A 41,010-nucleotide genomic window follows, 5' to 3' on the forward strand; every position below is an offset into this window, starting at 1 on the left:
ATCTTCGACTGAAAAATCCATCTCAGGCACCTCCCAAGATCTTCAGGTAGCCATCCAGTTCCCTGACGGAAGCTTTTTCGTTGTAATACTCGGAAATGGCCCCGGATCCCGGAATATCAGAGATTGTGTCCTGATGCCCTTGGATTCTGGCCAGGTGCTTTGCCACGTCATGAAAGTCGTTGGCGCTCCACAGGCCCTTCTCCATACAAACATTCAGGGCTGGCTGGATGAACGGCCGAAAGTTCTTTACGGTCCTTTGAAGAATCTGAAGCTGGTCTCTTATGTACCTTGGATAACGCTCCCAATAATCCCGACCTGCTTGAGCTTTCGGACCTCCCTCATCCCATGTTAGAAAAACTCATCGAAATCCTTCTTCTGGATAGCTATTTATTGATTACCGTTAAAGAGGAGAAGGCAATAAAGTCTTATCCAATTTATCTTTTACACCTATATCGTGAAAAAAGTCTTTGGCTGATTGAAGGCTTTGACTTAAAGGCAGAAAAGAAGAAAATATTTCCTGTTGACCAACTCACCAATATCGAACCCTACACGACGAAAAAAAGATTAAGTAACAAAAAGATTTTAGAAAAACTAAGTAAACAGGAAGAAGCAATCAACCTTGTTCTCGAACTAGGCCCTAAAGCGATTGCCCAGTTTAAGAAATACCATCCTTTAAAAGTTTCACTTTCCTATACGAATCCTTACCAAACCACAGCCATTCTTAAAACTTTTATGAATGTTAATAATTCCGAAGAATTGAACGAAATAATAAATTGGCTACTTTTCTTAGGTGGGGATATCAAGGTCAGGAAAATACCCGAAGAAGTCTTAGAAGTTTTACAAGAGAGATTAAAATTATACTGCCCATAAGGCAGTGGCCATTTTAATTTTTCTAAATGCGAATTTCCTTTATTTTAAGTACTATACTTCATAATCTAACATATATATAAACCTAAATTTACATTTTTGGTTGGAAGTCTTATTCCAACTAGCTCGTTTGTTGAAAACTTATTGGTATATCCATGCCGGGCAAACCAATAAGGCTGTCGGGGTTTCTCTACGCCTTCCCAGCCTAAGACTGGTGTTTTTATCCTAGAGAATATATTAGTTAAACTGCCTTTGAATGGTCATCTATTGTATAAGTGCTTGGGCTCTCGTTCAGATTAGAGAGTATGTTCAGGAAGCACTTGGAACTTCCCGACCTACGTGTTTTACCTAAGTATTAGCCATCCTTTTATGGGTTAATTTTACCGATTATTTAGAACGGAAAGAAACCAAAACTCCAAATGGACAAACTACTGTATTCTTACAATCTCAAAGGCATCAATAAGCTGATACCTGCTAGCCAACAAAAATATCGTGAATATATATATATAAATTAATAGAGTTCCTGATAAAGACTTATAACTTGTGCAAAACAACCGCATATCTTATTCCACTTTTCAATAGTTGGTATTAAGTTTCAGGGCCCCTATATTTCAATATAACCGGCTTACTTTTCTCCATGGTCGCTTTATAAATGCTGATGTCCCCGATAGGCGGTACGAGTGATTCAGATTGGATTTCAAAATTTTCATTTAGAGCAATCGTCCAAGCCGCTTCCCCGTTTTTGGTCAATACAATCGCCAACGTTCCAAACTGAACAAGCTCATTCCACTCAAATTCATCCACGCTTCCCTTCACGATCACCTTCATCCCGCCTTGATTACTGATGACCTCTATGTCTTCACCCGACCAACGCCCCTGGATGGACGGACCTACATAATAATAGCTTCTGTCTCCGCGGTCTCCATAGGTACCTACGTATTGATGAATCGAATTATCAGCCGAAGAGTACGTTACCGCAGCTACGTCTCCGGTAATCCATTTGACCTTAAAATCACCGTTTGTTGGATAAGACAGTTTTTCCTTCGGGCGTGCCAAAATATGATAATACGTACGATAGAAGGTTGCCTACCCTGTCTTTTTGTTTTCCTTGATAGATACTACATGCTTGAAATTTGGAGAAATGCTGATGATGTTTCTAGTCTTTGCCACATCCACTGCGAGAAGAATTCCATTGGCTAAAACACATGAGGCTATTGCCACTCCACCGAAAAGCCTCTGCTTTTTACCTATTTGAGTCAGGAGGAGGATAGCCAGCCCAAGAAAGACGGTACTGAAAATATTAATCAAATAGAAAAAACGGCCATCGCTATATTCCACTTGGAATCGAGCATGTAAAAACAAGAATACAATTTGCAAAACGAAAAGGCCAATGGCGAGAAAAAATGAAACCCATCCCCCAATTTTTTGGATGTTCTTATTCATGTGGCTGTACCTCCATCGAAAACTCCCACGTCTTCCCAAGATCCTCCGATAGGAACTTTCCTTTTATTTTTCCGCCTTTATAATCGCCGCCAGGTCCCTGGTTTACTAATAATGCCAGTTGAGCTCCTTCCTTAAAGGGCGTTTCGGCAGTCACAAAAATTTTATGATATCTCTTCGGGATACGGATTTCGGCTTCGCTCCAAGTTGAACCGGAATCATGTGTCACATAAAGTTCCGGCTTTTCAGGGTTCACGCCTCCGTGCAATAAGAATCCGGTCTCCTGGTCCACAAAGCCCCCATCCGCTATTAATCTTGTAATATTTGAACTGTTTGTCTCTCTCCAACTCTTCCCTCCGTCATACGTTAAAAAGACCGTGGACGTTTCCTGGGACATCGACCGGTCACCTGAAATAATGACATATCCAAATCGGTCCTTCAAGAACGCAATTTTCCGGAAACGAAGGAAAGGATAATGTTCCGTCACGACTGATTCTTCCCAATTTTTTCCCTGGTCAAATGAATACAATATCTTGACTTGTTTATTCCCTGGACCACGCTCATGATAATACAGGAAAGCGATACGTTCTTCAGAAAAGACATAGCTGTTCTCAATAAGATCCTCTTTATTGCCATTATACTCGCCCATAAACAGCTCTTCTTTTTCAATCGGAACATGAATCCAGCTCTTGCCTTTATCAAAAGTGACGTTCACTTCGTCATTTTGTAAGGAATAGTCGATTTTCTCTTCAGCGTGTAGGGACTGCTCTACAGGGGGTTCCTCCCTTCTTGGGATTGTTTGATATCCTTGCGGGACCGTATGCTTGGTAGGCAGGTGGTAAAAGATCATCCCGGCGATTTGTCCAATTAGTATAAATATGGCTATGCCCAAAATAAGATATTTCAATTTCAAATCTCCTTTAAGATAATTCCCGTTGTAAAAGAATGAGGCTGTCGAACAACAGCCCCAGTCAAATGTCTTCCATCGGGCACTTGGAAAAACCCATGCAGTTCTTTCAGGCGGAGGCATTTGTAGGGCATTTGTTCTGCCATTAGGACCCTCCAAAAAATCTTCCAAGCCAACTTCAAATCCATGGCCTTATTCCCGCGCTTGAATGGCGTGTAGGGATACCTTCTCCATAATTAGTCTATGGGTGGGCCTTCTCCTTTTCTTCAAGCAAACTGGTTCACCTTCCTGGATAACTGTACATCCTGTCGCATCACCATCGGGCTCCATAATTTCCACGATGCCTTCATACAGACCGCTGCCGCTTCAAGAATCGATTTTACTTGCGAGACAATTGGCCTCTTTTTAAGTACTCTTAGATTTCCGTTTTTACCCTTGCCTTTAGTTTAGTCAATATTAATTGGAACAATAGACGAAACCCTATTTCTTTTTTATAATGTTTTTTTCCTTTAAAATATCAAGGGTGATATTTTTGGCTTCTGTTCCTGTACTGTTTACATTCACGGCAAATACCCACGTATTTTTTTCCGACTTTACAAAACCCACGTACCAGCCTAGCCCCATATCTGAAAGCCTGGTCCCTGTTTTTCCGTATAGGGTATATTCATCCTGCTCATCCTGGACAATCATTCGTTTTACTGTTTTTTGTTGCTTTTCAGCAAAGGGAAGTTCTTCTTTGACCAGTTTTTCAATAAAAGCGGCTTGTTCATATGCAGAAATCTTCAGGCTGCTGCCCAGCCAAAAAGAGTCAATTCCTCCGGTTATATCCTCATTCCCATAATGCATCTTTCTGATATACTCTTTCATCCTTGTTTCTCCGATATCCTTTGCCATGTCCTGGTAAAACCAAATGGCTGACTCTCTCATTGCGGAAGCCAATGAATGATCCCGATTCCAGTTATCGAAATTCCGGACGACTCCATCCCAGCGTTTGACTTCATATTCATCCCTAACTGCACTTGTTTCCAGCCCAATTAGCGCATTTGGCACTTTAAATGTTGATTCGGGAGTATACCTTTTTGTTCCCCTCTCCCTGTTGTAAACATAAACACTGCCGGTTTTCAGATTTTTGAGTACTGCAGTACCTTCTTTCCCATCAAAAAACTCCTTGGCATCCAATTCCTTGGCTTTCTCCTTCTCTGCCCCCATCGCTGTTCCGGTTCCTAATACAAATGGCATAACTGACAGTAAAAGGATCATAGCAACCACATACTTCTTCATTAAAAAACCTCCTTTTTTTTATCGCAAACCTGGTACGGGAGACTGATTCCATCCATTTTTTTGGTTTTCCAATATGCTCCATATTTTTTCTCCACCCCTGATTGCAGTTTTGCCTCCTCTCTTCCATATCCAAAACATATGGGCCTCCTCACCTCCTTTCAGAAGGAAATCCAACAACTGTTAAGCTTTGTTTTCTATATTTGAAAATGATTAGAAGGCAATAACCTAATTGGCATTTGAAACTATAAATCCGGTATCAAGAAAACCTAGCCCTTACGATGAGAAGACAAAAGAGCAAGAAGACCAAAAAAAGATTCATGTTCGGATGGTTGTTGAAATTTTTATTTTTTGATTCATGTTAACCGATCACCTTCAATCTAAATTGAATGTATCGATCCCTTTCCAAAAACTACAAATGTAGTATTTGATGCAGAGTACACCCAAAAAGGAGAACGACCTTTTTGGGTTTGCTTTGCAATTAGTAAATATGTTTGTCTTGTAATATTTGACGGGCAATTTCTACAGCTTTTCGTCCGTTGGCCTGTCCATTTTTATTTTGAATATTGACAGCAAAATAATAGGTACGGTCGTCTTTCTCAACAAAGCCAACAAACCAGCCATTGATAGTTTTTTCATTTACCATCCCGGTTCCAGTTTTTCCATATAACCTGCTATGATTTTGCTCATCGATAAAGATTGCATTTTTTACCGCACGAATATTTTCCTGTTTAAAGCCAAATCCATTTTCCTCCATTGCATATAATAGCTGTACCTGTTCAACCGGGGATATTTTTAATGTGGATTCAATCCAATAACTGTCCAGGTTTCCTGACAGATTTTCGTTCCCATATTTTATTTTATGAAAATATGACTGCAGTTGTTTTCTTCCTACTTTTTGATCGAGCTCTTGGAAATACCAATTGGCCGAACTGCTCATAGCAGTTGATAAATTGTGATTCCTGTTCCATTCTTTATACGAGTGGGCGGTTCCATCCCAAACCAGTTTGTTATTAGTTGGAGATATCACGTTCTTTTCCAAAGCAAATAATGCGGAATATATTTTATAGGTGCTATTAGGCGAAATCCTCTGTTCACTCATTTCCCGATTATAGATTTGATAATGTTCTTTATCAGCGTCATATAAAACGAAACTGCCATGATATCCTTTAAAATAAGAACTTAAATCCTCATACACCGTATTTTTCGCATGAAAATGATATACATCGTCCGGACTTGCTATCACAGCGGTAAGAGGCAGCAGACAGATTACAAAAATCCCTAGAACCGTACAGATTCCTTTGCCTTTCCATTTCAACGAATGAGAATCTGCGGTGTAATTGGCAATGCTCTGAATTCTTTGTTTGATGTGTTTTTTTGTGCCCCCCAGTCCTGAGGCAAGCTGGCTATATGCCCGGCCGTTTATTTTATCGGCAAAATGAATAATAGTATGGCCATATTCAATGTATCCGCTCTCATCCAGGATCGTTAGAACAGAGGCATCGCAAGCCAGTTCTCGATCGATTCTCATTCGTTTTAAGGCCCACCATACGAATGGGTTGAACCAGTAAACGGTTTGCAATAGCAACATTAGGTAATTGACAAGTACATCCTTGCTTTTTTGATGGGTTAATTCGTGCAATAAAACATATTTTAGCTCATTCAATGAGAATTCTTCCCGTGTATTCTTTGGTAAGAGTATGTAGGGTTGCAACAGTCCGAACGTCACAGGAGAGGCAACAAGTGATGTTTCTTTTAGCCATACTTTTTTCTTTACTCCGACAGCTTCTTTGCATACCTCTAACATTTCATTTATTTTTTGATTGTTAATCGGAATCGCTGACTTTTTTATTTGATAGATTTGATAATTGCCATAGATTGCTACCCCAATGAGCAGGATCATTCCAACCATCCACACAGTAAGAAAGGGATAATAGACGAAGTCTGGCGTTGATTTGTTCACAGATATGGCGAAATCATGCAATAAAACGACATTAGCCCCGTGCGATTCATTCAAACTGCTTATTTTTTCGTGTTGAAAGGGATAGGAGTTATTCATGAAAAACAAACCTTTAGCACGTTGGTATATTTCTGTAAGCGGGAAAACGCTGCCTGGGAATAGAGAAGTCAATAGCGGGACGAAAAGAAAATACCAAATTTTATAATGTGTTTGTTTGGACATATGTTCTTTCAAACACTTTTTTGTCAACAGGATGGTTATAATTAAGAGGGAAACCACTGTCGCACTTACTAAAAGCCGGAGTATAAAGGTTGTCATCATTTTTTCCCTTCTTTCCCTTCCCTCTCTAATAATAATTTCCTCAATTCAGAAATATCTTCCTTTGACAGTTGATCATTTTCTATAAAATTTAAGACCATGGAATTTAAGGTCCCATCGAAGAATTGTTTAAGAAATAATTTGCTTTTTTGTTCCACGTATTTATCCTCTTTGATTAGGGAAGTGTAGACAAATACTCTCCCATGTTTTCTCGTCTGCAAAGCCTTCTTCTTTACGAGGCGTGAAAGCATGGTCTGGATTGTATTTGGCTTCCAATCGATTTCTCTTGATACCTTCTCCACAACTTCAGTGGTGGATATTGGCTCATATTTCCATACCACTTTCATCACTTCATACTCTGCTTCCGATATTTGTGGAATCTCTTTCATCATAAACCCTCCTGCTATTATCCATAGGTAGTATTTATTATAACAAGCGGGGTCTATAGCCTAAAGTGTAAAACGTACATTTCCTTCCATCCCGGGAAAAATTAAAGAAGGGGCCCCAATTCACTAAATAATGGCCTTCTGTTTTTGTCATGTTTTTATGAAAGTTTAGTTTCTCCAGGGTCCCTAAAGGAGGTAATGCTTAACCGATAGGAAAGCACATGCTCATGCCGGTCTATCTTGGAAGCCGGATGCTATCAATATTTCCCCCGTTAAAAATGCGATGGGTGACTTCTTCTGGAGTATAACCAAAGGGAAGGAGTAATGATGATTCAAGTACAACAACTAATTTCTCATACTGCTTGTCTCTCTGCTGCTTCCCGAGCTTGTCTGCTGTCTTTCTTATGAACAATAAACCAAAACCACCGGCCCCTGCTAAACTATCAATAACAGAATAAAGTATGGACAGATCCTCCCTTTTCTACGTTTATCTCTTATATACATAGGCTTTTCCTTCTTTTCTTCAGATACAAAACTACAATTGTAGTAATTGGGTTTATTATAGCACAAAAAGTTAAAATAAAAAGCCCTTCGAGAAGAAAATTTTGTTCCGGCGGAAACAATTATAGGTAGGAGTGATATAAATGTACTATTTCCTCTTGAACTAACGCCCTCATTCGAGAAGAAAAGGATTTTCAATACAATTATTGCATTTATATATGTTAATTTACTGTTTTTATCCCTTTGTAATTGGATTACCTTTGTACATTTTTTATCCTATAATAATGTGCTCTTTTGGATAGTGATACGCATGTTTATCTGGTTTTCCTCCCATAAAAAATAAGAAGGTAAACATCCCGATTTTCCCTATAAACATTAAAGTCATGATCACTATCTTCCCACCAGTACTTAATTCCGGTGAAATACCAAGCGAAAGGCCAACAGTGCCAAAAGCAGAGGAAACTTCGAATATAATTTCCATTAAGGAAAAGTCAGATTCAATGCACGCAAGAATGATAACTGCCACACTGCACAGGATCATACCAGTTGTGAAAACGATGAATGACCTGATGATATCTTCTACATCGATCTCTCTTTTGAATATTTTTATTGTTCTATTCCCAAGTGCATAGTTGTAAATAGTAAGCAGCATCACAGTAAACGTGGTGGTTCTTATCCCACCGCCAGCACTGCTGGGGGATGCCCCTCAAATGCAGGTTTCCTGGGGGAGAAATATCGTTAACTTTGCAAATAAAAATATCTGAGTCCTTACTATTCATCCCCGATACAACAACCCCTTTCAGAACCTAATTCACTTCCATAAATTAATCATCAAAAAGTTATTCAATTAAATGGCGATAAAAGAAAAGGGACACTGCCTAATTCAATAAGTGGGCCCGATTATTGAGTATCTAAAAAGGAATATATAGTTTTACTAAAGCCATCTACAAATATTTTACTTCAATTACGATAATCCTCTTTTATTAAAAACGATGTTACTATTTTAGGACTTAGATTAATAACCGTTCACTCATGGTAAGTTTTATCATCGCTAATCCTTGTATGGATGCAAAATAGTAAAATGCCATTTCTGTAGGACTTCCATGTTTAAACTCACCAAGTTCTTGACCTTTTTCAATTAGACGAGCAGTTTGTTTTAACATCTCTTCACTCTGAATATTTAAATATTGAACTTGTGAGGAAGGCCTTCCATAATAGAGGACTGATGCATGATCATGAGAAATTGTGCAAATTCATTATCTTTTTCAAGATCATGTAAAACTTCCAACGTAAATTGTTCAATTAGTTCAGTTGGAGACGATCCGTTTTGAAACTTTTTAATCATTTGTTCTAATCCTTTTCCAGCATATAATACGAGATCATTAAACAATTCCTGCTTGGTTTTATAGTGACGGTACAATAGTCCAATGCTAATGCCTCCTCTAACTGCAATCTCCTGAATACTGGTTGTAGCAAAGCCTTTTATAGCGAATCGTTTTATTGCAGCCGAATGGATTTTATTTCTAGTAGCAGTTCTCATTGCCTCATATTGTTCTTTAGTTTAGGCAGGAATTCTCCCTCCTGTTTGCTTATTCCATTATCTTAAAGAAAGATATGTTACTTTTTTACATATTTCAAAGACAAAAAATTATTGATTCCAATTTTCTTAGCCCTAATCTTTGGAAGAGGCTTTCTTTTGTACTCTTCAAATCCCAATTTGTTATATAAGTTCATTGCCGAAGTATTCGTATCCGCAACCTCTTCAATGACATAATCATTGTACGGAGTGTTTTCAATGATATGCTTTATGATTTGAGAAGCTACACCCTGTCCTCTAAATTCTGAAGCTGTTCCAACAAACTCAATGGACCCTGTATTGGGAGGGAATTCTTCAAAAGGCGCTTCAAATTCCTTCTTTAGAAAGATCCCTGCCATGCTTCCCTTGAAAAATCCTAGATGCTTCCTTAATTCCTTTTTATTTAATCGAACCGATCTTTCGGTACCATCCGTGCATGCTGTCATTCCAGCAATTTTATTATTAGCTATCGCTACATAAAATTGATTCAAAACAAACATATGAGCAAAAGCTTTTGCAATTTTATTTTTATCCTTTGAAAAAAAAACGAGCCATTGTGAGAACCCTTCCGAAAAAATCTCAGACATTTGTTTCCTCACATCAAAATCCACTTGGTCTGCTTTTACAATAGTAAATTTATAATTTTCAGATTCCATATATAATATTACTCTCCTTTTTAATGAATGTATATGTTCATTTTCATAACCGAAGACTACGGTATCAATCCTATTCCACAATCTCCCTCAATAAAGAAGAGCAAAAATCTTACTCTGGAATGGCGCCCAATTTTGGATGATCAAGATAATGATTACTGCCAATAGCTAATTGAACTTACGCACCCTATTGTTGATTATGAATAAAAGGTTTCTTTATACTACCCATTTTACCTAATACGCTAATTATTCTGTGAATTATTGTAGGTTATTGGTCATGTTTCACTTGGAATATATTGTAAATATTTTTTTGTGTGGTATTATATGAGCGATTTGGATGTCATCGAAGTAATGAATCTGGTTTATTGTTTGCTAGGGTAAACCCTTCCATCTGTGTAAGACAACATTTTATTCCAAATCAAAAAATAAGGGAGGGATTGGATGTCCAGGTTTTATAGACAAATTGTTTTAGCTGTAACAATTTTGTTTTTGGTCATGGGAATGATTTCACCGTTGCAAGCACAGTCTTATACAGATGGCGGAGGTTATTGGCTCCCAAATGACAAGGAAAAGATTGAAAAGGCAACAGAACTAATGCAGCAGGGAAAGTCCATCAGAGAGCTTGGAATCAAGCAAGCTCGAATCCAGAAAAAAGAAGGTATCCAGACATTAGATGAATTGATGAAAAAAGACCAGCAAAGTAACGCAACCTATAGAGCAAACATGGCGCCTCCAATCAAGACGATGGCCGGATGGACACCACCTGAATTTGACTATGACCATATCCTGACAACAGAAGAATGCCAGAGAAATCCAGACAGTAGTTCAGAAACAGGATATATCAAGAACCGGTATTCCTTCTGCTGGTCCCACGTTGCATCATATCAAGTCCCAGTAAAATGCATAGGCGGTATTTGTATTAACGAAGGCGTTCAATTTCAATTCACTGAAATAGGCTATGGCTCCAACCAAAGCCGGAAAATGAGGGTCTATTATACACTTGATGATATCATCGTGACCCATCCATCCTTGAACGGAGCCAAGCTGAAAATCGATATGGTATGTGAATCCAAGCTAAACGCAGGCGACTGTCAAGAGGATCCAGACTATCCAGCGACGGAACGAACAATCGCCCAATGGAAAAACAAGAACTTCGGTACCGAAATTTTCACCTCAGAAGCACCCCCAGCAACTGATGCCAACCCTGACCGGATAGGGTACATGGAATTTTGGCCAAAACTCACCCTTACACATGCACCAAGGAAATTCAAAAAAAGCATTGATGGCATTAAACAGACCATTCGTTACGATTCTGCAAGATACATGTTTGCTTTCCCTGAACAATATTTCTGGCAAGGGGCTGTATTTAGTAAAGCCACACCAGTCTTCAATGTTCCGATCACTAAGCCGGAATTTTCGATGTTAAAAGAAGCCGGCCAGCATTGGAAGTTTGCGATGGATCACCCGGAACAGACGAAGCCTCAACTGGAAAAGGAGAAGCCTCAAAAGATTATACCTGGTGGTGTGGGGCACAGCACGTTGACACGGATGTATTCGAAACGCCATCCGGAGGAATACAACCGCAACCAGTCAAAAACAAGAAGTACTTGTAACCAGGAATTCAAAAATGAGGATCGGACCGGCAAGGATTGTGACGAGTATCCGTTCAGATCCACCTGGGAAGGCTCCTCGACGAATGGATCGGACAATTTTTCTGTGAGACTTATCTCAAGTGATTCCAATCAGGCTGCAGGATCATGGCTAGGTACCTGGTACGCGTATGACCGTATACTAGACGGAGACCAATTCCACGTCGAGGTCGAAGCCCCTGAGAAAATTGCGACGATTCGTTCTGAAGGCCAGCCACAAGACGGTCAGGATAACCGTTCCAGTGATAACTTCTCTATTCAGAACATACCCTCATATGCGACCAAGTTACAGTGGAAAATCGTTGATGGACCAACTGGTGCCAAGTTCGATGTCATGAAAGACATCAGTTTCGACATCGATGAAACCATTTTCAATGACCTCCAGGACGGATCGGAAACAGAAATCGAAACTAGCAAGGATCTTTATATTGCCAGACCGGAAAATACGAATGGAGAGAGCTTCACTGTCGAAGTTTATGCAATCCCATAAAAATAACTTTAGAAGCTGTTCTTTAAGTATGTGACACTTAAAGGACAGCCTTTTTCTTACCATTAATGGATTGGACTCAATCCTACTATTTCAACATCACGTTATCACTTTAATTTAAGAAATACTACATTTCTCTTTAATAGCTTTTATCTATAAAAAACCCAAGTAAAGTTAAACATTTCAAAAAAGCAATATTTAGATATTACTCTTCCTGATTATTCACCATATAATTATATAGGCGTTCGTATGAGGTAAAATCTAGGACACTGTGTGATCTGGGGTTCTTCAGGTTGTGATGATGAAGGTCATAGGCACTGTCTATCAGGAGGATCAGCCGGCACCTGGAACAAAATGATATCGAGTAAGGGGACGACTACAATTCGGGACTTGATACTGGACGCACCAAAAAGACAGTTAACTAAAAATTCTCAGCTAACTGTCTTTTTTTTATTATGAACTTGTTCCAGTTGATTGCTTTTGCTGGGATGCTCCCTGATTGCCCATGTTAGATAACTGTGGCATCATATTTTGAAGTTGCCCACCACGCCCGGTCATCATGCTATAAGCAGCAGCACCAATACCAATAGAAGCTACAATTGGTAATACCTGAATGTTGTTCTTCATTTTCAACTTCTCACCCTTCTCATAGCAGTTTGCTCCTTGAGCATCTATAGCTTGCGTATTACTGTTTGAAATAATAAAGTAATATTTTGACAAGAAATGATTCGTTGCTTCCGTTCAGTAAGAATTTAAGGATTTATTAATTTCCATACTTTTCAAAAAGTGTGTCCTTTGACATAAACAAATACATTGGAACAGGTAGATTTGATTGTTTGTTTGAAGATAGAAGGCTGATCGGCAGCAGGGATGTTTGCTTAAGCTTTTTATATACAGGATTTATTATGGGGTGTGGTTCAAAGCCCAGTCTCTTACAACCTTTATAAAGGGCGGTAATCCCGATCAAGCCTTTAATTTCACCATCAAGCCTACTCAATTGAATATAATCAGCAACTGCAGGGAGAGAATCCTTTACTTTTGAATAAACGATTTTTGCTTTTCTTAATTCACTATTGTACTTCATGATTTCCCTTAATAATTTGACGTTGTGCAAATGAACTTTTAAAAGTACGTCATTCTTACATATCTCTGTTCCATCAGATAAAACGACATCTCTCCCCTTATATCTAGTCAATCGTACACGCATAATGGTCTTTATGCCACATTTCTTTTTAACATGGTGTAATCGTGTGAAATGGAAATATATTGGATCAATCATGCTCCATCCAGAAATGCAAAATTGCTTGATGTATATACTTTTCATTTCAATTCCCCTTAAGAGTTTATATATATGGAGGTCAATTTTATTTTGATAAAAAACGTGCAAAATATTATTGGAAATTCAAGGACAGTAGGATGATACAGCTTTTATTTCACAAACTAATTTAAAGAAGGGGGAATTCCATGCATAAAATTTTATTTTTGCCATTTTTTGCAAATAACTTCGGGCCATTCATATTACAGACTGTATAAAAGTTCAATTGGAGAAATATGATGAGGATTTTCATTGTGAAAAAGTAGATATTTTTTTTATATGACTGAACTCATGCCCTTCCGTCATACCTGCTTGTACGGCTAAAAGGCCCCGTTAGCGCCGAGCTTATGTATAAAAAACCCCATGACTTTCATCCCTGGTAGAGAGGATTTTTACGCACGAAAAAGTCCTCCCCAAATGGGGAGGGGTGCCATAACATATGAAAAAAAGGGTAGTATCATTATCGTCTAATTAATTTTATTTAACCCTTTACAAAGTAAAAATCTCCCTTTTTTTAAAGGAATACAACAAATTACCAACCTAACGCTACTTATGCAATGACAATGCTGCTCAACAATCTGGCTCAACCTAAAAAGGAAACCCTCTTGCTAAAGAAAAGCGCCCTTTAATTGAAAATCTGTACTTCAATTGTAAATAGGTGTCAGCCATTAGCTGTTGAATAAATGTGTAATTTAAATCTAATCTTTAATGATTAGCATGTTTGAGTCATCAAATTCCCAGTTTGAGCTGTAAGCAACTTCCCAATAATAACCATCAGGATCAATAAAATAACCTCCGTATCCACCCCATGATAATGTTTGCGGCTCTTTAACAACCTGGGCACCGACTTTTTTTACTGATTGAAGAATATCATCAACCTCAGTTTCAGATTTTGCATTATAAGCAAGAGTGATACCCGAGAACCCCCCTTTTGACAATTCTGGAGGATTTTCTTCGTTGATATCCTTTGCCAATTCTTCAAGCGGAAATAGCTCTAACTTTGATCCTTCATTTTTAAAGAACACAATGACAGGTTTTTCTTCGTCTCCTGTGACCGATGCTTCAAAACCGATGTCGCGGTAGAATTTAAGCGATTTCCCAATATCTCTTACACCTAAGGTAATGAGATTTATTCTGTTCATACAGACATCAACTCCTTTAAGTATGCACCTTAGAGGAAGTTCGACAAGTCATAAACTTTCCTCTTTTAAGATTGGATCTTTTATTTATCCTGAAAACGTTGTTCCGTTAACTGGCCCGATAATAAAGTAAAGCACCATTACTCAATAATGGCGCCCTTTAATGGAATATCATAAGGTTGTTTTATATATACGAGAACTATCCCCCCACGGATGATAACCTGTACCGATATATTCAAATCCATATTTTTCATAATAACCGATATGATTTGTACATAGGTATAAATAGTTGAAGCCGCCTTCTTTTGCGTCTTTCTTCGCTCTTTCCAATAAAATGGTACCATAAGCATTTCCCCTGTATTCCTCTTCTATATATAAGGCACACACCCAAGGATATAAGTCCATACGGCTAATAAAATCATTTGTAATAAGACCCGCACAGCCAATTATTTTATCATCGTCCAACAATAAATACCATTGTGGCAAAGGATTAGAGGGATTAGTAAAATGGGTTATACAGTCTTCATATACCATCATACTTTGTTCGCTTGCCCATTTACTTTGAAAATATCTAACTGCTCTATCCATAAACTCAGGATTTTCTTTTACAGAATTGAGCTTCATTTTCTTCACCTCACCATTTAACTTTTCTTTTATTCATTACTTCGAAATGCTTATTTAACCTCCTACTTATTCCACAATTTGGCCCAATACCAAAAGAAAGAGTGCAATTCTTACTCCTTAAAAGCGCCCTTTATATGAATAAACTAATATAGCATTAGTCCTAAAATCACTTAATGCTTCTTAAAGTAACGCACCCGTTAAGTACATTTTTTCACTAACTCTTTATTCTTGCTTTTATATTCTCTTTTATGAATAGTGGAAACACTACTTTATAAAGTGTTCTTATCTATCGCGCGATGATTTTATAAAGATAGCTATAATTAGACCAGCGATAGCAAGTATTATACTGAACAGAAAGGCATCCTGAATACCGGCGGTTAATGAAACCCTTATTGCAGCAGGGTCTAATGGATCTTTCACACTTTTCAAGTAAGTATTTTGAGAAGCCGACATAATGGTAATAGCAAGAGCTGTACCAATGGAACCAGATACTTGTTGCAAAGTATTCATCAAAGCACTGCCATCAGGGTAAAGGTTTTGGGGGAGTTGGTTAAGTCCATTCGTCTGGGCAGCAATAAACACCATAGACCCACCTGCAATCTGTACCGATGCGTGCATAATGATCACCATGATAATAGATGTTTCTGTTGTGACGTTTGATAGATTCCATAACGTGACGATAAGAATGATAAATCCAGGAATAATTAACACTCTTGGACCATATTTATCAAAAATCCGCCCCGATAATAGTGAGAGAATACCATTCAGAACACCACCCGGTAAAAGCACAAACCCTGCAGAGAAAGCAGTTAACACTAGCCCTGTTTGTAAGTATAATGGCAACAAAATTAGAGATGACATCTGTATCAAAAAGATGATAATTAAGGATAATATCCCTAAAGTAAACATAGGATATTTAAAAACATGCAAATCAAGCATCGGTTGATCCAATTTAAATTGTCTGATAGAGAAAATAACAAGTGCTACAATGCCTATTGTAATAGTGGAAATAACGAGCGTGCTGGCCCAGCCATATTCACCTGCATTACTAAAGCCATAAACAATTCCACCAAAACCAATGATTGATAAAATAATGGATAGAACATCAAGTTTAGGTTTAGTGGTCTCAGAGACATTTGCCATATACTTTATACCTAATAGTATAGAAATGATTAAAAGTGGTAGGCATGCCCAGAAAATCCACCGCCAGCTGAGATATTCAATAAATAAACCCGACATCGTTGGTCCAATCGCTGGTCCACACATGATGACTAACCCTACTATACCCATTATAGCCCCCCTTTTCTCAACGGGGTAAATCAATAGAATGGTATTGAACATAAGGGGTAGGATCAGGCTAGTGCCTATTGCCTGAATAACACGAGCTAGTAGTAATATGCCGAAACTTGGAGCTAGTGCTGCGACTAGTGTTCCGACAATGGAGAACACCAATGAGGCAATGAATAATTGACGAGTAGTGAACCACTGGATTAAAAAACCGGAAATAGGAACTAACATACCCAAGGTCAATAGATAGCCTGTTGTCAGCCATTGAACCGTGGGATAACTAACATTAAATATCTGCGTTAAGTCTCTAAGTGCCATATTTAAGGCTGTCTCACTAAATAATCCGATGAACGCGGCAATTAAAAATGAAATCAAGATCAGGGTCTTTCTAATTATTTGTTTTTCTTGTTTTGTCGCAATAGTCGACATGAGAACACCTCCAATTAATAGTGGTTTAAGAACAAAAGTCCATTTTGTCCTTTCTAGGGTGCTTACAAAAAAGCAAGGGTCAAGTTAATAATTTGGTATCTATTTTTAATATTCTGAAGTTGATTTTCGATTTTCGCTGTTTCAGATAAAAAAATACCTCCCAAAATTTTTTTCAAAAAACTACACCCAAGTTTCGCTTATTTTGTGTATAATAATAAACGAACATTCGATTAAAATTAAACCATAAAAAATGAGGGAATGGAGTTAATTATCGCTCCCTCGTGAAGTGTTAATGTATTTTTAGGCTTTTACGGCATCCCAACTCATTTGAATAATTTTCTCTATGTCATCCTGATTTAATTCACATCTCCCGCCCAAATAATCTTTAACATATTGTATGGCAGGGTTAAACATGAACATATGGAGCAGGTTCGAATCCACTTGTTTGAAAACATTTTGACTCTTACCTTTTTCAAATAAGCTAAAGATCGGCTCAAACAATTCTGTTCCTTCATTTCGAGACAACATATGAAGGAGAGGTGAGTTTGAAAATTGCTCAAGAAATAAAAATTCTTCTTTATTGGTCAAAATAAAGTTAATAAACTTTTTCAACGTATGTTCGAAAGCCGATTGTATCGAGATAGAGTCATCGTAATTATAAAACACTTCTTGACTCATGTTCTTTTTGACATTCAAATATAATTTATTCAGCATATCCTCCTTGTTTTCAAAGTAAACGTAAATCGTTGAAGCAGATAATCCGGCTTTTTTCGCAATCTTGGACATCGAAGTTCCCGATAAACCATGTTCATTTATCAACTGGATCGCTGCATTAAAAATGCTTTCAATTTTATTTTCATCTTTAAGTCTCATACACCCAATAATAAATGATCGTTCGATTAAATTCAAGTTATTCCCAAGTCATCATGATTGCTAGGGCTTTATATCCATTATGTTATAAGCGTGCCCCATGAAAAAAATACATTTAACATGAAAATATCCATATTATTTCACTAACATGCTTCGTTACTTTAAGTACATTCCTTCACAATCTCTACTTATTCATATAAATATCCAAATTAACTACCAAGTATTATTCAAGAATATGGCCCTATTACTGAAAAAGGTACAATTCCTCTTCAAGAATTGCGCCCGATTGCAGAATATCTTAATATAAAAGAATTTTCCTTATCGTGCTAACGTACTCTTTAGCACGATAAGGGACTTTACTATTCGTTCATATAGTGTAACAGTTTCTCTAAAAGGTCATTGCTAACGGTTAATTGATATCGTTTTTCAAGGAGTTTACGCAGTTCCATAACGAAAAGCAAAGAATTTTTGTACGCTTCGTGTAGTTCAGATTCCTCTAAACGAGCAGTAATAGTCCTAAACTTTTCATAGTTTTCAGGACTAATTTCTTTTTCAAGATTTTTGGTCATGTTGAGCCAATTATCAGCGTTTTCTTCCACTATTCGAATGAGTTGTATTATATTTTTTTGAAATTGTGATAATAGTTCCAGCGAACGTGCGTATTCCCCTCTCTTGAGAACGTTAAATCCCATTAACCATAGGTTAGAAAAATTATTCAACAAAAAATTAACGTTTTCCTCTGTCAATCTGTTTGGTCCTGCACCACCTAACTCTGATATATACTGCTCTAATTGTCCTGTTTCATCATAAATGAACATTGATTTTGTATCAGGAAAGAAACCTGTTTCTTTGAACGAGGGAATAATATTCATGTTCTTTTCGGAAAGAAAATGAAATTCGCCACGTATCAGATTTTCAAAAATTACCACTTCCGTACCGTACTCATTTTGGTAGAGTAATGAGTAAGGAGCGACTTCATATAGCCATCTTGCTGAATCAAAAGTGGAAACTGTATTATCTTTTAGGAATACATAAAATTCTATATCAGAGTATTGGTCTCCCTCTCTTTTGGTAAAAGAGCCATACATCATACAAGCAGATATTCGTTCATCAAATTCGACAAGTTGCTTAACCCTGGCTATTAGTTCTTTTTGTTTTAACAATTCGAATCCCTCTTTCTTAGCTTTATTTTAGGGAGAATAAAAAAACCTCCCAAACAATTATGGAAGGATTAGTCAAAACGCATTTTTACCGTACTCAAATAAGCTATTTAGCCTTACAGCTAGTTAGCATCACATCTATTTAGTATATAGAAAAATGGGCAGACTAATCCTAAGTTTTATTATCTGAAATTACTATTTCAAATGTTAAAAATTAGGTTAGTTATCCATTGTCCACCCATCATTCCTCTCGATTATTAGTAAATAAAATTCTAACACTATTCCGAATGTTATTCAACAATCTGGCCCGATTCTTGAATAGGCTACTGCATATTGTTATCGTAATGCGCAGCAACCCTATCTTCAATAAAAATCCTTATAAGTGGAACCATCGCTCATAATTTGTTCGTAGAAGCATATTCCTCCGTTTCTTCAAATGAAGGAATTCAAGCTGAAGAGAGATACTATTTGTCCATAAATGCCTGGAGAACGCGATTACTATTTTTAACAAAATCAATGATGATTTGAATTTCCTTATCATTATATTTTGACAACATTGTATTCATTTCTTTACCAAAGGAACTGAAAAGAGGAAGTACTTCTTGTTCTGCTTTCTCTTGTTGCACATTAATAATTACACGCCTTTTATCCTCGGGATCTTTAACTCGAAAAACGAATCCAACTTTCTCTAATCTGTCAATTACTCCGGTAACTGCACCGGTTGTCAGTCCTGTTAAAACAGAAAGTTGACCGGCAGTAATTGGCTGATGCTTAAAAATGACTTCTAGACATTTATGGTCTGTAGAATTCAACCCCAATTTAGCCGCAATTGTTTGATGGAACATAATTGTTGCTGTGCTATTAACCCGTAATTCATCGTGAAGGGTAGTCAATAATTGATCTCTTGAAATTTTGTTTGTTGACATTTTTTCATTCTCCTTGTAATATTCTTTTATCTCGTGAGATAAATTAATTATAGCCTATTTTTAGTTATTTATCAATGTCTTATCATCTGAAAAAATCATATGGATAGCTCCCTTTTGAATGAATATCTGAATCTTGGAAGGAGTTTACGAAAAATGAGTGAAGATATTGGAATATTTATTGGTACTTCTATATTGCTAGTACTTTTAATTTTTGTACCCATTTGGATTGGGAAAACCAAGAAAAAGAATTTAAGTCACAAACAGAAAAACTGGTGGCTGATTAGCCATATTTTCTTCATTGTTATTTTTATTGGAGGTATGTTAGGTACCACACTATTAGCTTTATCAACTTATTTTATTTTAGGTAGGGAACAAATTTATTCAGCCCATTTGTTTATTGAATTTTTTGATTGGTTCTTGATTATTCCAGGTGGAATTGGTTCGTTCATTACTGGAATGTGGCTTGCTGTCCGTACAAATTGGGGAGTGACTAAATATTATTGGGTCATGGCAAAGATAGGAGTAACTACTGCTGCTATATTATTTGGCTCTGTATATATGCGGATTTGGATACACACAACAGTGAGTGGGATTTTCTCAAACTCCATTCATCCTTTACAAAATCCTGCTTATCTTTATAGTCGAGGGATGTTGTTCCTTGGGATAGTGATTTCATTTAGCATGATTATCTTTTTAGTTGTCATTTCATATTTAAAGCCTTGGGGAAAAAGGCAGAAGAAGAAAAACCTTCAAACGAATAATTTAAAGGGGGAAGCGTAAATGAAATTTTGGTCATTTATTGCGTGCTTATTAATTGGTTTTGGAATTGGTTTAGCTTTAAAAAACCCAGCACCTGGAATCATAATTGGTGCAGGGTTTGGTTTGATTTCAATAATCGCCATCTCGCTATTACAAAAAGATAAACGTATTTGAACAAAATAGAGAAACCGTATTCTCGTATTAAGTGATCCAAAAGCATTTAAAGATATGAAGGATGAACCTTACCCAAAAGCATTTCATCTTGGCTTCTTAATGGAATCATCAAAAGAAGTTGATCAATAATAACACAATTCCCCTAACAAACCCAAACCCAGTCAGTGGGATGTTATTCAACAATCTGACCCGTTTGTTCAATAACTTGTTGGTATGCCCATCCCGGGCATACCAAAGGTTGTCGGGGTTTCTCGACAGCCTTTCCAACCTAAGACTGGTGTTTCTATTTCTTAAGCTAAGGGCATTATCCTTATATTAATTATCTTATCATTGTAAATATGCTCTTTCCTGACGCTCCCCAATAATTACGTTTAATGAAGTATGCAAGGAGATGTTCATTTTTAATACATTTTTTTTTAACTTTAATTTCAATATTTAATTATCGGGATGAAAAAAGCTTTTTTATCCCTGTTTTATTTCCTATTTACCTATCTAATTACGATTATCAATCTGCTCTGATCTTGTTTCAGTGTCCATATTCACAAAGGCGCAATTTCTATTCTGGAATTGCGCCTTTGTGTGGAAGATGTAAAACATAACAGAGGTCTCGCAACAACATAGTGCTACCCGATTTCCTCAATCGGTACATCCTTTATATGTGTTGCGATCCACCAAATGTGTCCAAATGGATCCGTTACTCCCTCGCGTCGATCACCTTCAGAATGATCTTCTACAGGCATCAGTTCCTTTGCACCTGCATCAATAGCTTGTGCAAAAAGAGCATCTACGTTCTCAACATAAAGAAAAATATGCATCGTAGTTCCTCCAAGAGACTCAGGGCTCTTCATAATCGAGTATTCCGGAAACTCGTCCACGATCATAATTGGTGAATCTCCAATCAATAGTCTAATATAGTATATAAGTTTTTTAACGATAACCGGTAGCATCTGCTTGCTTGCCAGCATCCTGCACTTCTACGATATAACGCCAACAATCTGGCTGAGAACCATCAAGATCAGTGAAACCATAGATTTGTGCAAGCTTTCCGCTTGACAGAGATTGACCGTTCCAACATGAGACTTCGGGATCTCCAGCAAGGGCTGCAACAGCTCGCCCCACATAACGTGGCGTTTCCGAGATGACGAAATGAGGTTCCTTCTCAGTAGCGTCATGCCAGTTTTCTTCTTTGACACCATAATGATCGAGCATGATTTCGGATCGCATCCAGCCTGGGGTTAAGGAGACAGCTGTGCAAAGATGCTGTTCTAATTCGTGAGCGAGCCCTTCTGCTATACGGATGACTGAGCTTTTAGCTAGATCATAAAACATTGGTAAGCGATAGTTCTCATTATTATACTCTTTTGTGCCATCGGTCATTTCTATGACAAGTCCACCCTCGTTTTTGATGAGCAATGGTAATGCGTAATGGCTCGTAATCAAATGAGTATCAATCGCTAAACGAAGCATTCTTAAGCCTTTTTCAAGCGAATGCTCCCATACTCTCGTATTCCACCAGTCAACAAGATATTCACCTACCAAATATCATTTACAAGTATATCTAACCTTCCATGTTCTTTCTCAATTCTTTCAATTAAGGACTGTACTTGTTCATGAATAAGATGGTCAACTTGAACAGCAATTCCGATTCCACCTAAGTTATTTACTAGATCAGCTGTTTCTTCAATAGTTTCATGGCGCCCGTATTCAGAAATCTCGTGTCGTGTCGTACGCCCAGTGATATAGACAGTAGCTCCTGCGGCACCTAACTCCATAGCAATACCACGTCCGGCTCCTCTTGTTCCACCAGCTACCAAAGCTACTTTTCCCTTTAAAGATTTCATTTTTATCTGCCTCCCATTTGTAATATCTATAGTATAATCTATAATGATGACACCTTATGTCATATTAAGCCTTTTAAAATATTTTTGTTAGGTGGTTATCCATGCGGGCAGACAGACTTATTAGCATAATATTGTTGTTACAAAATAACGAAAAATTAACAACCAAAGCATTGGCGAATGAATTGGAAGTGACCGAACGTACCATTCATCGGGACATGGAAGCCTTGAGCAGAACAGGAATTCCAGTTTTCGCAAAGCGTGGAAAAAATGGAGGCTGGTCTTTACTGGAAGGCTATCGAACAAATATAACAGGTTTAAAAGATAATGAAATTAAGTCTTTGTTTATTTCACCATCACCCCGGTTACTAAATGACCTAGGTTTAACAACCGATTGGAATAAAGCACGTCAAAAACTTATTGCTTCTATTCCACGTTTCTTGCAGAAAAATGCCAATGATGTAGGCTACCATGATTCAATTTCTCCAGCACCCATTCTTGGGTCTATTTAAATCCAATCATCTTTTACATTTGTAGACAGTTCAATATTCGTCCTCTTTGGTATGATTAAAACTATCATTATAGGTGAGTTTCCGGCTCATATATACTAAATTCCGTAATCCCCTATGATGGACTTGGCGATTTTCTCTGTTAACCTAAAGTTCTTGTTAATTGCTTGATTAAGAGTGTCCAGTCCATTATTTGCTCCCGCTTCCCGACAGTACATGCTAATCATAGCAGTAACTCATGTCCGCTCCTCCTTTTGCAAGAGTTCCTCACTGATCCGGAAAGAGGCGGCCGTCTTTTCTTTCACTTCGCTCAGTGTGGCATCACCCATGAGCTCCACCAGTTCGTATCTGTCTTTTTTCCATTGAAAAACCGCCAGGTCCGTAATAATGACATCGGCAATCCGGGTGGAAGTAATGGGAAAGGTACAGCGCTCTACAAACTTCGGCGAACCGTCCTTAGAGACATGGCTCATTGTAATGATGATTTTTTTCGCTCCTGTAAGGAGGTCCATAGCTCCCCCGACTCCGATAATATCCTTTCCGGGAATTGCCCAATTGGCGACCATCCCTCTGCCGTCCACTTGGAGGGCCCCCAGGATCGCGACGTCGACATGACCACCCCGGATCATTGCGAAAGAATCTGCACTATGAAAATAGGAAGCTCCTGCAGCTTCTCCGACAGGGAGCTTGCCGGCGTTAACCAGATTGGGGTCAATCGCCTCCTCTTCAACAGAAGTCACGCCCAGCAATCCGTTCTCCGTATGAAGATAAAATCGGCTTTGATCCAAGTAATCGGGAACCCATGTCGGAATTCCGATTCCAAGATTAATGATCGAGTAAGGGGTCAGCTCCTGAGCCGCCCGCTTGGCAATCATTTCTTTTATGCCCATACTTCTTTCACCCCTTCTCTCGTCAAAATGAGTCGGCTGGTGGTGATGGCATCTACAAAAAGGTGGGGGGTAACAATCTCTTCCGGGGAAAGATCCCCGGGTTCCACGATTTCTTCCACTTCGGCGATCACGTATTTTGCTGCCGTCGCCATCATCGGGTTAAAGTTTCTGGCTGTCTTATAATAGACGAGATTCCCCAGGGTGTCGGCCTTTTTCGCCCGCACGAGCGCCACATCGGCCTTCAGAGCTTTTTCGAAGAGGTACGTCTCTCCGTCGATGACTTTCGTCTCTTTCCCTTGGGCGAGCTCTGTCCCGACGGCAGTTTTGGTATAAAACCCGCCGATTCCCGCTCCGCCTGCCCGGATGGCTTCAGAAAAAGTACCCTGCGGCATCAGTTGAAGCTCGAGCTTTCCGGCGTTATACCACTGGGCCACTTCCCGGTTGCTTGTAAAATAGGACCCGATGGCTTTTTTGATCTTTCCCTGCCTGAGCAAAAGACCAAGCCCTCTGCCTGCTTCTCCGATATTGTTACTGATGATGGTCAATTGATCTGCATCATGTTTTGTCAGCTCATCAATTAAAGTCAGGGGGCTGCCAATCAGACCGAACCCGCCGACCATGATCGTATCCCCGGATTTGACATTTCTTCGTACCGCTTCCTCTGTATCTGTCACTTTAGAGGCACTCATGACTTCACTCCCTTATCATGGTAAAAATGAATATTTTGTTTGGTGAGGTATGAACACCTGCGTCTAGCCGGAATGGCTGCTGTAAATCTCTCCATGCCACGCTTGCATCAATAAATGTTCCAACTGTTCCACGCTTTCTATTCGTTTAGGATTGTTTTGCACGGTCTTGTTCATAAAAGCCAGATGCGCAAGCTTTGAAATATCAGACTCCGGTACGTTCAGGTCTTTTAATCGATGGGGCAAACCTAATTCTTTTATCCAATCAAACACTTGTATCGCTGCTTGTCTGCCGGCTTCCCTGTCAGTCAGTTTCGACGTGTTTATCCCCATGGCCTCGGCTGCCAACGAAAGTTCCGGTGCGGTCTCGTCCAGGTTAAACAGCATAACATACGGCAGCATGACACTGTTTGCGTCCCCGTGCGAGACACCCGCACTGCCGCCTAACACGTGGCAGATCCCATGATGAAGCCCCATTTCTACATTGGCCAGTGCAAGTCCGGCAAAAAAAGAGCCCTCCAGCATTTTGGTTTTAGCTGACAAGGATGGAGAAGACGAGCAGCTTGGCAATAGAGATGTCTTGATCAATTGGATGCCTTTGAGGGCAATGGTTGTTGAGACGGGATTCTTACTTATGGAGTAAAGGGCCTCAATACAATGGGCAAAAGCATTGATCCCGGATCCAGCAGCAATTTTGGGAGGAAGACCCATCGTCCATTCCGCATCATAAATGACTGATTTGGGTGTAATCTTGACATCCTTGACGGTGACTTTCCTTTTAATGTTATCTTCGTTATGTGTGATACCATAAACAGGAGTCATTTCGGATCCAGCATAAGTGGTTGGGATGGCAATGACCGGAATCAACGGCTGTGCTGTCGGCGTCCCGTCCAATTTTTCATTCGCTGTTTTGCTTTTTTCCAAGGCATGGCTAAGGGCTTTAGCCATCCCGATTGCACTCCCTCCACCTAACCCGATGATTCCATCAATCTCATGTTTGACGGCCCGCCTTAAAGCCTCTTCCACTTGAAAATCCTGAACGTGCGGCAGAACCTCATCATAAACGAGAGACAAACGGTCTCCAAGCACTTCCTGTATGAATCTTGTACAACCTCTGGATGTACATCCTTTTGTCGTGCTCAACATGACATTCTTCAGCTGAAACCGGTCGATTTGATCTTTTATTTTTTGGATAGAGCCCGGACCTGAAATAACCTCCTGGGCGTAAAAGATATAGCTAAAATGACTCATAAGACACCTTCCCCTCCTGATCAACACACTATCGTCAAGGTTGTTGATGAACCGGGCTTTATTCTGAATGTTTACCTGCAGCAGGTTGAATGGATGATAAAAACTGCCGGATCGTATAAAGGATGTCCGGCTGCCTGTTAAAGACCAGTTCATAATGATTCAACGTCGTGACCTTTGTCCGGATCCGCGGGATCAGCTTTTTTGTCCGTACATATCCCTTTTCTTTAAAAAGAGGGCCTTTCCCAAGTGACCCGGCAGCGGTCAGAAGAAAACATGGACATGCCACTTGCGGAAACACTGATTCCGGCCGAAAAGTGAAAAAACTGTCAAAGTCCCGTATGATTGTTGGAGCGTCCGCCTTATTTCTCCAGACACCTGCCTCTTCCCGGATCTCGTAAAGTACGACTTCTTCCATATATGTTCCCCAATCAACCCCCAGTCCCGTATACAGCCGCTTCGCTTCTTCCTTATATTCATTTGGAGATCCGTACCTTTTTCCCAAGCGTCCCAAAGAAGGGAGGACCAGTTCCCTTGTTTCATCGTCAGCCTCTCCGGCTCCGTCCAAAAGAATCAGTGCCTTCACCTCCGGCAGGCGGCTGGCAGCAATAGAACAGATATAAGCCCCCATCGAATAGCCGAGAAGGATGGGGCGTTCGATCCCCAGCGTGGCAATCAGATCGAGCAGATCTTCTGCATGGGTGTAAATGGAGCTGTGTGCCGGGGCCGGATCGCTATTCCCCCTTCCCCGCAGATCATAGCTGATAAAGCGATATTCTCCCAAAAAATATTCCTGGTAATGGTGTAGCTGCTTATGGTTTCCAGTGAGGCCATGGACACCGATGATCGTCCCTTTCTCCCCGGGAGTGTCTTGAATATATAAAACTGTTCCTTTTAAGGTGGTCACATATTGTCCCATTTCGTTCACCCCGCTTCTGTTTTTACTCAACCGTGTAGATGGAATAATGAACCCTGCCGGGAAGCCGGATACCCCTGGAAACAAAGAGCCGGCGGTTTAACCAGTCATATTTGGGTGAGGCTGTTTCAAAGATGGGAGCCGTCCTGAAATAATATTCGTCCGGATCGACCTCCTCGTTGCTATCCAGCCGTTGTAAAACCTCGGGCGTTCCGGTCCTAATTCCTCTGTATGTCATCATAATCAGCTCACTATCTTCCGTTCTCAGAAGAATTCGGACGTCCTGGATGATGGTGCCGTCTTCCCGGACAGTGATCCAGTCATCTCCCCCGGGGATAACCTTTGCTGTCAGCCGGCCGCCGGACAAGGTTCCCCCGGTAACACGGATAATGCGGCGGTTTCCGATCGGGGTTTTTCCCGGCAGATGGGCTCCCTCCACGGTCAATTCCATGTCGCATAAAAAAGAAAGAGCAGGTGCAGGCAGGTGTCTCATTGGGTCAAGGCTCCTTTTCGTTCTTCTCTTCGATATTCTTCCACTTTCTGTTCATCCAGCTCCACTCCCAGGCCGGGTCCTTCCGGAACGAAAATAAATCCGTCTTTGGTTGCAAGAGAATTTTTCACCGGATCGCCGGCCAGCCAGTCAGGGCCAAATAGTTCGCTTCCGTAATCAAGGTTCGGAATGGATGCATAGACATGTACACAGGCGGCCGTTCCGATGGAACTTTCCAATGACGTGCCGCCAAAGCAGGCAATCCCCGCAGCTTCGGCTATCCCGGCAATTTTGACTGTATTTTTCATTCCGCCGGACTTATGGATTTTCAAGGAAAAAATATCAGCCGCTTTCTGTTCGGCTAATCGAAGAGCATCGTGAACGGAACCCAAGCTTTCATCCACCATAATCGGAACTTTCTTCATAGAGGAAAGGCGTGCCAATCCCTCCACGTCTTCGGGCGGCAAGGGCTGCTTCAGGAAGTCGATCCCCGCTTCATAAAAAGCATCCATCCAGCGCATCGACGTCATCCGGTCCCAGGAGCCGTTAGGATCGATGCCAATGGTTGAAAGACCGCGGATTCCTTCGGCAATACGGATATTTCTCCCGGCATCGTCTGCCGGGGACTCTTTTCCGGACTTTGTCTTGAAGTTTGCATATGTTCCCGAAGCAGCCAACTGTTTCCCTTCCTCGATATCCCCTTCGGGTGTTCCAGAGGCAAGAGCCCAACGTACAGGAATCTTGTCCCGGTGAAGGCCGCCCAGCAGCTGATGGACCGGGACATCGTACGTTTTCCCAAGAGCATCAAAAAGGGACATTTCCACTGCTGCCTTGGCGAAGGCATTCCCGCGGATGTGCCTGTTCAGTTTCTGAAGCAGCCGTTCCATGTGCGCGGGGTCCTCCTCAAGGAGCAGAGGAAGAGCATACCGGTCAATTACAAGCTTCATCGTTTCTACGCTCTCGCCATTCCACCAGATGCCCGGAGTGGTGCCTTCACCGATTCCTACCACGCCATTGCTGAGCTCCACTCGAATGAGCACAAAGCTTTTAGTGGATACTTTTTCAGTAGAAAATTGATGGGGGCGCTTGATGGGGATATCCAAAAGTTCTGTCTTGATGCCCTTAATTCGTAGTCCAGACACATTAATCTCCTCCAGTTGCTGTATTTTCCAACGAAAGGGAAAGGGACATTTTACAATGCCCCTTCGCAGTGTTTTATTCCCGGCGCATCACAAAGTCCAATGAGGCTTCTTTGTGTCCGCCTTTATCTTCCAGCTTCGTGATGAGTTCTTTCCGAACCCCGTCCGCCACGTCTGTCTCCAGCCACTTGTCCCCCTCGAAGAACACCTGGGTGATTAAGGTTTCATGTCCATCTGCTTCAAACATGAGATGAAGGTGCGCCGGGCGCATGGGATGCTGGTCCATATAATCCAGAAATTCCCCCGTCGGTCCTTGATCCGGGATTGAATAAGGAAGGGGGACAATTGTCTTTACTTCAAAATCTCCATTTTTATCCGTATAGAAATATCCCCTCAGGTTATATCTGGGCGCATCTGAATCAAAAGCTGAATACTTTCCGCTATTGTCGTTTTGCCACATTTCTACGCGGACATTGGCGAGCGGCATGCCGTCCGTACTGCTGACATTTCCTTTAAAATAAAGAACTTCTCCCGGCTCATCGGGCCGCTGTGTCAGAACATATGGTTTGCCCGGTTCTTTTTTCAATTCAGGGGATCCCTCGATAAAATATGGCCCAAGCAGGGAAGGCTGCGTCCCCGGCTTGTCCGTGTACATCGCTTTAAGGACGTGCGTCTCAAGGAAGACATCTGCAAAAAGCGGAAGTTCTCCGGTGCGGCCGAGGCGGTCTGCCCAATGGACAAAGTTGGTATATTCCTCATGGTTCAGTTTGGCTTCTTTTAAAAACTCCTGTATATGCTTGATGAACAGATTAAATACTTCTTCGACCCGCTCATTTTTCTTGGTTATTTGTTTTTGCATAAAAACTCCCCCTTACATCTATTTGGACATAAAAGTATCAACACTTGTTCTCCCTAACAGGTGATTTATTTTGATCCAGTCCTTCTGTTTCAACAACTCTCTTACTCTGGTAGAAGAGATCTTCTCCCCTTGCTCGCACGTGACAAAAGGAAAAATATTCACTGTAAAATAGCCAGACAGCATCTCGATCGTTCCTTCTTGTCCCTTGCCGAAGCGGAAGTCTCTGCCTGCCCAAACCTCTTTCGTACCAAGGGAACGGAGTTCCTTGATAAATTCTTCCGGAGGCCTCAGTGCATAATGTTTGTTGAACCGGGCTGCGATTGTATAGTCCACGTTAAGCTTCTTCATAAGCTCCAATTTCTCTTCTACAGAAGTGAGAACCCGATGTCCTTGAAAATAGGCCCGAGGAGGAGGGTCAAATGTATAGACAACCGATGGCACGCCTAATTCACGAGCCCGGTTTACCATCTGTCTGATCAGCGCTTGATGACCTCTGTGCACCCCGTCAAAAGCACCGATGGATACAACTGATGACTTCAGCTTTAGCTCATTTTCGCTTGCTGCTCTCATGTTCGTTCCTCCCCTTGGATCAGATCGCGTTACTTTTTGAAGTAATTGACATCATCCGGATTGATCCACGTGTCGTCTACCCATCCGTCAAGATCATAGTCATCCATGCATTGTTCTGCAAAAGCAATATATTTTTCGGCTTCCCCGGAATCGTTGGCTGCGCTTAAGTTTTCGAGACGGATATTTTCATGGTTTCCGGAGTAATTACGTTCGTACAGCTCATGGCGCCCGCCATATTCCGTTCCAACCACTTCCCATAACAGCTTGATGAGTTTGATTTTTTCAAGGGAAGTAATCCCGTTGGACCCGCGGTAGAGGCGATCAATTAATGGCCTCAATTCAGGATTTTTGAAGTCGGCTGCGCTGGATGGCTGGACAATTAAATTTCCGGCCACTACATTTTCAATAATTCCTTTGATTTTCGGCCATCCTTCAGACATAAACACACGGTAGGCCAGCCCGTACTTGAGGTTAGGCAACACTGTCCCGTTACGTCCTTGGTCCGGATTCATTGCCATCGAGTCGCTTAATGACCAAAATAGGTTTTTCCACGCCAGCACTTCACCGACATTTGCCTGTACCCCTCGGAATTGATCGGTTCCGTTGGTTTTAATTGCTTTTAGTAAAAGACCTGCGATAAAGTCGAGTTTTACAGATAATCTCGTGACTCCGTGGAACGTAAAGCGATGCAAAAATCCACTTTCGGCAAAGAAGCTGTTTGCTTTTTCCACATCTTTATAAATAAGAATATTTTCCCAAGGGATCAGCGCCCGGTCAAAAATGAGGACAGCATCATTTTCATCGAATCGGCTGCTGAGCGGATAATCAAACGGGCTTCCCATGACGGCAGCCTGCATCTCGTAGGATTGACGGCAGATTAGTTTGACCCCTGGTGTATCCATGGGAGCAATAAATACCAGTGCCATATTTTCCGAGCCGACAGGCATGGCTCCATAGTGAGCAACAAAGTTGTAGTTCGTCAGAGCGGAACCTGTTGCCACCATCTTGGCGCCGCTGACAATAATTCCTTCATCAGTTTCTTCTTCAGCCCGGACAAAGACATCATTGACTGCTTCCATTGGCTTGTTCCGGTCAACCGGCGGGTTGATGATAGCGTGGTTGAAGTACCAGTTCTTTTCCTGCGCCTCTTTATACCAAAACCTGGCATTGTCTTCATAGGGAGCGTAATAGTCCGGATCAGCACCTAAAGTCGCTAAAAAAGATGCTTTATAATCCGGAGATCTTCCCATCTGGCCATAAGTGATTTTTGCCCACTCAGCAATGGCGTTTCTGGAATGGATGAGATCCTCAGTTGTTTTGTCAAATTGGAAGTATTTTTGGGTAAATCCATTGTTTCCTGTATCCGTAGGCGTTGTGAGGATGGGTTTGGTTTTTTCATCATGCAGAGCATCATACTGCCTTGCAATGGAGCGTGCTGCGTTTCTGAAGGCCGGATGTGTTGTTACGTCTTTTACTCTTTCTCCGTTAATCCATACTTCCCTGTTGTCCTTCAGACTCTCCAAGTATTCTTTTCCTGTCAGAGGGAGTTTGGTTTTTTGTTTTTGAGTAACCATTTGAAACCTCCTTTAGAATAACTAATTCCTCAGTTTAAAGCGCTTTCAACTGTAATGTTATTATCAAATAAAACCTGTTTCATTTTAAGTGCAAAACCATACTGAAATTCTTTGGAAAACTATCAGTTTTTACAGTATGATTCACTCCATACAAAAAACCCCAATGGAATTTATCCAACAGGGGTTTTGAGCGGGCCGTCACTCTCATTATTATTGTTGTTGATCGTTAAGGCAAAGTAGATTTGCAGGGCCAATTGGCAATTGAAACGCCCTTCGCCTGTCTTTAAGTCCACTTCGCATAGTTTCTCAATCCGGTCAAGCCGATAACGCAGCCCGGCTATAGACAGATGGAGTTCATCCGCGGTTTGCTGAAGATTCCCATTATGATCCAAGTAAATTTTTAAGGTTAATAAGAAGTTTGATTCGTTACAACGATCGTACTCTACCAGCTCACCAATCGTTTTCTTGTAAAAGTCGATTAATTCATTTTGATCTGTGCCTTTTAGCAGCATCATCACTGGTTTAACATCTTCATAGGCAGAAATCAGACTGCCGGAAGGAGAAGTAAGCTGAACGAAGTCACTAATGGAACGGGCGTCTTCATAGCTCCTTTTCAATGTTTGGATATTCCTGGATTCCCTTCCTATCCCAATATAAAAGCGGAAAGTTTTAAATTTATTTGTTAGAATAGCAAGCAGCTCAGAAGCTGCATCAAGTGTTTGAGCAGCTTCGTCGTTTGTCAAAATCATGTTAATGTACTGATCATTTGAAAAAAGATCTTTCTGAGCATAGATAGGATGAAGTTTTAAAAACTGGATAACATCCTGCCTTCCGGTGGAGGGTTCTACCTTTATGGATAACACCCTGGTGATATCATTGGGCAGAAAATGAAAGAGATGTGAGAACCTTTCAAATTCCTTCAAATCAAAGTTATTTAGAATTTCTTCAAAAAAATTCTCCTTTTTGTCCCAAAGTGAACGGGCGAGTTTCCAATCATGGTACATTTGAACAGTAAAGGTTGATAGAGCGCGATGAATAATCAATTTTTCTTTTTGAGGCAATTGATGTTTTCCGATGACAACGAGCCGGCCTAAATTAATATTGTTGGCCCTAATCGGGAAAGTGGAAATATCATTCTTCATTTCCTCGGAATAAATGGATTTATCCGCCCAATTATTGTAGACATTCTCGTGAGATTCATCTAAAAAAGCGCTTACAATTTGTTTGTTATAATAATCGATCACAAGACTTCGTTGAATCGTGCCGGAAACAAACTGGATGGTTTCAGATAAAGGCTTGTCCTCAAGGAGAAAGTTTGTCAATTGCTGTTGGATGCGATCAGATTCCATGATATTTCGATTGATATTTTTCAGTTCCTTGTAAGCCCGGTCCAGTTCAGACACCAGGGAATCTGCTTTATAGCAGCTTAGAAGCGTCCTGCGCTTTTCCTCAAGTTCTTCTGCAGGCCTTGCTACAAATTTGCAGGTGGAATCACCTTTCCCCATGCATTTTTCCTCATAGGCAATGACGTCTTTTCCAAAAGTGCTTGTCAAATATCCGCTGGCATATCCTACCAGGATCCAGCAGACTTCGTCTGTTCCGAGCCCATAATAGGAGGTATGTTCTTCAGCTTCGAAAGAGTTCCTCCAAAAACCGGTAAAATAAATCGATTCCTCCGAAATCTCCAGCTGATCTGGTTCAACAGTCACCACACCTTCCAATGTATGAAGCATCGGTCCCGCCAGCATCAATTCTTTGATGTTTTTCCATTGATACATAGAAGCCACCGATTCGCCGTCTTTTTTTCCCCATTCCCATCCGTATCTCATAAGGAAGCCCTTGGCCCTTTCCATGCCAAGGGTATTAATCAAATCCCGCCGTAATAATCCGAGGGCTTCAACTGAAACTAAAACCATTCTTTTATGATTGAAAGTAATCATACCTGTCCGTGGATTCGTCTCAAGCAGATTATCGAACACAAGCTGGCTAGCCTTCACCGTTTTACCCCCCGTTCAAATTGAGAAAAATAGAGCCATACTACTTGACTGTGGCAACTTCAGAAAACTTTCCGCAATAGTAGAGAAGAGGCTGTCCTTCTTTATAATGAAAGTTCTTCACTTCTCCAAGGAACAGAACATGATCTCCTCCATCGTAAGAAGCCCAGGGCTCGCATTCTATGTAGGCTAGACAATCTTTGATTCGCTTTCCGAGTTTTCCATCTTCCCACTCAAAAGGAGGAACGTCTTTTGGCTTTCCTGCAAAATGCATGGCGGTATCTTGCTGGTCTTTCGTTAAAACGTTGACAACAAAACGGTTATTTTCCAAAACACTCAGTGCCTTGGTTTTACGGTCGACGGAAACAAGAACAAGCATAGGATCAAGCGACACAGAGGTAAAAGAATTAGCTGTAAATCCATGGGTACCGGATTCGTTTTTGCTTGTGATGACCGTCACGCCGGTTGCAAAACGTCCAACGCAATTTCTGAACTCCCTAAGATCGAGATTCTCCTGGATAGACATCATACATCTCTCCTTAACCATGACTTACTTATCAAGAATTGTAACAATATTATGTCTACTGGGAAACCGCAAAAAACAACGGAAAATTGAATGTGTTCTTTTAAAAAGCTATAGTCCCCCCTGTTTATATAAAAAATCCCGCAGTCTCCGTTTCGTCATAAAGGAGAGGTTTCCGGTATAAATCTCGCTTGGTTCTGTTACGCCAGCGGTATCTCATCTTTCTACTAAAGTCCCGCTTCTTTCCTCATAAGCTGCTGTTCTAATCATACCACAAGACTTGACCTATTTATTCTAATTTTTCAAAAAATATTTATAGTCGACTCAAAAAAGCCAAACTCCACACCCATGGCGTTTGGCTGAGTTATTTTCTTATTTGTTGTAGATTAAAGAAATGTTGGCCGCCACCGGGAAATGATCGCTTGGGAATTGGCCATTCCTCCGAACGTTCACGATTTCTATTTCATTCGCTGCAAGGTTCCCTTTCCCGAGAATCCAGTCAATACGCTTGTCAGGACCTCCACCGGTTGGGTCGTCAAATCCATTAAACGTTCCTAACTTTTCATTTCTTCTTTTCTCCGCTGTTTCCCATAAATCATTAAATGCTCCATGACTTGTTAATATTGTGTGGGGAAGACTGCCCGGTTTTGCATTAAAATCACCTGTCAGTATAACGGGTAACCTGGGATCAAATTTTTTCTTTGTGACTTTGAGAATAAACTCTGCACTTTTTTGTCTTGCTTGGGCGGATTGATGATCAAAGTGTGTATTGACGAAATAAAACTGTTTGTTGCTTTGTTTATCAAGAAATTTTGCCCAAGTCACCATTCTTGGAACCTGGTTTCCCCAAGTTTTGGAACCCTTTACACCCGGTTTGTCGGATAACCAAAAATAGTCATACTCCAGGACCCTGTATTCGTTTTCTTTATAAGAAATAGCAGAATAGACTCCCCGGTTCCCGCCAATCCATTTATAATGAGGCAAATGAGTCTTTAGATCTTTTAGCTGTGAAGGCAATACCTCTTGTGTCCCGATAATATCCGGATTTTTCTTGTTAATCAGTCTTCTGATGGCTGGAATCCTTTCTTTCCAAGTATGTGGAGAGGAATCATTGTTATTACTGTTTCTTATATTAAAAGTCATCGCTTTTACTTGGACGGTTGTGGATTGTTTTTTGTTTTCAGCAGCAAATCCCGGCGAACTTCCCGGGAACAAAATGCACAGCAAAACTGCCACTGCCAATAGGGATTTTAAAACTTTCTTCACTCTGGATCCTCCTTGTCAATGATGTGATGGAAGAAAGCTTCCTCATAAAGGGAGGTTGTACTAAAGGATAACACCTGTCTTGTATCCGTCATCAGTCCCTCAAATGTACAGTTTATTATCCCTTTTGGTCAGTGCTCTTATTCAATGTTATGAAGGAACGAAACGCACGGGGGTTGTTAAATATTTCCCCGCGGCAACAGCCCCTTTAACATATGCCCACGAAGGTACACACTTGAGCATACCATTCTAAAAAAGGACAATGACCCCAACCGGCCACCGCCCCTTATCAGGTTTTATCGCCAATCTTCAATGGAATTAATACCCACATATTCCGGAACGACTAAACCATTTATAGTTCCGTGAAGATTTCTTTTATACGTGTCATAGTATTCGTGGGTACTCGGAAGCCATGCGCCAACCATGGCATCTGAGCTGCCGTTCGCAATACCGGCAAACATCGGTCCCAATTCTACTTAAGTAATGGTCACATCATAGCCATTTTGTACAAGAACCTTTCCAATCACATTTGTACTTGCGATCTCCGTGTCCCAGGCAAACAAAGACAAGGTTCATGCTTTCTCCATTCCCTGCTTGGGCACCGTCCGTCCACTCGGCCACTTGATCAGGATGGGCGTCAAACCATTTTTCCGCCGCTTCACTTGGATTCATACCATTTGAAATATCTGCCATGACCTCTTCCAGGTCACTTGTCTCCCAAGAGAATTGGTCCAGAATCGTGTAGGCACCTGGTGCATCCTGATCGAGACCTTTCTCACAAGAGTATGAATATCTTCCGTACCTCCGAAGGAACCTTCAGGATGATTTCTATTATGATTTATGAGCTTGTACCATTGAAAGAGGCAATAGAAATCGTCGAAGAGGAGTTATTACAGAAGCAGCAAGTATAGAAAATAATTGTTATGCAATAGCTTCCCAATTGAAAATCAGTCAATCCTCAGCCCGACGAAAGATGAAAAAATACATATCGGATGATGCTAAATCGTACAAAGGCAAGAAATGGATTTGTGAGGAGCGTAATCTGAAGGACTGTTGCAAAAAGCTGTTGATACAACGACGGGGTTCCCCTTTTTAAAAAAATGAAAATAACGGAGATGTTTATTCCAAGATCATCATTCATCATTCATATCCCTTGCAGCTTATGCCTGCAAAAATTTACCATTCATAAATTGGGAAAATGTGCCTCATTCTATAATAGACAATCTACTTGGAGGTAATCATATGGCACAATTAAGAGATATCATGACATCCAATGTACTGACGGTAAACGAAACACAGACCGTACAGGAAGCTGCAGCGTTAATGAGTCAGTATAATATCGGAGCGATCCCGGTCGTTAATAACAACAGAGAAGTTGTCGGGATTGTAACAGATCGTGATATTACCCTTCGCACCACAGCACAGGGAGAAAATGCACAAACCCCAGTATCACAAGTCATGACAGCACAGCAAATTGTACAAGGTACACCTGATATGGATGTTCATGAAGCCGCAAATTTGATGGCACAGCAACAAATTCGCCGTTTGCCAGTAGTCGAAAATGGACAAATTGTTGGAATGGTAGCTTTAGGTGATCTTGCGGTCCAAAATCAATATGCAAACGAGGCGGAGCAGGCTTTACAAAGTATTTCAACTCCTTCCGCTCCTCAACAATAAGGTTAGGTGAGCCCGGCTGCTGCTCCCTCATTTTCACAGGAAAGTCAGCGAACCCATGTATATGGGCAAATGTCTAATTTGAATAAACATGCTTCAATATCCACTCACTTTACCGTTACTGTCATATGATATATCATCACCAGACTAAAAGGCGGTGCGTAATATGAGTGGTGGAGGCAGTTACGGTGCAGGCTTTGCACTGATTGTTGTTCTTTTTATTCTCCTGATTATCGTAGGAACTGCATATGTTGGCGGCGGTTTTTGGTAGATACCGGCCGAGACTTTTTAAGGAACGGATGCAATCTCCGTTCCTTTCCATTTATTAAAGAATTCGCCATTACAAACCCAATAAGCTATTCCAAAGGGACAGCCTTTCAAAAAAGTCCTTACACCGCAAAAATAATTGTAAATAGTCCCGATACCATAATAACCAGCAGCGAGATTTTCATAAACAGCGTCTGGTTAATGAACTTATCGACTTTTACTCCTGCCAGCAGCCCAATGAGCAAGGCAAGAAACAGCCACATTGAATATTCCAGCACTTCCCGATTGATCAAACCCATATACATATAGTTCAAAAAGGTAAGAGCACAGACAATTAAACCCAATAGAGCGATATTTGCCCGAAATATATTTTTCTCTGTTTTTTGGTTGGCCATGAACAGAGCGATGGGAAGCCCAAATAATCCCAGACTGCCATTGAGCAGTCCGCTTAACATGCCAACGATCCCAAGAGCTGACTTCTCATTTTTGATGTGGAAGCTCCTCCCTGTCCATAGGAAGGCGCCAAAAACTAAGATGATCATCCCTGCGACAATTTGCAGATAAAACTGATTCATCCATACCAACAAATACGCTCCAACAGGCGTGGCTATAATGCTGAAAAAGACGAGCCCTCTTATTTTTTTAAACTCCACGTACCTTCGCAGTGGATAGAAGATATAGAAGTTTACAAATATCCCCAGAAGCACAAGCATCGGCACGATGACTTGCAAGGGAAACAGCAATGACAGCAGCGGTACAGCCACGACAGCAAAGCCAAAGCCGGTTACGCCTTGGATAAAGGACGCAACCAAGATCATTAGGGATCCAATAATAATCAGCATTTCAACGTACACCTCAATTATGTAAAAAGACCTGCCAGGAGCAGGAGACATTGTATTATGTAAAGTATAACAAATTTAAACCCCTTTTTAGGTTCCGCACTCTCGCAACAATGGAAATCAGCTGTCCAAAGGCTTTGCCTGGCCTGCCGGCAGCTAAAAAAGCTGTCCGGAAAACCTGTAATATCGGTTCTTGGGACAGCTTTGTTTAGTGATAGCATGTTCATTGAAATTCTCTCTCTTAAGAATTAAGGATAACCCGCCAGCGCGATACCAGACTGCCAGTATTTACAACCTTACCACTCTTACTTGGATGATTCTATCCCCACGGATCTTCTTTGCCTGAACTCGTTTATCTTTATCTTTTTGTCCAAGGCGGCGCTGACCTCGGCTTGTTGCATCAAAAAACTCATATAAGCATTTAATTCAAAGCGGCCATTACACACAAATCTTTGGAATTCCAAACCGTTTCTTTCACCCATTTTTTTTCATACCCCTTCCCTTTTTATTCTATTTATTGCCAATCTGCAATCCTTCTATACCGTGAATCTATTAACAATTTAAACCGTTTTTTACATCATGTATAGAAAATTTGATCATAGACAAATCCGCTGTAAAAAACAGAAGGCAGACTCGTTATTGGCAATCTTGACGGGGATCGGGAATTTCATAAGGGCTTACTGAAGGATGGGCATTCAGGAGAAAATTTATGTTTTAAAAAAAGATTTAAAGCAAGACCATTTATTTGCTGCTTAAAAAAGGCTGCCTCCTCAATCCAGGAAAGGCAGCCTTCTCAATTTAAGAGATTCTATTAACTTTTTAAAACATCATGATCCACATAACGCTCCCCGTTCAATTCGGAGATGACGTTGATCGCCACTTTCGCACCATCGCCGGCGGTGACAATCGTATGTACACTGACTCCTGCCACTGTTCCTGCAGCCCAGATGCCTTCGATATTAGTTTTGCCGTCAATACCGGCATCAACAATTGTTTTAATCCGCGGTTCTGTTCCTTCTTTCGTCTTGACGCCAATTTTTTCAGCCAATGTCGCCAGCGCACCTGTTGCCAAAATGACATGCTTGGCTTCATATGTTTTGTTTTCACCTTCCACCTTAAAACCGTCACCGGACTTTGTTACATTCACGACTGTATCCTGAACAATTTCCGCTCCAAATTGCGAAGCCTGTTTTTTACCAATTTCAATCAATTCTGGGCCTGTAATGTCCTCAATCCCGTAATGGTTTCTAATCCAGGCACGCTTGGTCATGCTCTTGTCGCTATCAATGACGATCGTTTTCTTTCCGGCCTTTGCTGCAAAGATCGCCGCACTGCCGCCTGCTGTACCTGCTCCGATAATCGCAATATCATACATAGATCTCCACTCCTTTTTTCATCGTTCGAGCTGCTTTTACAGCTTTCCACACGCTTGCAGTATACCATATTTTCTGAAAAATAAGGTGGAAGATGCTCAATTACTAGTTTTATTGCTTTCTTTCACTCGTGTTTTTCCGACAAGTAACCAGCGAACCCATCGGTTTCCGGCTTTTTGAATTCTCGCAGCCGATGAATTCTTTTTTCCAATAACTCTTCAAGTGCCGCGGCACTGGCTGTCCGCAGCAAGTCTATATCAATATCCCTGCCAAACCAGACGATATCCTCCCCCCAACGAACTTCAAATTCATATACACTTTCTGTCACCTCTAGTTCAATACATTCCTTTTTTGCGGCCAGCTCTGCCATCTTTCTTATGTATGAACCAGCATCCGCATTGACTCTGTACATGGCAGAAGCCCAGCTTTTCCCTCCCGGAACACGCTGCTCCCGCAGCCACTTGGTTATCTCGCTCATCTTTCATTCCTCCTCTTTTTTCAACAAAAGTGCCAGTGTCAAGCTCCAGACGAATTAAAAGTGACCTTGAGCTGAAGACCCTGAAGCCAGTGAAATCACAACACAATTGATAAAAATATCATGTCATTTTCTTTCTGTAACGTAAAAACTGCCTTCCCTCCCATCCGACGGCATAAAAAAACCCCTTTTGCTCGGATGGCAAAAGAGGTCCTCAAAAGTCCGTTTTATCATCCAAAGCATACATGCCCTGCTGGTTGGAGCACCTTGCGTTTTGCAGGTTGCTGCGGGGTCATTGAGCCAGATCTCTCACCCACTCTTGATAACTATTCAATTTATTCCAGTATAACGAACGGTCTGAAAAATCGCAAAAAAATTAAGTTGGAGGTTCTGTGCCCGGATGGGCCCAAATAAAATGGAACATATTCAGCCACATCGACTCTGATCTTCGGACAATCAATCCTGAATCTTTTACAAGCTTAGGGATATCCCGTGTTTGGTGACAGCCGATCACCTTATACAGGAGCGGATTTAAAATCCTCTGAGCTCCTGCAATGAAAAAAGAAGGACTGATGCCATGTTCCAACAAAAGGATGCTTCCATCAGGTCTGCACCATTTTTGAATGTTCTGCATCATCTTTAAGGGGTTTTCGTAACTGCAGAACGACAATGTGGATACAACTGTATCAAAGGAACCCGGTTCTAATTCGAAATTCTCAATATCCGCACAGATCCAATCCACTTCTGTGTTGCTGGCTGCCGCTCTTTGACGGGCGGTGTTTAACATTTCCTCACTGAAATCTATTGCTGTCACCTTTACGCCTGGGGGATAGTACGGAAAATTGGCACCGGCTCCGACAGCCAATTCCAGCACCTCTCCTTTGGCGTGGCCAATTAGCTCTTTCCGCCATCTTTTTAAACTGACAGGCTCATTGTTTTTTGCATACGTTGCGGCCTGCCTGTCAAAAATTCGTATCAGCTTCTCCTTCTCCAATCCCTCACCTCTTTTTTAATGATCACTTCTGTTTTCTGCTTTCGACATTATTCGGGGCGTGCCTGTGGTCAAGCCCCCTAAAAATGGACATAATCAAAATACGACAAGAATACACATTGTTTAATTGGTTTCAGTATGTGCGCCACCATTGACTTTGTTTTTGTCCGTGTTGAGGAACGCATGC

44 protein-coding genes, 4 pseudogenes and 1 riboswitch are annotated in these 41,010 nt (G+C 40.8%); of the genes and pseudogenes, 8 read left to right on the forward strand and 40 right to left on the reverse strand.

Annotated elements, in window-relative coordinates; genetic code table 11:
* Positions 1 to 22 precede the first annotated feature (22 nt).
* Positions 23 to 205: a hypothetical protein gene (locus tag ACFSCZ_RS10770; RefSeq protein WP_380773939.1), complete on the reverse strand. Its 183-nt coding sequence runs from the start codon at positions 203 to 205 to the stop codon at positions 23 to 25.
* 95 nt (positions 206 to 300) lie between these two features.
* Between ACFSCZ_RS10770 and ACFSCZ_RS10775 the strand changes: the two are divergent.
* A pseudogene (locus ACFSCZ_RS10775) lies at positions 301 to 870 on the forward strand (WYL domain-containing protein); the annotation flags it as partial.
* Positions 871 to 1,455: 585 nt separating this feature from the next.
* On the opposite strand, the gene ACFSCZ_RS10780 reads toward ACFSCZ_RS10775, so the two are convergent.
* The 10 genes and pseudogenes from ACFSCZ_RS10780 to ACFSCZ_RS10825 all read right to left on the reverse strand — a co-directional run bounded on the left by ACFSCZ_RS10780 (position 1,456) and on the right by ACFSCZ_RS10825 (position 9,889).
* Positions 1,456 to 1,923 (reverse strand): hypothetical protein, encoded by a 468-nt coding sequence (locus ACFSCZ_RS10780; protein WP_380773940.1) that lies wholly within the window; start codon positions 1,921 to 1,923, stop codon positions 1,456 to 1,458.
* Between the two features lie 30 nt (positions 1,924 to 1,953).
* Complete coding sequence (locus ACFSCZ_RS10785) at positions 1,954 to 2,310, reverse strand: hypothetical protein (RefSeq protein WP_380773941.1); 357 nt, start codon at positions 2,308 to 2,310, stop codon at positions 1,954 to 1,956.
* On the reverse strand, positions 2,303 to 3,214 hold the full coding sequence (locus ACFSCZ_RS10790) for a WD40/YVTN/BNR-like repeat-containing protein (protein WP_380773942.1): 912 nt from the start codon (positions 3,212 to 3,214) through the stop codon (positions 2,303 to 2,305). The genes ACFSCZ_RS10785 and ACFSCZ_RS10790 overlap by 8 nt, the downstream gene beginning before the upstream one ends.
* 2 nt (positions 3,215 to 3,216) lie before the next feature.
* Positions 3,217 to 3,360, reverse strand: a complete 144-nt coding sequence (locus ACFSCZ_RS10795; RefSeq protein ID WP_380773943.1) for a hypothetical protein — start codon at positions 3,358 to 3,360, stop codon at positions 3,217 to 3,219.
* 334 nt (positions 3,361 to 3,694) lie between these two features.
* On the reverse strand, positions 3,695 to 4,495 hold the full coding sequence (gene blaOXA / locus ACFSCZ_RS10800; protein WP_380773944.1) for a class D beta-lactamase: 801 nt from the start codon (positions 4,493 to 4,495) through the stop codon (positions 3,695 to 3,697).
* Positions 4,496 to 4,973: 478 nt separating this feature from the next.
* Positions 4,974 to 6,773: a BlaR1 family beta-lactam sensor/signal transducer gene (locus ACFSCZ_RS10805; protein WP_380773945.1), complete on the reverse strand. Its 1,800-nt coding sequence runs from the start codon at positions 6,771 to 6,773 to the stop codon at positions 4,974 to 4,976.
* The gene (locus ACFSCZ_RS10810; protein ID WP_380773946.1) at positions 6,770 to 7,159 is read right to left on the reverse strand and encodes a BlaI/MecI/CopY family transcriptional regulator; all 390 of its coding nucleotides are present in this window, start codon (positions 7,157 to 7,159) and stop codon (positions 6,770 to 6,772) included. Before ACFSCZ_RS10810 ends, ACFSCZ_RS10805 begins: the two co-directional genes overlap by 4 nt.
* 769 nt (positions 7,160 to 7,928) lie before the next feature.
* A pseudogene (locus tag ACFSCZ_RS10815) lies at positions 7,929 to 8,363 on the reverse strand (potassium transporter TrkG); the annotation flags it as partial.
* 474 nt (positions 8,364 to 8,837) lie between these two features.
* A complete protein-coding gene (locus ACFSCZ_RS10820; RefSeq protein WP_380773947.1) occupies positions 8,838 to 9,197 on the reverse strand; it encodes a TetR/AcrR family transcriptional regulator in 360 nt (119 codons plus the stop codon).
* Between the two features lie 77 nt (positions 9,198 to 9,274).
* Positions 9,275 to 9,889, reverse strand: coding sequence for a GNAT family N-acetyltransferase (locus ACFSCZ_RS10825; protein WP_380773948.1), 615 nt, complete (start codon positions 9,887 to 9,889; stop codon positions 9,275 to 9,277).
* A 438-nt stretch (positions 9,890 to 10,327) separates the two neighbouring features.
* On the opposite strand from ACFSCZ_RS10825, the gene ACFSCZ_RS10830 reads away from it, so the two are divergent.
* A complete protein-coding gene (locus ACFSCZ_RS10830) occupies positions 10,328 to 12,025 on the forward strand; it encodes a NucA/NucB deoxyribonuclease domain-containing protein (protein ID WP_380773949.1) in 1,698 nt (565 codons plus the stop codon).
* Between the two features lie 450 nt (positions 12,026 to 12,475).
* Here ACFSCZ_RS10830 and ACFSCZ_RS10835 read toward each other — a convergent pair whose 3' ends face one another.
* The 8 genes from ACFSCZ_RS10835 to ACFSCZ_RS10870 all read right to left on the reverse strand — a co-directional run bounded on the left by ACFSCZ_RS10835 (position 12,476) and on the right by ACFSCZ_RS10870 (position 19,772).
* The gene (locus ACFSCZ_RS10835) at positions 12,476 to 12,742 is read right to left on the reverse strand and encodes a hypothetical protein (RefSeq protein WP_380773950.1); all 267 of its coding nucleotides are present in this window, start codon (positions 12,740 to 12,742) and stop codon (positions 12,476 to 12,478) included.
* A gap of 43 nt (positions 12,743 to 12,785) precedes the next feature.
* On the reverse strand, positions 12,786 to 13,346 hold the full coding sequence (locus tag ACFSCZ_RS10840) for a YkoP family protein (RefSeq protein ID WP_380773951.1): 561 nt from the start codon (positions 13,344 to 13,346) through the stop codon (positions 12,786 to 12,788).
* Between the two features lie 689 nt (positions 13,347 to 14,035).
* Positions 14,036 to 14,479, reverse strand: a complete 444-nt coding sequence (locus tag ACFSCZ_RS10845; protein ID WP_380773952.1) for a VOC family protein — start codon at positions 14,477 to 14,479, stop codon at positions 14,036 to 14,038.
* 168 nt (positions 14,480 to 14,647) lie between these two features.
* Positions 14,648 to 15,100: a GNAT family N-acetyltransferase gene (locus ACFSCZ_RS10850; RefSeq protein ID WP_380773953.1), complete on the reverse strand. Its 453-nt coding sequence runs from the start codon at positions 15,098 to 15,100 to the stop codon at positions 14,648 to 14,650.
* Positions 15,101 to 15,382: 282 nt separating this feature from the next.
* Positions 15,383 to 16,816, reverse strand: coding sequence for a DHA2 family efflux MFS transporter permease subunit (locus ACFSCZ_RS10855; RefSeq protein ID WP_380773954.1), 1,434 nt, complete (start codon positions 16,814 to 16,816; stop codon positions 15,383 to 15,385).
* Positions 16,817 to 17,116: 300 nt separating this feature from the next.
* Entirely contained in the window at positions 17,117 to 17,689 is a 573-nt protein-coding gene (locus ACFSCZ_RS10860; protein ID WP_380773955.1) for a TetR/AcrR family transcriptional regulator, read from the reverse strand.
* Positions 17,690 to 18,045: 356 nt separating this feature from the next.
* Positions 18,046 to 18,849, reverse strand: a complete 804-nt coding sequence (locus tag ACFSCZ_RS10865) for a lincosamide nucleotidyltransferase Lnu(B) (protein ID WP_380773956.1) — start codon at positions 18,847 to 18,849, stop codon at positions 18,046 to 18,048.
* A gap of 461 nt (positions 18,850 to 19,310) precedes the next feature.
* Positions 19,311 to 19,772, reverse strand: a complete 462-nt coding sequence (locus ACFSCZ_RS10870; protein ID WP_380773957.1) for a MarR family winged helix-turn-helix transcriptional regulator — start codon at positions 19,770 to 19,772, stop codon at positions 19,311 to 19,313.
* 153 nt (positions 19,773 to 19,925) lie between these two features.
* On the opposite strand from ACFSCZ_RS10870, the gene ACFSCZ_RS10875 reads away from it, so the two are divergent.
* The 3 genes and pseudogenes from ACFSCZ_RS10875 to ACFSCZ_RS10885 form a co-directional block, all read left to right on the forward strand.
* Complete coding sequence (locus ACFSCZ_RS10875; RefSeq protein ID WP_380773958.1) at positions 19,926 to 20,552, forward strand: DUF2269 domain-containing protein; 627 nt, start codon at positions 19,926 to 19,928, stop codon at positions 20,550 to 20,552.
* The gene (locus tag ACFSCZ_RS10880; protein ID WP_380773959.1) at positions 20,553 to 20,705 is read left to right on the forward strand and encodes a hypothetical protein; all 153 of its coding nucleotides are present in this window, start codon (positions 20,553 to 20,555) and stop codon (positions 20,703 to 20,705) included. It begins immediately after the preceding gene.
* Positions 20,706 to 20,723: 18 nt separating this feature from the next.
* Positions 20,724 to 20,831, forward strand: a pseudogene (locus ACFSCZ_RS10885) (VOC family protein); the annotation flags it as partial.
* A gap of 497 nt (positions 20,832 to 21,328) precedes the next feature.
* Here the strand turns inward: ACFSCZ_RS10885 and ACFSCZ_RS10890 are convergent.
* Complete coding sequence (locus ACFSCZ_RS10890; protein WP_380773960.1) at positions 21,329 to 21,670, reverse strand: VOC family protein; 342 nt, start codon at positions 21,668 to 21,670, stop codon at positions 21,329 to 21,331.
* Positions 21,633 to 22,546, reverse strand: a pseudogene (locus tag ACFSCZ_RS10895) (SDR family oxidoreductase). Before ACFSCZ_RS10895 ends, ACFSCZ_RS10890 begins: the two are co-directional and overlap by 38 nt.
* Before the next feature lie 101 nt (positions 22,547 to 22,647).
* On the opposite strand from ACFSCZ_RS10895, the gene ACFSCZ_RS10900 reads away from it, so the two are divergent.
* Entirely contained in the window at positions 22,648 to 23,055 is a 408-nt protein-coding gene (locus ACFSCZ_RS10900; RefSeq protein ID WP_380773961.1) for a helix-turn-helix transcriptional regulator, read from the forward strand.
* 233 nt (positions 23,056 to 23,288) lie between these two features.
* Here ACFSCZ_RS10900 and ACFSCZ_RS10905 read toward each other — a convergent pair whose 3' ends face one another.
* From ACFSCZ_RS10905 to ACFSCZ_RS10970, 14 genes are all read right to left on the reverse strand, one after another.
* Positions 23,289 to 23,942 carry a 3-oxoacid CoA-transferase subunit B gene (locus ACFSCZ_RS10905; protein ID WP_380773962.1) on the reverse strand — a complete coding sequence of 218 codons (654 nt, stop codon included), beginning with the start codon at positions 23,940 to 23,942 and terminating at the stop codon, positions 23,289 to 23,291.
* Positions 23,933 to 24,631, reverse strand: a complete 699-nt coding sequence (locus ACFSCZ_RS10910; RefSeq protein ID WP_380773963.1) for a CoA transferase subunit A — start codon at positions 24,629 to 24,631, stop codon at positions 23,933 to 23,935. Before ACFSCZ_RS10910 ends, ACFSCZ_RS10905 begins: the two co-directional genes overlap by 10 nt.
* A gap of 63 nt (positions 24,632 to 24,694) precedes the next feature.
* The gene (locus ACFSCZ_RS10915; protein WP_380773964.1) at positions 24,695 to 25,879 is read right to left on the reverse strand and encodes an iron-containing alcohol dehydrogenase family protein; all 1,185 of its coding nucleotides are present in this window, start codon (positions 25,877 to 25,879) and stop codon (positions 24,695 to 24,697) included.
* 58 nt (positions 25,880 to 25,937) lie between these two features.
* Positions 25,938 to 26,795 carry an alpha/beta hydrolase gene (locus tag ACFSCZ_RS10920; RefSeq protein WP_380773965.1) on the reverse strand — a complete coding sequence of 286 codons (858 nt, stop codon included), beginning with the start codon at positions 26,793 to 26,795 and terminating at the stop codon, positions 25,938 to 25,940.
* Between the two features lie 22 nt (positions 26,796 to 26,817).
* Positions 26,818 to 27,285, reverse strand: a complete 468-nt coding sequence (locus tag ACFSCZ_RS10925) for a DUF3237 domain-containing protein (RefSeq protein WP_380773966.1) — start codon at positions 27,283 to 27,285, stop codon at positions 26,818 to 26,820.
* Positions 27,282 to 28,424 carry a muconate/chloromuconate family cycloisomerase gene (locus tag ACFSCZ_RS10930; RefSeq protein ID WP_380773967.1) on the reverse strand — a complete coding sequence of 381 codons (1,143 nt, stop codon included), beginning with the start codon at positions 28,422 to 28,424 and terminating at the stop codon, positions 27,282 to 27,284. Before ACFSCZ_RS10930 ends, ACFSCZ_RS10925 begins: the two co-directional genes overlap by 4 nt.
* Before the next feature lie 73 nt (positions 28,425 to 28,497).
* Positions 28,498 to 29,280: a dioxygenase family protein gene (locus ACFSCZ_RS10935; RefSeq protein WP_380773968.1), complete on the reverse strand. Its 783-nt coding sequence runs from the start codon at positions 29,278 to 29,280 to the stop codon at positions 28,498 to 28,500.
* 18 nt (positions 29,281 to 29,298) lie between these two features.
* Positions 29,299 to 29,850 (reverse strand): FAD synthetase, encoded by a 552-nt coding sequence (locus ACFSCZ_RS10940; RefSeq protein ID WP_380773969.1) that lies wholly within the window; start codon positions 29,848 to 29,850, stop codon positions 29,299 to 29,301.
* 29 nt (positions 29,851 to 29,879) lie between these two features.
* Complete coding sequence (locus ACFSCZ_RS10945; RefSeq protein WP_380773970.1) at positions 29,880 to 31,424, reverse strand: 4-hydroxyphenylacetate 3-hydroxylase family protein; 1,545 nt, start codon at positions 31,422 to 31,424, stop codon at positions 29,880 to 29,882.
* Between the two features lie 170 nt (positions 31,425 to 31,594).
* Complete coding sequence (locus ACFSCZ_RS10950; RefSeq protein WP_380773971.1) at positions 31,595 to 33,421, reverse strand: XylR N-terminal domain-containing protein; 1,827 nt, start codon at positions 33,419 to 33,421, stop codon at positions 31,595 to 31,597.
* Positions 33,422 to 33,461: 40 nt separating this feature from the next.
* Positions 33,462 to 33,947, reverse strand: coding sequence for a flavin reductase family protein (locus tag ACFSCZ_RS10955; RefSeq protein ID WP_380773972.1), 486 nt, complete (start codon positions 33,945 to 33,947; stop codon positions 33,462 to 33,464).
* A gap of 366 nt (positions 33,948 to 34,313) precedes the next feature.
* The gene (locus ACFSCZ_RS10960) at positions 34,314 to 35,207 is read right to left on the reverse strand and encodes an endonuclease/exonuclease/phosphatase family protein (protein ID WP_380773973.1); all 894 of its coding nucleotides are present in this window, start codon (positions 35,205 to 35,207) and stop codon (positions 34,314 to 34,316) included.
* Positions 35,208 to 35,500: 293 nt separating this feature from the next.
* Complete coding sequence (locus tag ACFSCZ_RS10965; RefSeq protein WP_380773974.1) at positions 35,501 to 35,665, reverse strand: glycine betaine ABC transporter substrate-binding protein; 165 nt, start codon at positions 35,663 to 35,665, stop codon at positions 35,501 to 35,503.
* Positions 35,666 to 35,696: 31 nt separating this feature from the next.
* On the reverse strand, positions 35,697 to 35,897 hold the full coding sequence (locus ACFSCZ_RS10970) for a hypothetical protein (RefSeq protein ID WP_380773975.1): 201 nt from the start codon (positions 35,895 to 35,897) through the stop codon (positions 35,697 to 35,699).
* 549 nt (positions 35,898 to 36,446) lie between these two features.
* Between ACFSCZ_RS10970 and ACFSCZ_RS10975 the strand changes: the two genes are divergently transcribed.
* Together ACFSCZ_RS10975 and ACFSCZ_RS10980 are read left to right on the forward strand one after the other, a co-directional pair.
* Positions 36,447 to 36,881 (forward strand): CBS domain-containing protein, encoded by a 435-nt coding sequence (locus tag ACFSCZ_RS10975; RefSeq protein WP_380773976.1) that lies wholly within the window; start codon positions 36,447 to 36,449, stop codon positions 36,879 to 36,881.
* A gap of 163 nt (positions 36,882 to 37,044) precedes the next feature.
* Positions 37,045 to 37,149: a YjcZ family sporulation protein gene (locus ACFSCZ_RS10980; RefSeq protein ID WP_380773977.1), complete on the forward strand. Its 105-nt coding sequence runs from the start codon at positions 37,045 to 37,047 to the stop codon at positions 37,147 to 37,149.
* Positions 37,150 to 37,267: 118 nt separating this feature from the next.
* Here ACFSCZ_RS10980 and ACFSCZ_RS10985 read toward each other — a convergent pair whose 3' ends face one another.
* The 5 genes from ACFSCZ_RS10985 to ACFSCZ_RS11005 form a co-directional block, all read right to left on the reverse strand.
* Positions 37,268 to 37,987 (reverse strand): sulfite exporter TauE/SafE family protein, encoded by a 720-nt coding sequence (locus ACFSCZ_RS10985; protein WP_380773978.1) that lies wholly within the window; start codon positions 37,985 to 37,987, stop codon positions 37,268 to 37,270.
* Between the two features lie 302 nt (positions 37,988 to 38,289).
* Positions 38,290 to 38,466: a hypothetical protein gene (locus ACFSCZ_RS10990; RefSeq protein WP_380773979.1), complete on the reverse strand. Its 177-nt coding sequence runs from the start codon at positions 38,464 to 38,466 to the stop codon at positions 38,290 to 38,292.
* 329 nt (positions 38,467 to 38,795) lie between these two features.
* Positions 38,796 to 39,359 (reverse strand): NAD(P)/FAD-dependent oxidoreductase, encoded by a 564-nt coding sequence (locus ACFSCZ_RS10995; RefSeq protein ID WP_380773980.1) that lies wholly within the window; start codon positions 39,357 to 39,359, stop codon positions 38,796 to 38,798.
* Positions 39,360 to 39,481: 122 nt separating this feature from the next.
* Positions 39,482 to 39,835, reverse strand: coding sequence for a hypothetical protein (locus ACFSCZ_RS11000; protein WP_380773981.1), 354 nt, complete (start codon positions 39,833 to 39,835; stop codon positions 39,482 to 39,484).
* A gap of 221 nt (positions 39,836 to 40,056) precedes the next feature.
* Positions 40,057 to 40,161, reverse strand: a riboswitch (SAM riboswitch).
* 47 nt (positions 40,162 to 40,208) lie between these two features.
* Complete coding sequence (locus tag ACFSCZ_RS11005) at positions 40,209 to 40,826, reverse strand: class I SAM-dependent methyltransferase (protein ID WP_380773982.1); 618 nt, start codon at positions 40,824 to 40,826, stop codon at positions 40,209 to 40,211.
* Between the last annotated feature and the right edge of the window lie 184 nt (positions 40,827 to 41,010).

It is taken from the genome of Siminovitchia sediminis (genome assembly GCF_042680885.1).
GTDB lineage: Bacteria > Bacillota > Bacilli > Bacillales > Bacillaceae_C > Siminovitchia > Siminovitchia sediminis.

Bases quoted from the DNA above. Each gene is read 5' to 3' on its own strand.
- ACFSCZ_RS10900 (WP_380773961.1), top strand. From the start codon at position 22,648: ATGCGGGCAGACAGACTTATTAGCATAATATTGTTGTTACAAAATAAC.
- ACFSCZ_RS10905 (WP_380773962.1), bottom strand. From the start codon at position 23,942: ATGGGCATAAAAGAAATGATTGCCAAGCGGGCGGCTCAGGAGCTGACC.
- ACFSCZ_RS11000 (WP_380773981.1), bottom strand. From the start codon at position 39,835: ATGAGCGAGATAACCAAGTGGCTGCGGGAGCAGCGTGTTCCGGGAGGG.
- ACFSCZ_RS10965 (WP_380773974.1), bottom strand. From the start codon at position 35,665: ATGTTTGCCGGTATTGCGAACGGCAGCTCAGATGCCATGGTTGGCGCA.
- ACFSCZ_RS10840 (WP_380773951.1), bottom strand. From the start codon at position 13,346: ATGAAAAGTATATACATCAAGCAATTTTGCATTTCTGGATGGAGCATG.
- ACFSCZ_RS10770 (WP_380773939.1), bottom strand. From the start codon at position 205: ATGGAGAAGGGCCTGTGGAGCGCCAACGACTTTCATGACGTGGCAAAG.
- ACFSCZ_RS10860 (WP_380773955.1), bottom strand. From the start codon at position 17,689: ATGAGACTTAAAGATGAAAATAAAATTGAAAGCATTTTTAATGCAGCG.
- ACFSCZ_RS10945 (WP_380773970.1), bottom strand. From the start codon at position 31,424: ATGGTTACTCAAAAACAAAAAACCAAACTCCCTCTGACAGGAAAAGAA.
- ACFSCZ_RS10855 (WP_380773954.1), bottom strand. From the start codon at position 16,816: ATGTCGACTATTGCGACAAAACAAGAAAAACAAATAATTAGAAAGACC.
- ACFSCZ_RS10795 (WP_380773943.1), bottom strand. From the start codon at position 3,360: ATGGCAGAACAAATGCCCTACAAATGCCTCCGCCTGAAAGAACTGCAT.
- ACFSCZ_RS10985 (WP_380773978.1), bottom strand. From the start codon at position 37,987: ATGCTGATTATTATTGGATCCCTAATGATCTTGGTTGCGTCCTTTATC.
- ACFSCZ_RS10845 (WP_380773952.1), bottom strand. From the start codon at position 14,479: ATGAACAGAATAAATCTCATTACCTTAGGTGTAAGAGATATTGGGAAA.
- ACFSCZ_RS10980 (WP_380773977.1), top strand. From the start codon at position 37,045: ATGAGTGGTGGAGGCAGTTACGGTGCAGGCTTTGCACTGATTGTTGTT.
- ACFSCZ_RS10820 (WP_380773947.1), bottom strand. From the start codon at position 9,197: ATGAGAACTGCTACTAGAAATAAAATCCATTCGGCTGCAATAAAACGA.
- ACFSCZ_RS10955 (WP_380773972.1), bottom strand. From the start codon at position 33,947: ATGATGTCTATCCAGGAGAATCTCGATCTTAGGGAGTTCAGAAATTGC.
- ACFSCZ_RS10880 (WP_380773959.1), top strand. From the start codon at position 20,553: ATGAAATTTTGGTCATTTATTGCGTGCTTATTAATTGGTTTTGGAATT.
- ACFSCZ_RS10850 (WP_380773953.1), bottom strand. From the start codon at position 15,100: ATGAAGCTCAATTCTGTAAAAGAAAATCCTGAGTTTATGGATAGAGCA.
- ACFSCZ_RS10785 (WP_380773941.1), bottom strand. From the start codon at position 2,310: ATGAATAAGAACATCCAAAAAATTGGGGGATGGGTTTCATTTTTTCTC.
- ACFSCZ_RS10970 (WP_380773975.1), bottom strand. From the start codon at position 35,897: ATGGCAGATATTTCAAATGGTATGAATCCAAGTGAAGCGGCGGAAAAA.
- ACFSCZ_RS10805 (WP_380773945.1), bottom strand. From the start codon at position 6,773: ATGATGACAACCTTTATACTCCGGCTTTTAGTAAGTGCGACAGTGGTT.
- ACFSCZ_RS10990 (WP_380773979.1), bottom strand. From the start codon at position 38,466: ATGGGTGAAAGAAACGGTTTGGAATTCCAAAGATTTGTGTGTAATGGC.
- ACFSCZ_RS10890 (WP_380773960.1), bottom strand. From the start codon at position 21,670: ATGCTGGCAAGCAAGCAGATGCTACCGGTTATCGTTAAAAAACTTATA.
- ACFSCZ_RS10825 (WP_380773948.1), bottom strand. From the start codon at position 9,889: ATGGAATCTGAAAATTATAAATTTACTATTGTAAAAGCAGACCAAGTG.
- ACFSCZ_RS10910 (WP_380773963.1), bottom strand. From the start codon at position 24,631: ATGAGTGCCTCTAAAGTGACAGATACAGAGGAAGCGGTACGAAGAAAT.
- ACFSCZ_RS10925 (WP_380773966.1), bottom strand. From the start codon at position 27,285: ATGAGACACCTGCCTGCACCTGCTCTTTCTTTTTTATGCGACATGGAA.
- ACFSCZ_RS10810 (WP_380773946.1), bottom strand. From the start codon at position 7,159: ATGAAAGAGATTCCACAAATATCGGAAGCAGAGTATGAAGTGATGAAA.
- ACFSCZ_RS10830 (WP_380773949.1), top strand. From the start codon at position 10,328: ATGTCCAGGTTTTATAGACAAATTGTTTTAGCTGTAACAATTTTGTTT.
- ACFSCZ_RS10920 (WP_380773965.1), bottom strand. From the start codon at position 26,795: ATGGGACAATATGTGACCACCTTAAAAGGAACAGTTTTATATATTCAA.
- ACFSCZ_RS10875 (WP_380773958.1), top strand. From the start codon at position 19,926: ATGAGTGAAGATATTGGAATATTTATTGGTACTTCTATATTGCTAGTA.
- ACFSCZ_RS10915 (WP_380773964.1), bottom strand. From the start codon at position 25,879: ATGAGTCATTTTAGCTATATCTTTTACGCCCAGGAGGTTATTTCAGGT.
- ACFSCZ_RS10975 (WP_380773976.1), top strand. From the start codon at position 36,447: ATGGCACAATTAAGAGATATCATGACATCCAATGTACTGACGGTAAAC.
- blaOXA (WP_380773944.1), bottom strand. From the start codon at position 4,495: ATGAAGAAGTATGTGGTTGCTATGATCCTTTTACTGTCAGTTATGCCA.
- ACFSCZ_RS10870 (WP_380773957.1), bottom strand. From the start codon at position 19,772: ATGTCAACAAACAAAATTTCAAGAGATCAATTATTGACTACCCTTCAC.
- ACFSCZ_RS10995 (WP_380773980.1), bottom strand. From the start codon at position 39,359: ATGTATGATATTGCGATTATCGGAGCAGGTACAGCAGGCGGCAGTGCG.
- ACFSCZ_RS10935 (WP_380773968.1), bottom strand. From the start codon at position 29,280: ATGCAAAAACAAATAACCAAGAAAAATGAGCGGGTCGAAGAAGTATTT.
- ACFSCZ_RS10940 (WP_380773969.1), bottom strand. From the start codon at position 29,850: ATGAGAGCAGCAAGCGAAAATGAGCTAAAGCTGAAGTCATCAGTTGTA.